The 57,671-nt window shown below is 39.7% G+C and carries 54 protein-coding genes, 1 riboswitch and 1 other annotated feature (1 of these 56 cut by a window edge); of the genes, 35 read left to right on the forward strand and 19 right to left on the reverse strand.

Translation table 11 applies throughout. From position 1 onward, the window contains the following. A protein-coding gene (locus tag JTI58_RS20705) for an undecaprenyldiphospho-muramoylpentapeptide beta-N-acetylglucosaminyltransferase (RefSeq protein WP_205443436.1) crosses the window boundary here: on the forward strand, positions 1-1,051 show its 3' portion. Its footprint begins 26 nt before the window's first position; 1,051 of the gene's 1,077 nt are visible here — the last part of the coding sequence; its start codon lies beyond the left edge, outside the window; it ends in the stop codon at positions 1,049-1,051. Between the two features lie 81 nt (positions 1,052-1,132). On the opposite strand, the gene JTI58_RS20710 is transcribed toward JTI58_RS20705, so the two are convergent. Then, positions 1,133-1,681, reverse strand: coding sequence for a GNAT family N-acetyltransferase (locus tag JTI58_RS20710; RefSeq protein WP_205443437.1), 549 nt, complete (start codon positions 1,679-1,681; stop codon positions 1,133-1,135). Between the two features lie 542 nt (positions 1,682-2,223). On the opposite strand from JTI58_RS20710, the gene JTI58_RS20715 reads away from it, so the two are divergent. The 9 genes from JTI58_RS20715 (at position 2,224) to JTI58_RS20755 (ending at position 14,436) form a co-directional block, all read left to right on the forward strand. After that, positions 2,224-4,251, forward strand: coding sequence for a diguanylate cyclase domain-containing protein (locus JTI58_RS20715; protein ID WP_205443439.1), 2,028 nt, complete (start codon positions 2,224-2,226; stop codon positions 4,249-4,251). Between the two features lie 113 nt (positions 4,252-4,364). Further along, positions 4,365-5,039: a response regulator transcription factor gene (locus JTI58_RS20720; protein WP_205443440.1), complete on the forward strand. Its 675-nt coding sequence runs from the start codon at positions 4,365-4,367 to the stop codon at positions 5,037-5,039. Beyond that, positions 5,036-6,421, forward strand: coding sequence for a HAMP domain-containing sensor histidine kinase (locus JTI58_RS20725; protein WP_205443442.1), 1,386 nt, complete (start codon positions 5,036-5,038; stop codon positions 6,419-6,421). Before JTI58_RS20720 ends, JTI58_RS20725 begins: the two co-directional genes overlap by 4 nt. A 232-nt stretch (positions 6,422-6,653) precedes the next feature. Further along, positions 6,654-9,479, forward strand: coding sequence for a 2-oxoglutarate dehydrogenase E1 component (locus tag JTI58_RS20730; protein WP_205443443.1), 2,826 nt, complete (start codon positions 6,654-6,656; stop codon positions 9,477-9,479). Positions 9,480-9,570: 91 nt separating this feature from the next. After that, positions 9,571-10,830 (forward strand): 2-oxoglutarate dehydrogenase complex dihydrolipoyllysine-residue succinyltransferase, encoded by a 1,260-nt coding sequence (gene odhB, locus JTI58_RS20735; protein ID WP_205443445.1) that lies wholly within the window; start codon positions 9,571-9,573, stop codon positions 10,828-10,830. Between the two features lie 340 nt (positions 10,831-11,170). Beyond that, a riboswitch (Lysine riboswitch) is annotated at positions 11,171-11,357 on the forward strand. Between the two features lie 119 nt (positions 11,358-11,476). After that, positions 11,477-12,334: a transporter substrate-binding domain-containing protein gene (locus JTI58_RS20740; RefSeq protein ID WP_205443447.1), complete on the forward strand. Its 858-nt coding sequence runs from the start codon at positions 11,477-11,479 to the stop codon at positions 12,332-12,334. 170 nt (positions 12,335-12,504) lie between these two features. Further along, positions 12,505-13,230: an amino acid ABC transporter permease gene (locus JTI58_RS20745; RefSeq protein ID WP_205443448.1), complete on the forward strand. Its 726-nt coding sequence runs from the start codon at positions 12,505-12,507 to the stop codon at positions 13,228-13,230. Positions 13,231-13,242: 12 nt separating this feature from the next. Beyond that, complete coding sequence (locus JTI58_RS20750; protein WP_205443450.1) at positions 13,243-13,974, forward strand: amino acid ABC transporter ATP-binding protein; 732 nt, start codon at positions 13,243-13,245, stop codon at positions 13,972-13,974. 264 nt (positions 13,975-14,238) lie between these two features. Further along, complete coding sequence (locus tag JTI58_RS20755) at positions 14,239-14,436, forward strand: DUF6501 family protein (protein WP_016994029.1); 198 nt, start codon at positions 14,239-14,241, stop codon at positions 14,434-14,436. Between the two features lie 48 nt (positions 14,437-14,484). On the opposite strand, the gene JTI58_RS20760 is transcribed toward JTI58_RS20755, so the two are convergent. The 3 genes from JTI58_RS20760 to JTI58_RS20770 all read right to left on the reverse strand — a co-directional run bounded on the left by JTI58_RS20760 (position 14,485) and on the right by JTI58_RS20770 (position 17,906). Further along, complete coding sequence (locus tag JTI58_RS20760; RefSeq protein ID WP_205443451.1) at positions 14,485-15,552, reverse strand: toxic anion resistance protein; 1,068 nt, start codon at positions 15,550-15,552, stop codon at positions 14,485-14,487. Then, the gene (locus tag JTI58_RS20765; RefSeq protein WP_004230101.1) at positions 15,549-16,199 is read right to left on the reverse strand and encodes a 5-bromo-4-chloroindolyl phosphate hydrolysis family protein; all 651 of its coding nucleotides are present in this window, start codon (positions 16,197-16,199) and stop codon (positions 15,549-15,551) included. Before JTI58_RS20765 ends, JTI58_RS20760 begins: the two co-directional genes overlap by 4 nt. Before the next feature lie 540 nt (positions 16,200-16,739). Next, positions 16,740-17,906, reverse strand: a complete 1,167-nt coding sequence (locus JTI58_RS20770; protein WP_066037801.1) for an IS256 family transposase — start codon at positions 17,904-17,906, stop codon at positions 16,740-16,742. A gap of 243 nt (positions 17,907-18,149) precedes the next feature. Here JTI58_RS20770 and JTI58_RS20775 point away from each other — a divergent pair, with 243 nt between their 5' ends. Beyond that, positions 18,150-18,359 carry a hypothetical protein gene (locus JTI58_RS20775; RefSeq protein WP_205443453.1) on the forward strand — a complete coding sequence of 70 codons (210 nt, stop codon included), beginning with the start codon at positions 18,150-18,152 and terminating at the stop codon, positions 18,357-18,359. A 72-nt stretch (positions 18,360-18,431) separates the two neighbouring features. On the opposite strand, the gene JTI58_RS20780 is transcribed toward JTI58_RS20775, so the two are convergent. After that, positions 18,432-18,713: an acylphosphatase gene (locus JTI58_RS20780; protein WP_205443454.1), complete on the reverse strand. Its 282-nt coding sequence runs from the start codon at positions 18,711-18,713 to the stop codon at positions 18,432-18,434. Between the two features lie 45 nt (positions 18,714-18,758). Beyond that, on the reverse strand, positions 18,759-20,486 hold the full coding sequence (locus JTI58_RS20785) for a globin-coupled sensor protein (protein ID WP_205443456.1): 1,728 nt from the start codon (positions 20,484-20,486) through the stop codon (positions 18,759-18,761). A 123-nt stretch (positions 20,487-20,609) separates the two neighbouring features. Between JTI58_RS20785 and JTI58_RS20790 the strand changes: the two genes are divergently transcribed. The 3 genes from JTI58_RS20790 to JTI58_RS20800 all read left to right on the forward strand — a co-directional run bounded on the left by JTI58_RS20790 (position 20,610) and on the right by JTI58_RS20800 (position 22,411). Further along, entirely contained in the window at positions 20,610-20,894 is a 285-nt protein-coding gene (locus JTI58_RS20790) for a DUF1033 family protein (protein WP_205443457.1), read from the forward strand. Positions 20,895-21,116: 222 nt separating this feature from the next. Then, entirely contained in the window at positions 21,117-21,317 is a 201-nt protein-coding gene (locus JTI58_RS20795) for a cold-shock protein (protein WP_004230088.1), read from the forward strand. Positions 21,318-21,919: 602 nt separating this feature from the next. Further along, a complete protein-coding gene (locus tag JTI58_RS20800) occupies positions 21,920-22,411 on the forward strand; it encodes a YkvA family protein (protein ID WP_205443459.1) in 492 nt (163 codons plus the stop codon). A gap of 53 nt (positions 22,412-22,464) precedes the next feature. Here the strand turns inward: JTI58_RS20800 and JTI58_RS20805 are convergent, their stop codons facing one another. Both JTI58_RS20805 and JTI58_RS20810 read right to left on the reverse strand, forming a co-directional pair. Continuing rightward, positions 22,465-23,277 carry a S1C family serine protease gene (locus tag JTI58_RS20805; protein WP_205443460.1) on the reverse strand — a complete coding sequence of 271 codons (813 nt, stop codon included), beginning with the start codon at positions 23,275-23,277 and terminating at the stop codon, positions 22,465-22,467. A 58-nt stretch (positions 23,278-23,335) separates the two neighbouring features. Beyond that, positions 23,336-23,974: a hypothetical protein gene (locus JTI58_RS20810; protein ID WP_205443462.1), complete on the reverse strand. Its 639-nt coding sequence runs from the start codon at positions 23,972-23,974 to the stop codon at positions 23,336-23,338. Positions 23,975-24,144: 170 nt separating this feature from the next. On the opposite strand from JTI58_RS20810, the gene JTI58_RS20815 reads away from it, so the two are divergent. The 5 genes from JTI58_RS20815 to JTI58_RS20835 all read left to right on the forward strand — a co-directional run bounded on the left by JTI58_RS20815 (position 24,145) and on the right by JTI58_RS20835 (position 28,245). After that, a complete protein-coding gene (locus JTI58_RS20815) occupies positions 24,145-24,615 on the forward strand; it encodes a DinB family protein (protein ID WP_205443463.1) in 471 nt (156 codons plus the stop codon). Positions 24,616-24,695: 80 nt separating this feature from the next. Next, entirely contained in the window at positions 24,696-25,253 is a 558-nt protein-coding gene (locus tag JTI58_RS20820; RefSeq protein WP_205443465.1) for a TetR/AcrR family transcriptional regulator, read from the forward strand. 28 nt (positions 25,254-25,281) lie between these two features. Beyond that, positions 25,282-26,517, forward strand: coding sequence for a beta-ketoacyl-ACP synthase II (gene fabF, locus JTI58_RS20825; RefSeq protein ID WP_205443466.1), 1,236 nt, complete (start codon positions 25,282-25,284; stop codon positions 26,515-26,517). 102 nt (positions 26,518-26,619) lie between these two features. After that, entirely contained in the window at positions 26,620-27,405 is a 786-nt protein-coding gene (locus JTI58_RS20830; RefSeq protein ID WP_205443468.1) for an alpha/beta fold hydrolase, read from the forward strand. 93 nt (positions 27,406-27,498) lie between these two features. Then, a complete protein-coding gene (locus tag JTI58_RS20835) occupies positions 27,499-28,245 on the forward strand; it encodes an amidohydrolase family protein (protein ID WP_205443469.1) in 747 nt (248 codons plus the stop codon). Between the two features lie 62 nt (positions 28,246-28,307). Here the strand turns inward: JTI58_RS20835 and JTI58_RS20840 are convergent, their stop codons facing one another. Next, positions 28,308-29,027 (reverse strand): metallophosphoesterase family protein, encoded by a 720-nt coding sequence (locus JTI58_RS20840; protein WP_205443471.1) that lies wholly within the window; start codon positions 29,025-29,027, stop codon positions 28,308-28,310. Between the two features lie 144 nt (positions 29,028-29,171). After that, positions 29,172-30,776 (reverse strand): ABC-F family ATP-binding cassette domain-containing protein, encoded by a 1,605-nt coding sequence (locus JTI58_RS20845; protein WP_205443472.1) that lies wholly within the window; start codon positions 30,774-30,776, stop codon positions 29,172-29,174. 595 nt (positions 30,777-31,371) lie between these two features. Here JTI58_RS20845 and JTI58_RS20850 point away from each other — a divergent pair. Continuing rightward, entirely contained in the window at positions 31,372-33,258 is a 1,887-nt protein-coding gene (locus JTI58_RS20850) for an FAD-dependent oxidoreductase (protein ID WP_205443474.1), read from the forward strand. A gap of 17 nt (positions 33,259-33,275) precedes the next feature. Here JTI58_RS20850 and JTI58_RS20855 read toward each other — a convergent pair whose 3' ends face one another. Beyond that, a complete protein-coding gene (locus tag JTI58_RS20855) occupies positions 33,276-34,463 on the reverse strand; it encodes an MFS transporter (RefSeq protein ID WP_205447498.1) in 1,188 nt (395 codons plus the stop codon). Positions 34,464-34,587: 124 nt separating this feature from the next. Next, positions 34,588-34,887 carry an ArsR/SmtB family transcription factor gene (locus JTI58_RS20860; protein WP_131520404.1) on the reverse strand — a complete coding sequence of 100 codons (300 nt, stop codon included), beginning with the start codon at positions 34,885-34,887 and terminating at the stop codon, positions 34,588-34,590. A gap of 113 nt (positions 34,888-35,000) precedes the next feature. Beyond that, positions 35,001-35,220 (forward strand) — a binding site (T-box leader). Positions 35,221-35,264: 44 nt separating this feature from the next. On the opposite strand from JTI58_RS20860, the gene argS reads away from it, so the two are divergent. From argS to recQ, 4 genes are all read left to right on the forward strand, one after another. Beyond that, positions 35,265-36,938: an arginine--tRNA ligase gene (gene argS, locus JTI58_RS20865; protein ID WP_205443475.1), complete on the forward strand. Its 1,674-nt coding sequence runs from the start codon at positions 35,265-35,267 to the stop codon at positions 36,936-36,938. Between the two features lie 130 nt (positions 36,939-37,068). Beyond that, positions 37,069-38,250 carry an MFS transporter gene (locus tag JTI58_RS20870; protein ID WP_205443477.1) on the forward strand — a complete coding sequence of 394 codons (1,182 nt, stop codon included), beginning with the start codon at positions 37,069-37,071 and terminating at the stop codon, positions 38,248-38,250. Between the two features lie 248 nt (positions 38,251-38,498). Continuing rightward, entirely contained in the window at positions 38,499-39,602 is a 1,104-nt protein-coding gene (locus tag JTI58_RS20875) for a TcaA NTF2-like domain-containing protein (RefSeq protein WP_205443479.1), read from the forward strand. A 7-nt stretch (positions 39,603-39,609) separates the two neighbouring features. Further along, the gene (recQ, locus tag JTI58_RS20880) at positions 39,610-41,388 is read left to right on the forward strand and encodes a DNA helicase RecQ (protein WP_205443480.1); all 1,779 of its coding nucleotides are present in this window, start codon (positions 39,610-39,612) and stop codon (positions 41,386-41,388) included. 70 nt (positions 41,389-41,458) lie between these two features. Here the strand turns inward: recQ and JTI58_RS20885 are convergent, their stop codons facing one another. Next, a complete protein-coding gene (locus JTI58_RS20885) occupies positions 41,459-42,367 on the reverse strand; it encodes a LysR family transcriptional regulator (protein WP_205443482.1) in 909 nt (302 codons plus the stop codon). A 172-nt stretch (positions 42,368-42,539) separates the two neighbouring features. On the opposite strand from JTI58_RS20885, the gene JTI58_RS20890 reads away from it, so the two are divergent. Genes JTI58_RS20890 through JTI58_RS20905 form a run of 4 tightly spaced genes read left to right on the forward strand, consistent with a single transcriptional unit; the run spans position 42,540 to position 45,394 of the window. After that, the gene (locus JTI58_RS20890; RefSeq protein ID WP_205443483.1) at positions 42,540-43,718 is read left to right on the forward strand and encodes an acyl-CoA dehydrogenase family protein; all 1,179 of its coding nucleotides are present in this window, start codon (positions 42,540-42,542) and stop codon (positions 43,716-43,718) included. Positions 43,719-43,765: 47 nt separating this feature from the next. Continuing rightward, a complete protein-coding gene (locus tag JTI58_RS20895) occupies positions 43,766-44,089 on the forward strand; it encodes an AMP-binding protein (protein WP_205443485.1) in 324 nt (107 codons plus the stop codon). Then, the gene (locus tag JTI58_RS20900) at positions 44,067-44,966 is read left to right on the forward strand and encodes a serine hydrolase domain-containing protein (RefSeq protein ID WP_205443486.1); all 900 of its coding nucleotides are present in this window, start codon (positions 44,067-44,069) and stop codon (positions 44,964-44,966) included. Before JTI58_RS20895 ends, JTI58_RS20900 begins: the two co-directional genes overlap by 23 nt. 41 nt (positions 44,967-45,007) lie before the next feature. Then, on the forward strand, positions 45,008-45,394 hold the full coding sequence (locus JTI58_RS20905; RefSeq protein WP_205443487.1) for a YidH family protein: 387 nt from the start codon (positions 45,008-45,010) through the stop codon (positions 45,392-45,394). 97 nt (positions 45,395-45,491) lie between these two features. Here JTI58_RS20905 and msrA read toward each other — a convergent pair whose 3' ends face one another. Continuing rightward, the gene (gene msrA, locus JTI58_RS20910) at positions 45,492-46,016 is read right to left on the reverse strand and encodes a peptide-methionine (S)-S-oxide reductase MsrA (protein ID WP_205447499.1); all 525 of its coding nucleotides are present in this window, start codon (positions 46,014-46,016) and stop codon (positions 45,492-45,494) included. A 174-nt stretch (positions 46,017-46,190) separates the two neighbouring features. On the opposite strand from msrA, the gene JTI58_RS20915 reads away from it, so the two are divergent. From JTI58_RS20915 to JTI58_RS20925, 3 genes are all read left to right on the forward strand, one after another. Beyond that, positions 46,191-47,141: an LCP family protein gene (locus JTI58_RS20915; protein WP_205443489.1), complete on the forward strand. Its 951-nt coding sequence runs from the start codon at positions 46,191-46,193 to the stop codon at positions 47,139-47,141. Between the two features lie 64 nt (positions 47,142-47,205). Continuing rightward, positions 47,206-48,405 carry an AI-2E family transporter gene (locus JTI58_RS20920; protein WP_205443490.1) on the forward strand — a complete coding sequence of 400 codons (1,200 nt, stop codon included), beginning with the start codon at positions 47,206-47,208 and terminating at the stop codon, positions 48,403-48,405. A gap of 97 nt (positions 48,406-48,502) precedes the next feature. Beyond that, entirely contained in the window at positions 48,503-48,868 is a 366-nt protein-coding gene (locus JTI58_RS20925) for a cupin domain-containing protein (protein WP_205443492.1), read from the forward strand. A gap of 51 nt (positions 48,869-48,919) precedes the next feature. On the opposite strand, the gene JTI58_RS20930 is transcribed toward JTI58_RS20925, so the two are convergent. Then, positions 48,920-50,101: an aminotransferase class I/II-fold pyridoxal phosphate-dependent enzyme gene (locus tag JTI58_RS20930; protein WP_205443493.1), complete on the reverse strand. Its 1,182-nt coding sequence runs from the start codon at positions 50,099-50,101 to the stop codon at positions 48,920-48,922. A 251-nt stretch (positions 50,102-50,352) separates the two neighbouring features. Between JTI58_RS20930 and JTI58_RS20935 the strand changes: the two genes are divergently transcribed. Together JTI58_RS20935 and JTI58_RS20940 are read left to right on the forward strand one after the other, a co-directional pair. Further along, positions 50,353-50,649 (forward strand): aminoglycoside 6-adenylyltransferase, encoded by a 297-nt coding sequence (locus JTI58_RS20935; protein ID WP_243456167.1) that lies wholly within the window; start codon positions 50,353-50,355, stop codon positions 50,647-50,649. Between the two features lie 14 nt (positions 50,650-50,663). Further along, positions 50,664-51,479, forward strand: a complete 816-nt coding sequence (locus tag JTI58_RS20940; protein ID WP_205443494.1) for an ATP-binding protein — start codon at positions 50,664-50,666, stop codon at positions 51,477-51,479. Positions 51,480-51,525: 46 nt separating this feature from the next. On the opposite strand, the gene JTI58_RS20945 is transcribed toward JTI58_RS20940, so the two are convergent. Then, positions 51,526-52,320, reverse strand: coding sequence for an enoyl-CoA hydratase/isomerase family protein (locus tag JTI58_RS20945; RefSeq protein WP_066036778.1), 795 nt, complete (start codon positions 52,318-52,320; stop codon positions 51,526-51,528). 367 nt (positions 52,321-52,687) lie between these two features. Between JTI58_RS20945 and JTI58_RS20950 the strand changes: the two genes are divergently transcribed. Next, complete coding sequence (locus tag JTI58_RS20950) at positions 52,688-53,563, forward strand: tyrosine-type recombinase/integrase (RefSeq protein ID WP_205443495.1); 876 nt, start codon at positions 52,688-52,690, stop codon at positions 53,561-53,563. A gap of 43 nt (positions 53,564-53,606) precedes the next feature. Here the strand turns inward: JTI58_RS20950 and JTI58_RS20955 are convergent, their stop codons facing one another. The 3 genes from JTI58_RS20955 to JTI58_RS20965 all read right to left on the reverse strand — a co-directional run bounded on the left by JTI58_RS20955 (position 53,607) and on the right by JTI58_RS20965 (position 56,932). Then, positions 53,607-54,461, reverse strand: a complete 855-nt coding sequence (locus JTI58_RS20955) for a transglutaminase family protein (RefSeq protein ID WP_205443496.1) — start codon at positions 54,459-54,461, stop codon at positions 53,607-53,609. 61 nt (positions 54,462-54,522) lie between these two features. Beyond that, positions 54,523-55,488: an alpha-E domain-containing protein gene (locus JTI58_RS20960; RefSeq protein WP_205443497.1), complete on the reverse strand. Its 966-nt coding sequence runs from the start codon at positions 55,486-55,488 to the stop codon at positions 54,523-54,525. Beyond that, positions 55,442-56,932, reverse strand: coding sequence for a circularly permuted type 2 ATP-grasp protein (locus JTI58_RS20965; RefSeq protein WP_205443498.1), 1,491 nt, complete (start codon positions 56,930-56,932; stop codon positions 55,442-55,444). Before JTI58_RS20965 ends, JTI58_RS20960 begins: the two co-directional genes overlap by 47 nt. Positions 56,933-57,008: 76 nt before the next feature. Here JTI58_RS20965 and JTI58_RS20970 point away from each other — a divergent pair, with 76 nt between their 5' ends. After that, entirely contained in the window at positions 57,009-57,422 is a 414-nt protein-coding gene (locus JTI58_RS20970; RefSeq protein WP_205443499.1) for a hypothetical protein, read from the forward strand. Positions 57,423-57,671 lie beyond the last annotated feature (249 nt).

Consider the following 57,671-nt stretch of genomic DNA (forward strand, 5'->3'; position numbering starts at 1 on the left):
CGGTGGTGGGACAGCTGGCCATGTATCGTTAAACCAAGCGATACTCCCGTCTTTACTTGAACTTGGTTATGATGTCCACTATATTGGCTCTGAGCAGGGTATTGAAAAAGAATTAATTGGCGAGGCGTTCCCCAATGTTCCGTTTTATGGCATTGCGAGTGGTAAATTGCGTCGTTATTTCTCGATGAAAAATTTTACAGATCCGTTTAAGGTGCTTGCTGGAATGATGCAGGCTTTTCGTATTATAAAAAAAGTGAAGCCACATGTTATCTTTTCAAAAGGAGGGTTTGTCTCTGTACCCGTTGTGATGGCAGCGAAATTGGCAGGTGTGCCAGTCGTCATCCATGAGTCCGATGTGACACCTGGTCTTGCCAACAAAATAGCCTTGCCTTTTGCTTCTCATGTATTCACGATTTTTGAAGAAACACTAAAGCATCTACCGCAAGAAAAGGCGACTTGCACAGGCTCCATTATTCGTCCTGAGTTATTTGAGGGGGAAAGAGCAAGGGGGCTATCTTTCTGCGGCTTCTCCACATTGAAGCCTGTATTGCTTGTGATGGGTGGAAGTTTGGGCTCTGTTGTCCTAAATGAGGCGTTGCGTAAAAACTTACCAGAGCTTCTAAAGCAATTTCACATCATTCATTTATGTGGAAAGGGAAACTATGACCAAGCACTAGAGGCGATGCCAGGCTACAAGCAATTTGAGTATGTGACAACGGAGTTACCTGATTTATTGCATGCTGCAGATTTTATTGTGTCACGAGCAGGCTCTAACTCCATCTTTGAATTTTTAGCGCTTCACAAGCCGATGCTATTAGTACCTCTCTCTGCGCAAAAAAGCCGTGGGGATCAAATTTTAAATGCCAACTTGTTTAAAAAACAAGGTTATGCAGAAGTGTTACAGGAAGAAGAGTTGACAAAGGAATCTTTTATGAAGTCTGTTCATACACTAACAGAGCGTAAAGTGGCGATGGTAGAGACAATGGCAAAAACGCAAAAACCAAAAACACCAGATGAAATGGCGTCCTTAATTTTACGTTACAAAAAATAAGTGCTATTTGAAAAGAAAAGAAGCTATGAGGCAGGTCAAAATGACAACACCTTATAGCTTCTCTTTTATCTATATCGCACACTACATTGCTTGCTCTTCGCCTTCTTGCATTTGATGTGCCGTTGTTAGGTAGAATAAATCTTTTGGAATTTTAAATAAATCAAATTGTGCCTCACCACTATTGACCTGTGCTAATAATGTTGGGTGACTTTCATTGGCGTTCACTACATAAGGTAGCTTTAAAGCAGCACGCTGTGATTTTAAATTTTCAACTCGAATACGGAGAAATACCGTATGGAAATTATAGTCAAAAAATAATTCGTTCAAAAATAACATTTTCGCTTTTTGATTATAACCTTTACCTTGGTAAGGGAGTCCAATCCACGTTCCTAGAAAGCCTGCACCGTCCTCCACATCGTGAATACTAATGGTGCCGATTGGTTGACCCCAATCATCAGTTATGGTCCTCGAGATAGCGAGTCCTCTCGCTTCCTCTTCAATCAGTTGTTTTGTCATAAACCAATATTCATCAGCAGATGTGGCTTTTTGACGGACAAAAGGGAATACAGAAGGGTGTGATAATAGCTCATAAAGCTCTGTACATTCATGCAGGTCTCGATGTTTAAGCATACGAAACGCCTCCTTTACTAGGGTAGTTAAAACAATTCCGTTGAAGCATAAAGAAGAAAACTAAAATTCGTACTGGAATTAAAACCCAAAGAACTAGACGTTATAACTATGATATTCCATAATCTCCCGCTGTCTTACTGATTTCGACCATACCGAAAAAAGGCTAGTTTTTTAAATATAATATAACATATAATCTGTTTGATGCAATCATTTTGCTCGTAAAAAAACAAAATTTGAGTTTAATAGTCAGTAAATTCTGACAAAAGAAACGAGATTATCAATAATATTGTTGTTTTTTAGCATTAAGCCTATCCTATCAATTTTATCTAATATTAATCATTTATCTAATCCTTTAGTAGGAATAGAGACTTGATAGAATAGGTAATATACCAAAAATTATCCTAAAAAGGATATAATTTTTATGATTCTAGAAAGGTAATTTTTTATTTTTATGTTATAATAGTAGTATTAATTTTAATCTAATGAAACATACATATGAACATTTCTATCATGATGGCAATGGCTTTTCTGGAGGTGACAGCATGGAGTATATTTTAAGCGAAGATTTCTTTAATTCATTATTTATTGGCAAGGATTTTGCTTTTCTCGTGAAAAAAGTTGGGGACGATTATCAATATATTCGCTTAAATCAAGCAGCTCGAGATCTGTTATCGAATGAGGCGATTGGCAAAATGATTTCGGCCGTTACCTCAAAGCGTAATTTTTCGATCATTCAGAAAAATTATCATGAGGCAATTAGAGAACATAAACAGGTTGACTATGTAGATTATGCATATGTTCAGTCGGAGGTTCGTAAATATGAAACATCCGTCAGACCGTTAAAATATAAGAATGAAGACTATATATTAGCCATTACGAAGGAAATACTTTATGACCGCAGTATTGAAGATAAATTTTTATTTATGCGGTCCATGTTTGATCATGCCTTTTTCTCTACGGTCATTTTATCGGCTGAGGGCATAGTATACGAAGTGAATTCAAGCTTTATGGAAGATTTTCAACTAGATAATGAAACGGTCAAACAAAAAATGTTTGTGGATTTACCGATTATTCCAAAAGAAGAAGTGGAACAAATTCAAGTTTGTTTACAAAAAGCTGCACGAGGAGAAAATGTGGGTGAAAAGTTTATTAAATTGCATACATTGGACCAGCAGGAACGCATGTATTTGCTGTCGTTATCACCAGTGATGCAGGACGATAATTCCTTTGCCATATTTCTTGTTATGCAAGATTTTACACAATTTACTTTACAAAAAGCAGAACTACGCTCGAAGTCTCATGGGCTAGAAGTATTTAAATCTGCATTAAATTCAGCGACGGCCATTGCTGTATTAGATCATGAGTGCAACATCACTGAAGTGAGTGATATGTTTTTACAGGCTTCTGGCTACACGGCTGAGGAGTTAATCGGTCAGCCCTACGCATTAATTGAACCTCGGTTCCGTGGGCAAAACCTTTTACCAATAATTGAAAGTAAGCTGGATACGGTGGGGATTTGGCGTGGAGAGCTTTGCTATCGAACAAAATATCATGCCGATTATTGGGTAGAAGCAACCATCGTACCATTAAAAAATGAGTTTGGTCAAATTGAACAAATTTTAACCATTAACTATGATATTACCGATAAGAAAAGAATGTTCACAGAATTAAAAAATATTGAACGTACATTCCGACTCATTACGGAAAATACAAACGATTTAATTGTGATTACAAATGAAGATGGCATCATTATTTATGCTTCACCTTCCTATGGTATTTATTTGGGCTATGAAAATGTAGAGCTACAAGGACAATTTTACAGTGACATTATTGATCGGGAAAGTAAGGGCGAATGGCAGACATTCTTGAATAATTATACAGGACAAACCGATTCACAGTTCGAGCTATTGCTGAAGGCGAAGGATGGGACACCGATTTGGACGGAGGGGAATGTCACGGTTGTGCATGATCCTGAACGTGAAAAGGTTTCGCAAATTATGATGGTGTCTCGTGAAATTACCCATCGCAAAGAAAGGGAAAATGATTTGCTGTATCTAGCCTATCATGATGCTTTAACACAGCTACCCAATCGGCGCTATTTACAAAAGGAGTTTCCAAAAATCCTGGCTGAAGCAAATGAAAATCAGACTAGTGTGGCGATGCTCTATATAGATGGCGATGATTTTAAAGAAGTAAATGATGGCTTCGGCCATGACACAGGCGATGCGTTTATTCAGCGATTTGGCAGTTGCTTGAACAAAACAGTCCGAAGTCACGACATGGTTATTCGAATAGGTGGCGATGAATTTATTGTCATCTTAACAGGCTTAACGAGAGAGCAAGAAAAAAGACATCATCAAATTATGCATATTATTCGTCGCATCCGTGATGAATTAGCAGAAGGCTGGATGATAGAGGACCATCTATTTACACCAACAGCCTCTATTGGCATTGCCTATTACCCAGACCATGCCCAATCTTTGGATGAGCTAATGGATTTAGCTGACCAAGCATTATATAAATCAAAAGAATTGGGGAAAAACAACCTCTCCATTTCCGACATACACTAAAAAAGTCTGTCCACAAGGATTTCCTTGTGAGACAGACTTTTTATTTGATGTTATGCTATAACAGTATAGGGATAAAAATCCTACATCGTTATTTTGGAATAGAAGGTGATACGATGTCTAAGAAGATATTGTTGGTAGAAGATGAGAAGCATATTGCTCGTTTTGTCGAACTTGAATTACAGCATGAAGGCTATGAAGTGAAAACTGCCTTTGATGGTCGTGAAGGTTTGGCTATGGCAACCTCTGAAAATTTTGATGTACTGTTACTGGATGTCATGTTACCGAGCATTAATGGGATTGAGATTTGCCGTCGTATCCGAACACAATCACAGGTGCCCATCATTTTATTAACGGCACGAGATGCTGTGATGGATCGTGTAGCGGGCCTCGATGCAGGGGCAGATGACTATATCGTCAAGCCTTTTGCAATTGAGGAGCTGCTGGCAAGAATACGGACGATTTTACGTCGTGTCACACCAGAGCAGACAAGCAGTGAATCTTTATGCTTACGGGATATTGAAATAGATGTAGCAGCCTATGAAGTTTTCGTTCAGGGGAATAAACTTGACCTAACAAAGACAGAATATGACTTACTGAAACTATTAATCGAGCACAAAAATAGAGTCTGTACGCGAGAGCATATTTTAACATCCGTTTGGGGCTATGATACGGATATTGAGACCAATGTGGTAGATGTTTATATCCGACATTTACGGACAAAGCTCCCTGGTACGATGAACGATTATATTGAAACCGTTCGCGGTGTTGGGTATGTGATGCGAGAATGAATAAGTTAAAAGATTATTTACGTCAGCAATCCTTGCAGAAAAAGTGGATGCTGACCTCAAGCAGTGTCATCTTTATTAGCTTTACAATTATTTGTGTAGTCGTCTATCTTTCTCTGCATACATGGTTATTAAACGATGAGGAGAGTAAGGTCAATCGGACAAGTAAGGATATCATCTCTTTTTTAGAATCGCAGGGTCCTACTATTACCATTCAGCAAATTCAGCAAAATACGGGCTTGCTCAAATCGATTGCGGATCGCGATGAGACAGTCCGAATATTTAATGCAGATGGGGTGGATATTTTACGAATCAATGATACCTCTGCTGCTGCACCACTTAGCTCGCTGCAAGAGATTTTTGAGATGACCATTGATAAGCAGGATGTGTTGGTCATCAATGAACCGATACGGATGGGCTTTTTCCAAGGCTATATTCAAGTGATTCATCCTTTAACTAGTTTTCAATCACTCATGCACTATCTATTGACCGCCATGCTGATAGCAGGATTAGGCGCATTAGTGTTATCAGGCTCTATTGGCTATTATTTGGCGAACTATTTAATGAAGCCATTACATGAATTGCGTGCATCCATGAAAACGGTGATGGATCAAGGGTTTAATGAGCCTATACAGCTAACCTATACATCACATGACGAAATTGGTGATTTACTGAAAATGTACAATGCCATGATGAATGAGCTGCAAATTTCATTTACCCAGCAGCAGCAATTTGTCGCCGATGCTTCCCATGAGCTACGTACGCCGATCCAAGCAATTGAAGGACATCTTTCTCTTTTAAAAAGATGGGGCAAACATGATCCAGCCATATTAGAAGAATCCATTGATACCTCCTTAACAGAAATTGCTCGTATGCGCAAAATGATTGAGGAATTATTAGAGCTTGCACGGCGTGAGGAAAAAGATGAGACAAGTGAGGCAAATGCACTAGTGGTCATTGAAGCAGTGATGGATGAGCTCAAGCTTGTTCATCCACAAGCGCGAATTTTGCTGTCGAAGCATGGTGAAATAGGTCTGTTATTTATCTCCGAAAATGCACTAAGTCAAATTGTTCGTAATATAATAGAGAATGCCATTCGTTATTGTGAAAAAATTCCTGAGATACAAATTTCTATTTCTGTTGCTGGAAATTATGCATGTTTAGAAATTGCTGATAATGGTATAGGAATAGCAGAAGAGGATATTCCGTTTATCTTTGATCGTTTTTATCGAGTAGACGAAGCAAGAAATCGTCAAATTGGTGGAACGGGCTTAGGGCTTAGTATTTCGAAGATGTTACTTGAAAAATACAATGCAACGGTAGAAGTCAAGAGTGAGGTTAATATTGGAACCGTTTTCTTGCTGAAAATCCCGCTAAAATATTAAGAAAAATACATGCTTTATTTCATTATTCTATCCTTTGCGAAAAAAATTGCTTAATTTGCTAAAAAGAGTTGTATTTTTTGTGAAGAGTAGTAAGATTGAGATGGAAAAAACGTTCTTTAAAATATGGAAAAGTAGTGTGAAACATTCTTTTAAAGAACGGCTAAATATTATATAATTAATTGCAATTTAATTAATGGAACTGCCGAAAGGCAAAATTTGGAGGTCATTTTTCATGTCGAACAACGTTACAACTGTAAGTTCTCCATGGTCAGCTTTCTCTGGTCCTAACTTAGGATATGTGATGGAGCAATACGACTTATTCTTACAGTCTCCTGAAGAAGTAGAACCGGAGTTAGTTTCTTTATTCCAACAATTTGGTGCACCAGTAGTAGTAGAAGGTGAAGTAGCTGTAGCTAGTCATACAGCAGCGGCTCCTGCTGGCGATTACAAAAAAGTGTTAGCCGCTGTAAAACTAGCAGATGCAATTCGTTCACGCGGTCATTTAGCGGCAGATATTTATCCTCTGAAAAACCGTGAACTACAAACAGCTCAAATTGAAGAAAGCGCGTTCAACTTAAGCGCTGCAGATTTAGCTGAAATTCCTGCAGCAATCTTCTTCAAAGATGTGCCAGCAAACGTGAAAAATGGTAAGGATGCAATCGAATATTTAAAAGCTATTTATACAGATAAAGTAGCATTTGAATATGGTCACGTAGTAGCTACTGAAGAACGTGATTGGATTCAAGCGCAAATCGAAACAGGCTCATTCAAACAAGCATTATCTGCTGATGAGAAGAAAGCCTTATTAGATCGTTTAACTCGCGTTGAAAATTTCGAGAAATTTATTCATAAAACATTTGTAGGGCAAAAGCGTTTCTCTGGTGAGGGCTTAGATACGCAAATCGTTCTATTTGATGAAATCATTAAAACGGCAGAAGCGAAAAATGTGAAAAACGTCCGTATTGGTATGGCACACCGTGGTCGCTTAAACGTTTTAACACACATTTTAAATAAACCTTATGACATGATGTTCTCTGACTTTGCACATGTTTCCAATGATTTATTTATGCCAGAGCATGGCCGCCTTGAAATTACAAAAGGTTGGACAGGTGATGTGAAATACCACATGGGTGCTTCTTATAACCGTGAATCTGGTGTGAATGTGAAATTGGCTTACAACCCATCTCACTTAGAAGTGGGCAATCCAGTCGTACTTGGTGCTACTCGTGCCACACAAGATGATACGTCTAAACCAGGGCAACCTGCCTTCGATCGTACAAAAGGCTTAGGCATTCTTGTGCACGGTGACGCTGCGTTCCCAGGTCAAGGGATTGTAACAGAAGTGTTAAACTTCGCTAAAACTGAAGGCTTCACAACAGGTGGAACAATCCACATTATCGCAAACAATATGATTGGTTTCACAACTGAACATTATGATTCTCGTTCTTCTGTATACTCTTCTGACCCAGCAAAAGGCTATGAAGTGCCAGTAGTCCATGTCAATGCAGATAGCCCAGAGGCAGTAGCACAAGTTGGTCGTTTTGCAGCGAACTACCGTCAAACATTTGGCAAAGACATCATTGTGGACTTAGTAGGTTACCGTCGTCATGGTCATAACGAAACAGATGATCCAACAGTGACAAACCCAGAAACATATAAATTAGTATCTAAACATGAAACAGTGCGTGCATTATATGGTGCACAATTAGTGGCAGAAGGTCTTGTATCTAATGAGGATGTAGCGGCCCTAGATACAGCGATCTATGCAGAAATGCAAGCAGCCTATGACCATGTCAAAGAAATGGCAGATAAAGATGATCATCATCATTTAGAAATGCCAGAAGAATTAAAAGTAGAGTTCCCACAAATCGATACAGCAGTTGGTGCGGAGCGTTTAGAAAAAATCAATGAAGAGCTTTTAGTGTTTGAAGAAAACTTCGAGCCACAGAAAAAGCTTGGTAAAATTTTAGAAAAACGTCGTGATGCTTATGCATCTGCAAAAATTGACTGGGGCCATGCGGAAACGTTAGCGTATGCAACGATTATCCAAGACGGTACACCAGTACGTTTTACAGGTCAAGATGCTCAACGTGGTACATTCTCTCAACGTCACTTAGTACTACATGATAAAAACAACGGCAATGTCTTCACACCACTACACCATATTTCTGGTGCGAACGCATCCTTTACAGTATACAACTCTCCACTGACTGAAGCTGGGGTAGTAGGCTTTGAGTACGGTTACAATCTAGAAAACAGCCATGTACTAACAGTATGGGAAGCACAATTCGGTGACTTTGCGAATATGGCACAAGTGATGTTTGATAACTTTATTTCAGGGGCACGCTCTAAATGGGGTCAAAAATCTGGCCTCGTTATCCTATTACCTCATGGTTATGAAGGTCAAGGTCCAGAGCACTCTTCAAGCCGTATGGAACGCTATTTACAAATGTCAGCTGAAAATAACTGGTTTGTAGCGAACTGTTCAAATGCAGGAAACTACTACCACTTATTACGCCGTCAAGCAGCATTATTAGGTACAGAAGGGGTACGTCCACTTGTAGTCGTATCACCAAAATCATTATTACGTCACCCATTAGCTGCGGCGAATGCTGAGCAATTAGCAAATGGTTCATTCCAAGAAGTGATTGAACAACCAGGCTTAGGCGCTAAACCAGAAGCTGTAGAGCGCATCGTTTTAGGTACTGGTAAAGTGATGATCGACATAGCAGAGCGCGTGAAAGACGGCGAAGGCTTCGATCACCTACACATTATCCGTGTAGAACAACTTTACCCATTCCCAAAAGAGCAAGTTGCTGGTATCATTGCTAAGTATCCTAATGTGAAAGAGATCGTTTGGGTACAAGAAGAACCTAAAAACCAAGGCTCATGGAATTATGCACTAGAAACATTATATGCACTTTCAGAAGGTAAAAAGCTTCGCTATGTAGGTCGTCCTGCAATGAGCTCAACTTCTGAAGGAGATGCAGATTCTCATAAAGCAGCACAAGCAGCTCTTGTTGAAGAAGCGGTTGCTGAGTCAGTAAAGGTTAAATAATCACATATCAATTTTTGAAACTGGGCTACTTGCCCTTAAGCAGTAGCCCTTCTATGTGCGTCATGCACGTTAATCAAAGGAGGAAATGAAAGTGGCTGAAATTAAAGTCCCTGAATTAGCAGAATCGATTACAGAAGGTAGTATCGCACAGTGGGTAAAAAAAGTGGGCGATCGCGTTGAAAAAGGTGAATTCATCGTTGAACTTGAAACAGATAAAGTAAACGCTGAGATCATTTCTGAAGAAGCAGGTGTATTAACACAAATTTTAGCTGAAGAAGGCGATACTGTACTAGTTGGTCAAGTTATCGCAGTAGTAGAAGCAGGCGAAGGCGCAGCAGCAGCTCCAGCGGCAGCACCAACTGAAGCAGCTCCAGCTCCGGCAGCGCCACAAGCAGCACCTGCACCAGTAGCAGCGGCTCCAGTAGTAGAAGAAACTTCTGGTGAACGTGTAGTTGCATCGCCAGCAGCACGTCGTCTTGCACGTGAAAAAGGTATTGACCTTGCAGCGGTATCTCCAGTAGATCCACAAGGACGCGTACGTGTACAAGATGTAGCAGCACATGGTACAGCACCAGCTGTAGCACCAGTAGCAGCACCTACATCAGTAGCAACTTCAGGTGGCCCAGTAGTATTCACACCAGCAGCTAATTCTGACCGTGTAACAATTGAAAAAATGAGCCGTCGTCGTCAAACAATTGCAAAACGTTTATTAGAAGTGAAACAATCAACAGCAATGTTAACAACATTCAACGAAATTGACATGACAAACATCATGGCACTTCGTAAACGTAAACAAGAAGAGTTTGTGAAAGCAAACGACATCAAACTTGGTTTCATGTCATTCTTTACAAAAGCTGTTGTTGCAGCACTGAAAAAATATCCATACGTAAACGCTCAAATCTCTGGCGATGAAATTCATTTAAATAACTTCTTTGATATCGGTATTGCTGTATCAACTGAAGAAGGTTTAGTCGTACCAGTTGTACGCGATGCAAATAGCAAAAACTTCGCTGAAATCGAAAAAGATATCGCTAACTTAGCGACAAAAGCTCGTGATAAAAAATTAGGCCTAAATGACATGGCTGGTGGATCATTCACAATCACAAACGGTGGTGTATTCGGTTCATTAATGTCAACACCAATTATGAACGGTACGCAAGCTGGTATTTTAGGTATGCACTCAATTGTTAACCGTCCAGTTGGCGTAAATGGTGAAGTTCAAATCCGTCCAATGATGTATGTAGCACTTTCTTACGATCACCGTATCATCGATGGAAAAGATTCTGTAGGATTCTTAAAAACAGTTAAAGAATTGATCGAAAATCCTGAAGATTTATTATTAAATTCATAATGCCATTAAACCCTGCGAACAATGTTCAGCAGGGTTTTTTTGTGCATGACGAAAGGTTTTGACCGATTCTATTTTGAAAGAGTACGAATGTTATATCGTTTAGAGGAGCCAAAAGAAATAAACGCAACTTTTCTCACAGAGAGTACATGCGCTCTAATAAAAATTTGTTGTAATTTTCGGAAATATCGATGAAAGCTCAACGATTTAAAATGGATAGAGAACGCACAATACCCTAATATTGTCATTAGTCAGAAAAATGTTAAAACTGTCTTGACGAACATATTAGTTTTATAGTAGTATCTAAATATCAATTAAATAAACAAACCTCACGAATTTTTACCAGTGAGGTAGAGGCGCGGTATTTATTAGTTCATTGTAGAGTTCAAGCAAGCGAAGACGCAATGAAGAAGGAAATATCGCCGAAGTATAAAAGGAGCTCGTACTTTTATACTGGGTCTGCAGTGAATAAGTGCAGGACTGTCCTAGTAAATGGATTTCCAGATTTACTAGGTTGTGCTATCTCGGAAACATGGAAATTATAGTGAGGATTTGGGCAACTGTCATAAAAGGTAAGACCTAAGTTCAATATACTTAGGTCTTTTTTAGTACAGTTGTCTTATTTTTTTACAGAAAAGGGGAGTTTTTCATGAAAAGAAAATGGTTGTTAGTAATGATCTCTATCATGACGGTAATTGTGCTAGCTGCATGTGGCACAAGTGACAAAAAAGAGGGCGGTTCAGGTGATGCTGGAGCTGACAAAGAAGAAGGCGGCGGTGAATTCCGAATTGGAATGGAGGCTGGCTACCCACCGTTCAACTGGACACAGCAAGACGATGCGAATGGCGCTGTGAAAATAGCGGATAATGCAGAGTATGCAGGCGGCTATGATGTACAAATGGCGAAAAAAATCGCTGAAGGTTTAGGCAAAGAGTTAGTCATAGTTAAAATGGAGTGGGACGGATTAGTGCCAGCGCTACAATCGAACAAAATTGATGCGATTATCGCAGGGATGTCACCAACAGAAGAACGTAAGAAAACGATTGATTTTACAGAAAACTATTACACTTCTGATTTTGTGATGGTTATTAAAAAAGGTAGTAAATATGAAGATGCAAAATCAATTCAAGATTTCTCAGGTGCTAAAATTACATCACAATTAAATACATCAAACTACACAGTGATTGATCAAATCAAAGGCGTAGAAAAACAAACGGCAATGGAAAGCTTCCCAGCAATGCGTGTGGCTTTAGAAGCAGGTAAAATTGATGGCTATGTAGCTGAACGTCCAGAGGGTATTTCTGCTGCTGCTGCCAACGATAAGTTCACATATGTAGCATTTGAAGAAGGCTTTGATACAGATCCATCAAATACTTCAATTGCTGTAGGCTTACGTAAGGACGACGCAAATCGTGAAAAAATCAATGAAGTCCTAAAAGGCATTTCGGAAGACGATCGTCAAGCGATTATGGAAGAAGCTATTTCGCAACAACCAGCAGCACAATAATGACAAGGCACGGGCTAGTTGCTAGTCCGTGCATGATCATTTCATCATTATCAAAATGAGAACCTCTCTACATAATGATAATGTCCTAGCGTGACAAAACATAGAATGGTAGAAAGAGCTAGGACACAAAAGATATAAGCAAGCAAGATGACATTGTTAGGAGGAACATCATGAGTCTTGAATGGATACTTTCAATTATTGAAAACAACTGGCAAATGTTTTTACGAGGTGCGTATTATACGTTACTGATTTCGAGTATTAGTACAATTATTGGTGCATTTATCGGATTTTTCATCGGAATTATGCATACGATTCCAGTTCGTAAAAAAGGTGTGAAATTTTATAGCTTAAAGCTCATTAATTTTATACTGACATGCTATGTTGAATTTTTCCGTGGTACACCAATGATTGTACAGGCTATGGTTGTCTACTACGGATTAGATATCGCATTCGGTATCGATATGCACTTTATTACAGCAGGTATTTTAGTCGTTTCCCTCAATACAGGGGCATACATGGCAGAAATTGTTCGTGGCGGTATTGTATCGATTGATAATGGTCAATACGAGGCAGCATCAGCAATTGGTATGAATCACTTCCAAATTATGATTCACGTTGTCTTACCACAAGTAGCGCGTAACGTCTTACCAGCGACTGGTAACCAATTAATTATGAATATTAAAGATACAGCCGTTTTAAATGTCATTGGGGTAACGGAATTATTCTTCCAAACTAAATCAATTTCAGGTAACAACTTCCGCTATTTCGAATCATTCTTTGTTGCATGTATTCTTTATTTCATCATGACATTTACCGCATCACGCATTCTTCTTTACGTTGAAAAACGTTTAGATGGACCTGATGCCTATCAAAAAGAACAAAAAGAAGCCGTATAGGGGGACGCACAAATGGCAGTCATTAAAATCGAACATTTAAGTAAATCATTTGGACGTAACCAAGTGTTAAAAGATGTGAATTTCCAAGTGGAAAAAGGGGAGGTAGTTTGTTTAATTGGCTCCTCTGGCTCTGGTAAATCCACACTGCTTCGTTGCATTAATTTATTAGAAACACCAAGTGGCGGTCAAATTATTTATAAAGGGGAAGACATCTTAGATGAAAAGCACAATATTCAAGAATATCGTACACATCTAGGCATGGTGTTCCAGCAGTTCAATTTATTTAACAACCACAACGTCATAAGTAATTGCACAGTGGGCCAAGTCAAAGTGTTAAAACGTTCGAAAAAAGAAGCAGAAGAAACGGCGCTTAAATATTTGAAAATCGTTGGCATGGATCAATATGTGAATGCCAAGCCGCGTCAGCTTTCAGGCGGACAAAAGCAGCGTGTGGCCATCGCTCGCGCCTTATCGATGAATCCAGATGTAATGCTATTTGATGAGCCAACATCCGCATTAGACCCAGAAATGGTGGGTGAGGTATTAAAGGTGATGCGTCAGCTAGCAGATGAGGGCAATACGATGCTCATCGTGACACATGAGATGGAATTTGCCAAAGAAGTGGCAGATCGTGTTGTCTTTATGGATAAAGGCGTAATTGTCGAAGAAGGCCCTCCAGCACAAGTGTTAGTTAATCCATTACATGAACGTACGAAGGAATTTTTAAAGCGTACTTTAAAATAAGCACAAAAAAGGTGAGTCCAACCAGTTGGACTCACTTATTTTCTAGAATTCCATTCTGCATAAAGCACAAAGCAGATTGCGAATGCTACAGCAATGATAAAAAACCATTGCGGAACACCACCAAAACTCATCATAACACCTCAAATTTTCATTTTTTTTGGATAGAATAGGTATAGTATTTCTTTTTTCTCCACAAAAGACCAAAAATATTATAGAATAAGCAATAGACATTAGCTTTTGCTAGTAAAGAGAGGTAGAGAGAATATGTTACATTTAAAATGGAAAGATGCGCCAACATTACGAACGGTTACTTGCAAACATACAAATGCATCAAAATACTTAGTATCCAACGTATTAACAGTAGGGAAAGAATATGAAGTGAAAAATGAAACAGAAGAGTTCATTTTTATCATCGACAATACAGGTAATGTCGGTGGCTACTATAAAGATTATTTTGAATAAAAACAAACAGGGTGGTTCAGAACTTTTACTGAGCCACCCATTTTTTCGTTAATCTCGCCGATAGCTGCTAGCACCCGCCACATCCTGTAGCTGTTGTTTCTCTTGTTCAGTTGCCGTATGCAGGGCAAATACATCTTTAATCGCTGTTTGCAGCTCTTGCTGTGTTTCTTTAAATTTCGAAACTTGCTGTTCAAACGAGGGACTAGAGAAGCGATCATGGGCCTGTGATAATCGTTCCTCTAAACGTGCATAATGATGATCCATATGCATGGACAGCATCATCGCCAGTTGGTTTTTCCAGAGTGGAATCAAGGTAACGATAGAAAACTCGATTTTTTCTGCTAACGTTTGATTGGCCTGCTGAATCATACGGATTTGAGGAGCTGTTTGCAGGGCGACTTGCTGTGATACTTGTAAATCGTAAATACGTTGATCCAGTCTTTCAATTTGAGCAGCAAAGTCATTTAATTGCTGGATCGCAAGTGGCTGCTTGGTTGCTTGGACACTTGTTATTTGTGCAGGTAACTCTACCTCAATGGCTTGCTGCTTCTTCATTTGTCCTGCGGCAATGGCTGTTGCCAATTCCTCAAAAAAACCTCGATTATGGGCATATAGCGCCTCTAAGTTTTCAACATCCTTTATCAGCTGAAGCTGTGCACGTTCCAGCTGAACACCAATACGTTCCACCTGTATACTAATACGTTCAAATTCTGTTAGCGTTTGCTTTACAGTAGGCTCGGTTTTGCCAAAGATTTTTTTGAAAAAGGTTTGCTTCTTCGGTTCCAAAGCGGTCGGGTCTACTCGATCTAACGTCTGCATTAAAGAATCGAGCATTTGACCAATTTTTGTGACGTCCTTTTGCTTTACTTGAGCAAGCATGCGGTCGGCAAATTGAGACAGAGCTCGCTGTGAATCTTGCCCGAGGGACAGCAATGATTCAAAATCAGTCAACTTGATTTGACTGGCATACAGTAATGCACGACTTTGCGCAAGAGGCGATAGCGTTTCATAAGTCGCCATCGCCTCGTTTTGTGGAGTTGTTTCTAAATAGGATTGGACTAGTGGAGAAAGCCCTGGTATGGTATTTAGTTGAAATGCGTGTTCGTTTGCTGTCATTTATCATCGCCTCGCCAGTCCAATTGTTCTCTACGTCTAAGATTGGAACGATTTGCGAATTCAATCTCCATTTGCAGATGATCGATATCATTAGCAAGCGCATCCTTTAAATCAATTTGAATCGTATCATTCAAATCAGTCAGGGTTTCACGTGTTTTGGATAAGGTCAATTGAATTTCCTTATCCTTCACCGGCTGCTTGGAAAGCATCGTATATTTATCCGTTAATTCCACAGCAGAAGGTAGGTGTGCATAGAAAAATGGTTCCACATTATAAAATTTACGTGGGTCTGTCTTGACGATTTTGACGATATTTTTTGAGATACGCGTCATTTCAAGTAGTTGTTTAAAAGCAGAAACAGAACGTACACGTAAATAGTTTTGACTCAATGTTTGAATATGCTTATTAGCTGTTAATACTTGTGTTTCAATGTGTTTGAATTCTTCTTTTGTGATGCCTGCTATTTGCATGACTTTCTTTTTTTGTCTATGTTTCAGCAACGCTGTACTCGTCGCATAGGAACCCGCAAACAGTAAACCACCAAGGAAGAATCCAGGATTTGCCGCAATTGCTGCGATAGAAACAGTCGTGAGCGAAATAAGAAAGCTGGCACTATGTCTAGAGAAAAACTGTCCGACACTAAGCATTGTTTCATCCTCCTTGCTTTTCAATATGTCTATCTTCTTATACGAAATAATCGACATAAAGTTTCATTGAAATTAATCCCTTACATAAATTTTACTGCTATTTGTGAACTTTCTCAATGATAATACATAGAATAAGTGAGTTGTTTCGATGAATTAGTCGATTTTGTCCTCTTAAGGAGTCATTTAGATCGCTTTTTTTCAATTCAAGAGCGGTTTCTGCCTCAGAGAGAGCGGTGTTACTCAAATTGAGAGCGGTGTTGATCCTCGAGAGAGCGGTTAAGTGAGATCCATGAGTCAAGTCCTAATTATTGTGTAAAATTCTATACAGAAGTTTTCAACCTAGCGTTTATTCATAGCTCTTGATTGGTGTAGCCAAATTTTGTTTATCCATTTAACAACACTACCATTTTTTTGCCCGTAACTTCCATGGGTTTATATCTCCACAGGCAGTAAAGGCTGTCAAAGGCTCTTTTCACTTTGATAGCCTTTACTGCTTGTGGAATACTCCATGAATGGAAGATACGTTGAAAAATACTTGTTCTATTTGGTTAAACCTTTTTTCTTTGAGTAAATCGTTTCTTGATACTGCATTAAAATAGCACCTACCAATCGAAAGGCAGACTGCGTATTTGGAAAGATTCGTATGACCTTTTCTCTTCTACGCACTTCTTGATTTAATCGTTCAAGTGAATTTGTACTTCGAATATGACAGCGTATATCTGCTGGATAATTCATGTATTGGATGGTATCTTCGAAACCTTCATCTAAGATAGTAAGAGCTTTTTCGTACTTTGGATTATTTCCAAATTGGTCCATTAATTCATCCTTAAACTTTCGAATATCTTCAAGGGTTACGGCTTCAAAAATGCGCTTCATCATCATTCGGATATCGACGGAGTCTTTTTTAGGAAGCTTCTCGATAATATTTCGTTTAAAATGCACATTACATCTTTGCCAAGCAGTGCCGATAAATTCACGCTGTATCGCTTTTTGAAGCCCTTGATGAGCATCTGAAATCACTAGTTGAGGTGATTGAAGTCCACGTGATTTGAGTTGTTTAAAAAAAGAGCTCCAACTATCAAAACTTTCAACATGATCCACACTTAAACCGATAATTTCGCGTTTATTTTCTTCCGTAATGGCCGTAGCGATATAAACAGCTTTTGATACGACACGTTGATGTTCACGTACTTTTATGTACATGGCATCTACAAAAACAAAAGGATAATACATGGTGTTTAATGGACGATTTGCCCATTCGTTCACGATCGGATCCAGTTTCTGTGTGAGTGAAGAAACAAAAGATTTAGAAACGGATTCGCCGCAAAGTTGTTCTACAATATGTGTGACTTTTCGTGTAGAGACGCCATTAATAACCATCTCCAGCATAGAAAGAACAAATGCCTGATCACAACGTGCATACTTGTCAAAAACAGTAGGAGAAAATTCACCATGACGCGTTCTAGGAACTTTTAGTTTTATCTTACCAATACTCATAGTCAGTTCACGTTCATAGTACCCATTACGGTAATCACGACGCTCATTAGAACGTTCATAGGCAGATGCATGAAGGAAGGCATCTCTTTCTTTTTCCATAAATTCATTTAAGACTAAAATAATAGCTGACTTTACAACAGCATCAATAGTGGAATTCATAACGGAATCTTTTAAAAGATCCATGTCTAGGTTAAACTGTAACTGGGTCATTTTTAATCTACCTCTCTTAAAATGTGTTCGTGGTTGAAAACATTCTAACCAAGAGGAGAGAAAATGACCCCTTTTCTTTTTACACAATTATATGGACTTAATCGATCCATGAGCGGCTTCGGCATCGAGATGAGCGGCTTATTCTCTAAGAAGAGCGCCTTCATCCAAAAGAATAAAGTAGTGAAGGCCTTGTATGAAACTTTTTCCAAGTAAATTCGTAACTGATACAAAGGGGGATAGATCATGTCGAAAATTTTTCTGGTGTCTATTACTAAAAACATTGATGATCAAGTAAGTGAGCAAAAAGTGAAAGAAAAAGTCTTTGAGAAGAAATCAAAGTTAAAAGCGTATTTAAACAAAGAAGGGTATATGAAGGAATCTAAAAATCAATATGTGAAAATCACGGACGAATCGATATTTGTTGCTGCGATTCAGAAAATAAAAATCAAATAATAATCATGAGGTCATGTTCCTACGAGCATGACTTTTTAAATGTGTTTTTAAAGACATTTAAAAAGCCAGACATTAAACAATGTCTGACTCCATACGTATATAGCCTTTTAAATCGTGGGATAGTTCTAATGAAAATGAATTGGAATCGGCTTGGGGGCTAACGCCTTTTTGGACAAAAAGGAGGAATTCATTGAGTGCCTTTTCTGAGCCCTCCACTTCCACTTCAATTTGCTCTGCGTCATTCAATCGACAGTATCCTTTTAACCCTAATTCAATCGCTTTTTGCTTGATGAAGAAACGATAGCCTGTGCCATAGACATCACCAAAAAATTTTATACTTGCTCGTTTGTTCAAGGGAATACCTCCTACTTAATGAGGGAGAGGGATGAACCTCTCCTTTTATTGCATGACACGTTCTTTTTCTAAATAGGCAATTAAGTTATTAATGTAATAAAGCACATGCTTAGATGCCTCATCGACCTCTTTTAGATGCACATCGGCTTGCTCGATATGACCCGCTTTATGGGCTTCAGCGGCAAGCTTCGCTGATTCATGGACACGTAAGTGATAGCCATCTAACTCATGATAGTCCTGTAAATGACCAAAACGTTCGACTGTACGAGGTGCTGTGTACCATTTGCCAAGTCGACAGTCTCGATGCGATGAAACATCGCTTGGATCAACGTTTTCTAGGCCAAGGAACATGTTATAAATGCGCCATTTCCATAAAATATGATCCGCCTTCGATAATTGTAATAGGGCAATGGATGAAAGCTGAACATTATTGTTAGCAATGAGATCATTACGGAAACGGTTAATTTCTTTCCCTAATAAATGAATATCGCTAGATGTATTATGACTATAATCACGAATATCTTCTTGTAAGCTTGAAATTTCGATCATTCTTGCTGAGACTTCATCAATTGCGGCTGCTTGCTCCTGGGAAATGGCTGCCGTATTTGTCACATCTAAATTAATACCTTCAATCGCCTGAACAATGGCATTTAATAATGGTAACGAATCTTTTGCTTCAACGGTTGCTTCTTTAATAATGGCTGTAGTATCAGTAATCGAGTTAGATACATCATTGGAATAACTCTTTAAATGATGGACATTCGCAGATACTTCACTTAGCGCAGATACCGTGTTTTCAGCAAGCTTTCTTACTTCCTGTGCAACAACCGCAAAGCCTTTCCCATGTTCACCAGCACGCGCAGCTTCAATGGAGGCATTCAGTGCGAGGAGGTTGGTTTGATCGGCGATTTGATTGATTAATGTGACAACCTGCTCAATATCATTTACCCGTTTTTGCAATTCTGAAAATGATTCTACAATGGAAGTAAATGTTTCTTCCGTTTTAAAGATTTCCGATAAGGCATGCTCAATTGCGTTTTTCCCTTTCGTTGCATGGTCAACAGATTCGGTTGTTTTCTCAGATATATGAGAAGACATGCGCGCAACCTCATTGATAGAAGCGGCGATCTGTTCTGTAGCAGCTGTAGAGGATTGGATTTCTTCATTTTGCTTATCTAGGCTAAAAACTAAATCCTTCATGTACATAATTTTGGCATTGACATCCATTAAAGAGGATACTTCTCCTACCACATTTTCAATAATACGCTCCGTCAACACCTCCACCAATAACTCTTGATCGACATTGACAGCGGATTGGAATGATTTCATATATTGAAATGCTTTATTCGGCTTGATACCAAAATTGTATAAAATATATGTAGTAATGTAGAAGGCAAATTGGTTGAATACAACAATTAATTTACCAGGCTCGTATTGATGCTTGCGAAATAGATTGAAAAATTTGACAGTTTCGTCTACATAATGATCATCACGTGTTCCTAAGAAAAACTGTGTTAAATATTGATTAATATTTTCTTCACTAATGGTTAATTGAGAGGTAGGGGATATCTCGCTTAAATAATGATGAAAAATGGCATTCATGGAAGGGGTAATATCTTTGAGCTTTTGATAGAGTGCCTTTAAGTGCTCTTCATCCTGTGAAGAGAAATGGTTGAATGCCAGAGTTTTGTGAAATCGGCCTGTTGCATGTAAATCTGTACCACGTTTTAGTAGCTCTTCTAGCTCTGCTTTAGGTCGAATGCTTGAAAACATAAAAATACCTCCAAAAAGTATGTATAATAAGGTAATAATAGCATAATTCAGGTGGTTTTAATAGACATTTCAGTTGTGTTTGCTAAAATGAAACTATCTTATGACAGCAAGGAATGGGCAAATATGTATACAATTATTTACATGAAAGCGGACTATGAGCCTTGGTGGAAATTTGAAGGCTGGGAAGCTTATATTCAAACAGAAGATACATTTGATACGAAGGAGCTCTTTGAACGTGCATTACAGCAAAAATTAGCACATTTCCGCTCCTCTTATGATAATGAGGCGACGAAGGAAGAGCAGTATTGGGCCTTTTGGTCTGAGGATGAAAGCTTTTATTGTGAGGCTTGCGATGATGATGCACAAGTATATCATGGAGTAATTGCGTGTAAAATAGAGGAGAAGTAAAATAATTTTGAAATAAAGTAAAAAACATTTTTTCTTTATTTGACAAAATTATGAATGGCAGTTATACTTAAGTTAACAATTTAATTGCTTCACCGGTAACATGAATTCACATATTACAAAAAGTGATCGCGTTAGTTCGGTACTCTTTGTAATATGTGAATTTTTTTCATTCGCTGAAGAAATTACATATTGTTCACTTTTATTTTTTGGAGGTTTTCTTAAATGAAACAAGGTACAGTAAAATGGTTTAACTCAGAAAAAGGTTTTGGATTCATCGAAGTTGAAGGTGAAAACGACGTATTCGTACACTTCTCAGCTATCCAAGGCGAAGGTTTCAAAACTCTTGACGAAGGTCAAAAAGTGGAATTCGAAGTTGTAGATGGCAACCGCGGACCACAAGCTGCTAACGTAACTAAACTTTAATTCTCAGTAATTAAAACTACTTTCGTTAAACCCAAGACATCCTATGCAAATAGGATGTCTTTTTTGTATCATTTAAAAGTTTAAGGATTACAAATCCTATTTTAGGTTAAATATATAGTAGTGGCGGATAGCAGCGATAAAGTAGCGGTTAGAACTGCAAGAATGAGAGATAGCTGTAAAAGAAGCGGATAGCCTTGCAAAAGTGAAGGATAGCGCTATAAAAGTAGCGGTTAGAACTGTAAGAATGAGGGATCGCTGTAAAAGTAGCGGATAGCCTTGCGAAAGTGAAGGATAGCGCTATAAAAGTAGCGGTTAGAACTGTAGGAATGAGGGATCGCTGTAGAAGTAGCGGATAGCTTTGCAAAAGTGAAGGATAGCTCTACAAAAGTAGCGGATAGCCTTGCGAAAGTGAAGGATAGCGCTATAAAAGTAGCGGTTAGAACTGTAGGAATGAGGGATCGCTGTAAAAGAAGCGGATAAGCTTGCAAAAGTGAAGGATAGCGCTATAAAAGTAGCGGTTAGAACTGCAAGAATGAGGGATAGCTGTAATAGAAGCGAGTAGTCCCGCTAAAATACTGAATAGTTAGCATAGAAGGAGGCAGATGAATTTGAATAATGAAGAAAAATTGCCTGATGAACAGGAGCAGCAAGATTTTTATCAGAAACTACGTACAAAATTAGTAGCGTTTCTTGGATCGAAAAAGGGAAAAAGTAATAAATTTACACCGTATTTAATGTTTGTGCCTGATTTATTTCATTTATTAATTAAAACCGTAACGGATGCGGGTGTGGATAAGAAGAGTCGTGCGTTAATTGGGGCATCCATTGCGTATTTTGTGTTGCCGATGGATCTAATGCCAGAAGGACTATTGGGCTTTGGTGGCTACTTAGATGATGTGGTGCTAGCAACTTTTGTGGTAAATACGATTATCAATAAATTGGGGCCAGATGTAGTAGAAAAGCATTGGACAGGAGATGACAAGCTTTTGCATGTGCTGCAAAAGGTGGCAGAAGTGAGTGATGAGGTTGTCAGTAAAATTCCTGTGAAATCGCCAATTGCTCAGTTTGTGAAGCAAGAGAGTAAAGATCAATAATAATATTATGTAAACCCATAATGCCCTAAAAAATGAACCTGTGATAAGCAGGTTCACTTTTTTAATAAATTCCGGAGCTGTTGTACAGGTACAAACAAGCCGACACGTCCAATGGGCTCATATTTCATCGTTGCAAAGATCACCCCAATAACTTCGCCCTTTTGATCAATGACAGGGCTTCCACTATTCCCACGATAAACAGGTGCTTTTAGCATCATCACAGGCTCCTGCCAATCCTCTAATTGAATGGATTCTAGCAATGTCCCCTCATTAGCAATGCCCGTAAAAGCAAGTGGATTTCCAATAAAATAGACATGTTCATTAGCCGAGTAAGGTGGCTCTTCTGCAAGAGGGAGATAGGGGAGCTGCTCTGCTTCCACTTGTACTAAGGCTAAATCTACGGCTGGATAGCTCTCAATTAATGTTGCCTCCATCAACCCCTCATCTGGAAAGACGACAGATAATGTTGTGGCATTTTCTACTACATGGGCATTGGTGACAATTAGACCATCAGGAGAGATGGCAAAACCAGTGCCTTTACTGGAGCCTGTCGAAATTTCAACGACTGCCTTTTTATAGGTTTGTATATCCTCTTGTGCTGAGAGTCTCGTTGAAACCTTGATAAATTCAAGCGCAGGTATGGAATAAATTTGAAAAATCAGGGCGAATGTATTGAAAAACAGCACCATTGCCATACCCCACACAATCCAGCGTACAAGAGGCTTTTGTTTTTTTTGCTTTTTTCCATGAATGCGTTCTTCACGCTCCTGTGCCAATGCTTTTTGCTGTTCCTCGAGTACAAGTTCAATAAATTCTTCTTCCGTTAAGTCTTCTTGCTTTGGTGTTGCATTATGTATTTCACTCATGTATGGCCCCCCTTTGCTAAAAAACAGACGCCCAAGCAGGACGCCTGTTTTCATTCAATTATTCTATTTTTTGCAAGGTTGATGTCACAACAAATGGCTCATCTTGCTCTGTTTCCATCGTATCCTCTGTGCGGATTAGGCCAATATCTTTCGCAAAATACTTGATTGTCGTCATTTGGTCTTTAGAGCGGGTTAGCTGGATGACATCTTGATAGACCGTTGTGCCTGTATCGACAGTGGCAGTCGTTGATTCAATGGTCCAACCTTGAAAGCTCGTCCCGACTTGTAATGGCTTTTGAAGTATGGTTTCCAGTACAGGGTAAGAAGCTGCCTCTGCTGCACTTGGCATGCTTGGATTGCTGTCAACGGGTTCTCGATAGACAAGATTAATGCTTGCATCGGTTATACGATAGATTTTTAATAGTGTCACACCACCATTATTCTCTATTTGCGCGATATGCTGTGTATCGAGATAGGTTGTTTTTAGTGTGAAGCTGGCAAACTCATTTCCTTCCCCTTGAAAAGAGGCGACGGATCCATCAGGTGGAAAATAGGATAGAAGTGACGTTTGATCTTGTTCATCTGATTGCTTGTCCTCCACAGGTGGTGTTGGCGATGGCACAGGCTCTTCTTTGACTTCTTCACGACAGCCAGCAAGTAGAAATGCAAGAGAAAGTACGAGAACATGGTATCTCATAAGCACACTCCTTCGCTATTTTCTTTCATTATACGTGAATGGAGGGCGTTATACGAATGAAATGAGAAATTAATTTCATAATAATATTATGTAAACTTCATACTAGAAACTTGTAACAGAATGGAAAATTAACTATGATAGAAATGAAGTTAAAAATGGGGGGCAAAGATATGTATAGACAAGTAGATGATTTTTTACAAGAATGGTCAAATGCATCGAAGGGAACACTGCAAGTATTACAGGCTTTAACAGATGACAAGCTAGCGCAAAGTATTGTAGAGGGTCATAGTACACTTGGCTGGTTAGGTTGGCATTTAGTTGGGGCGGCTGGTTATTTTAGCTATCTAGCAGGGTTAAAAGTACCAATGATTCGTCAAGAAGATCCTGTACCAACGACTGCAGCTGAGATCGTGACAGCCTATGAAAGCGTTGCAAATGGTATTAAAGAGGAAGTGGCTAAGCTTTCGAATGACGATTTACTAGAGGTAGTAAATGGCTTTACGGCGCCCATGCCAAAAGGGGCTTTATTACGTGTATTAATCGACCATCAAACACATCATCGTGGACAAATGACGGTCCTGCTACGTCAAGCAGGCTTACCAGTACCTGGTGTGATGGGACCAACAAAGGAAATGCAATAACCATGCAAGCGGCAGATATATCGTTTATCTGCTGCCTTTTTTTAATTGACACTTACCTACTAGTAAGTTAGTATAAAGCCATGACAAATAGAAAAATGCAAATTATAGAATTAACATTGAAGAATATTCAGGAAAAAGGTTTCACATCATTTAGTTATGAGCATTTAGCAAAGGAGCTTGGCGTTACGAAGGCAAGTATTCACTATCATTATGAGAAGAAGGGAGATTTAGGGATCGCTGTTTGCGAAAGAATTCAGCAAGGGTTAGTGGGGGCTTATACACTGATTAAGGAGTCCACTATGCCAGCTGAGGAAAAGCCTTTTGCCTTTATTATGCAGCGAGTAAAATTCCTTGAGCAAGATGGTGTTTGCCCTATCTCAGCTTTACAGGCAGACTATCAAGAATTACCGCAACCGATGCAAGAAAAGCTTCAGCAGCTTAGCCAAATGGAAATCGATGTTTTTGTAGAGCTACTGAAAGATGCTAAACAACAGGGCGCCCTCCAAGCCACTAATGATTTGGAGGCACTAGCTGTATTCCTTATTTCAAGTACGAAAGGGGCATTACAATACAAACGCGTTTTAGGAGAAGCGTTCTTTCTCAAAATGCTGGCGCAATTACAGGAATTGTTAAAATAAAAAACGAAAACAAAAAGGAGCGATGTACATGATACGAAGAGTCGTAGTTACTGGATATGGTGTTGTTTCCCCGTTAGGTAATTCGGTATCAGCCTTATGGGAGAATATAAAAGCAGGACAATCAGGGATTCAAAACATTCAAGGGGAGGCATTTAGCGGCATTAATACGCAAATTGCTGGGACGATCACGGATTTCGATGCAACGCAGTATATGGATAAAAAAGAAATCAGTAAGTATGATTTATTTGTACAATATGCTGTTGCCGCTTCCCAACAGGCCCTAACGCAAGCTAATTTAAATATGGAGCAGGTGGATAAAGAGCGTTTAGGCGTATACATTGGCTCAGGTATCGGGGGCATTGAGACGATTTTAGAAAATCATCAGGCTATGCTTGCTAATGGGCCAAGAAAGGTGTCACCGTTTATGGTACCGATGATGATTAGCAATATGGCTGCTGGGATTCTAGCGATTAAAACGGGCTTTAAAGGGCCAAGCTTTTCACCTGTTTCGGCCTGTGCGACAGGAAACCAGGCCATTGGAGAAGCGTTCCTAGCGATTCGACATGGCTATGCGGATGGTATTTTAGCAGGTGGAGCGGAGGCACCCATCAATCCACTTAGCTTTGCAGGATTCTCTCGTATGAAAGCCATGTCCACAAGAAACGATGCGCCAACAAAGGCTAGTCGACCATTCGATAGCGAACGAGATGGCTTTGTCATGTCTGAAGGGTCTGGCATCGTGTTCCTAGAGGAATATGAACACGCCAAACAAAGGGGTGCTACGATTCTTGGTGAGATTGTTGGCTATGGTGTCACAACCGATGCTCATCACATTACAGCACCTGATTTTACGGGCGCTGCCAATGCCATGAAGCTCGCATTGAAAATGGGCGAAATCGATGAATCAGCTGTCGATTATATCAACGCACACGGCACAAGCACACCAGAGGGAGATAAATCTGAAACGAAGGCTATTAAAAGCGTTTTTGGTGACCATGCCTATCAATTAAAGGTCAGCTCCACAAAATCAATGACAGGGCATCTCTTTGGAGCAGCTGGTGGAATCGAAGCCATTATTACATTGAAAAGTATAATGGATGGCATCATTCCACCAACGATCAATTATGAAAAGCCAGATCCCGAGTGTGATTTAAATTATGTTCCAAATGAGGCGCTTCATCAATCCATCCACTTAGCTTTATCCAATGGATTTGGCTTTGGTGGTCATAATGCTGTGCTAGCCTTTAAAAAGTATGAGGAATAAAGCAGTAGATTGTTGATAAAGGGATGGTATGAAATTGGATGTTCATACCATTTTTTCTCTGTATAATGATAACAAAAATATAGTGTGTGAAAGGAGTTCCATATGAATTACGAAATTTATGGGGATGTAGAAAGTAAAGTGACAATTCTCGCTATACCAGCTTTAGGTGAACGAAAAGAATTTTATCTACCTTTGGCAAAGCAACTATCCAGTTTTCGTTGGATAGTTTGTGAACTACCAGGACATAACGGTTATGACACAAAGGGTATTTCGATTAATAGCTATATACATAATTTGAAAAATCTACTAGATTCTTTAGACGTGATAAATGTCCATTTAGTTGGTACATCAATAGGAGCAACGATCATACAGGCTTTTTATCAACAATACACTGAAGTTGTTCAGTCTCTATTTTTACTAGATGGAGGTTATTACTTTTTAGGTGAACGACAAGGCTTACAAGAAGAAATGACAGTACAAAAAATCGACAATTTTGAGGATATAAAAGAAGCTGTTCACAAATTTACCTATTCCATCGAAAGGTTACAACCACAGAATTATGAGCAGTTTGAACACTATTTTTTAGGAAACTATATAATGGACACAGGATATTACAGACATCATTGTGATTCAGATTCTTATAATGCTTTAAGCAAGGAGGTTGAAACCATCAATTATTGTTTAAACAATCAACCTTCTATTTCCTTAAATTTACTCTTAGCAGAAAATAGTTTGGATACATACACTACCGAAAAACTGAAAGAATTTCAACTACGGTATCCACTAGCTAATGTTCAAGTTATTCAGAACGGTCATCACTATTTACCTTTAACACATACGGAGGAGGTAAAAGTTTTTCTACAACACAATATTGCAAACGATATGTAAATCAATAAGTTTTTCTTATGATAAATAACTAGAAATTCGTACTATTACTTATGTTTATGATATGGTAAATTCAAGGAAAAAGGGGGATGAATGATGAGAATTTTTGATGCCCATTTTCATATTATTGACTTTGATTTTCCGATTATTGAAAATCAAGGATATACACCACCAAGCTATGTAGTAGAGGATTATCAAAAGGATACAGTGAATCTCCACATAGCAGGGGGTGCCATTGTATCAGGGTCTTTTCAAGGATTTGACCAAGCCTATTTATTAAAAGCATTGAAACAGCTCGGTCCCGCATTTTGTGGGGTAACGCAATTACCTTATTCAGTTACGGATGATGAAATTGTTCATTTACATAACAATGGGATAAGGGCATTACGCTTTAATAGTAAACGAGGTGGCTCAGAGGATTTATCGCAGCTAGATACCTTTGCACGAAGGGTTTATGATTTGGTGGGGTGGCATAGTGAGCTCTATATCGATGCGAAGGAATTACCGGAGATAGCCGCCACCATTGAAGCATTACCAGCCATCTCCATCGATCATTTAGGATTGTCGGAAGAAGGGCTGCCACATTTATTAAGGCTTGTTGATAAGGGAGTACGTGTCAAGGCGACTGGCTTTGGTCGTGTGGAGCTAGATGTGAAGCATGCGTTACAAGCGATTTATAACGTCAATCCAGATGCGCTCATGTTCGGAACAGATCTGCCGTCCACAAGAGCCAAACGACCTTTTCATGATGGGGATGTGGAATTGATTCAACAGCTATTTGATCAACAGGCTGCTGATAAAATTCTTTATAAGAATGCGCTACAATGGTATTTCCAGCGTTGAATACCAAAAAAGAATCCATTTTGGCATTAAAATGGATTCTTCATTTTTGAATGGAGACGCCACTAAGCATTTCGATAGTTGGCAAACATAATTTCATTATAATATTGTTCTAATTGAGGCATACCCAGCTCTTTTGCGCTCATTAGCTCAGCCTCTCGGTCATATGGTACTCTAATGAATTGGATGGCATTGTTTGACTGTGTCCCATCTAGGATCGCATAGGAAGCGGAAGTTAGGTCAAGTGAATTACCGACACTCCCCACATTACAAAGAATTCCTTGTTTATATGTATGTAAAAAAGTTGTATGGATATCGCCATAGAACACAATATCAGGGCGTTTCTTGTAATGGATTGAATTGGTTACTTCATTATTTTCAAACATAGATAAACGCTTTTCAAGTGGATGACTCGGTAAAATACGTTCAAATTCACTTCTTGGAGATGCATGGAAAAATCTAATGAGCTGCCCATTTAACTCAAGGTCAATATGGAAGGGGAGGGATCCGAGGTACTGATAGTCTTTTGCTGTTAAACGATCTTTCAACCATTGGAGATAATCATTGTCAGTAGGGGATTGAATAAATACGTCCCAATTGCCTCGAACGACTTGTTCGCAGTTCTGTTGGATAAGCTCTATACATGCAGATCCTTGAGGGCCTTTGCCGATTAGATCACCTAAACAAAAAATTCTGTCAATCTTTCTGAAGCGAATGTCTGTTAACACGGCCTCTAATGCCGTTTTATTCCCATGAATATCTGAAATAATTGCAATTTTCTTCACGAAGCTTCCCCCTCATCAATGCTATACTCTACTATTCTATAAAAATCCTTTTAATCCTTTAAAAACCAGATAAACGCAAAAGACATACATATTTAGCAAACAAAAAACCCTCTACCAGCAATGGGTAGAGGGTTTTTGTAAAGCTTAGCTTAAGCCTTGGCTATCTTTCCACTCTAAAAATTCATCATATGTTAATTGCTTATCTAAAATCGAGCCGTCTTCACGGATTTCGATGACACGGTTAGCGATTGTTTGAATGAACTGATGGTCATGTGATGTGAAAATCATCGCGCCTTTGAAACGAATTAAGCCTTCGTTCAATGCTTGAATAGATTCAAGGTCAAGGTGGTTCGTTGGTTCATCTAATAAAATAACGTTTGCTGTCGCAAGCATCATTTTGGATAGCATACAACGTACTTTTTCGCCCCCTGATAGAACAGCAGGGGATTTTTTCACTTCTTCACCAGAGAATAACATACGTCCTAGGAAGCCACGTAGGAAGCTTTCTGTTTCATCATCTGGAGAATATTGACGTAGCCATTCCACTAATGTTTTCTCAGAACCTTCAAAGTACTTGTCATGATCGTTTTCGAAGTAGCTTTGAGATGTCGTTACACCCCATTTAAATGTGCCAGCATCCGCTTCTTTTTCTTCCATTAAAATATCAAGAAGTGCAGTTTTCGCCATAGGGCTACCAAGTAAAACAATTTTATCTTCTTTGTTCAATGAGAAGCGAATGTCCTTGAATAATGTTTCACCTTCATTACTTGCCGTTAGGCCTTCTACTGTTAGGACATCATTACCGATTTCACGACCGATTTGGAAGTTGATGAATGGATATTTACGGCTTGATGGCTTAATATCATCCAGCTCAATTTTATCCAGCATTTTTTTACGAGATGTTGCTTGCTTCGATTTAGAAGCATTCGCAGAGAAACGTGCGATAAACGCTTGTAATTCTTTAATTTTCTCTTCTTTTTTCGAATTTTGGTCTTGTGCCATTTTTTGCGCTAATTGAGAAGATTCATACCAGAAATCATAGTTCCCTACATATAATTGGATTTTAGAGAAGTCCAAATCCGCAATATGTGTACATACTTTGTTTAAGAAGTGACGGTCATGGGATACAACAATAACTGTATTTTCAAAGTTAATTAGGAACTCTTCCAGCCATTGAATTGCCTTTAAGTCAAGGTGGTTGGTAGGCTCATCGAGTAATAGCACATCAGGCTGACCAAATAGTGCCTGTGCAAGTAATACTTTGACTTTGTCAGAACCTTCAAGATCACCCATGAGCATGTAATGAAGATCATCTGAGATACCTAAACCGTTTAATAGTGTAGCCGCTTCTGATTCAGCTTCCCAACCGTTTAGCTCTGCAAATTCACCTTCTAGCTCTGCAGCACGCATGCCATCCTCATCTGAGAAGTCTTCCTTTGCATAGATAGCATCTTTTTCTGTTTTCACGTCATAGAGGCGTTTATTCCCCATAATGACTGTGTCGAGCACTGTATGCTCATCGTATTCGAAGTGGTTTTGTTTCAGGACGGATAAACGTTCGTCCTTACCCATCGATACATTCCCTTCCTGTGCTTCAATTTCGCCAGAAAGGATTTTTAAAAATGTTGATTTACCAGCACCATTTGCCCCAATTAAACCGTAGCAATTGCCTGGTGTGAATTTTATATTTACGTCTTCAAATAGTTTACGATCGCCATAGCGAAGACCTACATTACTAACTTGAATCATGCAAGTTCCTCCTTTTTTCACAATGGCTCTAGTATAGCATGAAATATGTTCCATAGTCTATAAACATTATTAAATCAAGGTTTGGCGTTCTTTCCACATTTTTTGTTAAACATAAACTGAATAAAGATACAATAAAAAATTTAATTTGGTGTAACTTTCTGCGAGCGTGAGGCGTCTATATTGTAGTGTGATTAACTATTTTTGAAAAAGAATAGAAATTTTACATCATTTACCATGGGGATTTTAGTTGCTTCTTCACAAAGGTATCGTCTAAAATGATTCTGACTGTTTTTTTATGTCAAGTGAATCATCACTGGTGCCCACAAGCCCATCCCCGTTTTGAATGCCAGCTATTCGTTGCTCTTTCATTCATACTAGATTGATGTTGCTAAAGTTAGGATAAAAACATCACAATCCTCATAAATGATTTCATTCATTTATCTTGATGATAATTTCATAGAGAATACTGTAAGCAAAAGCATTATTCGTTTGCGGTAATGATATGCCTGCATTCAACTAGGACATTCAGCCCTTGAGGCGGGAATGATGATTAAATAAACACATCGATGGAAATTTTAACAATTGGAGGTATATTATGGGTAAGGGCTTATTATGGACAGCCACTTGTGTAATAGTAGTTTTACTTGGGTTTGGTAGCTACTATTTTATTAAAGATATAACAAACTCTATGGCATACAATAAATTAGTGGATGAGTATAAAAAGCCAGAACCAATTGAACATATAGAGGCAGAATATGATGTCATTGTCATCGGTGGTGAACCAGAGGGTGTGGCTGCGGCGGTGGCTGCTGCACGAAATGGTGCGAAAACATTGCTGGTCGAAAAACGACAAGAGTTAGGTGGATTATTTACATATGGTATGCTGAATTTCCTCGACATTCCTCGTGATGGCCATAACAACTCGATTAGTGAGGGGATATTTAAGGAATGGCATGAGCTTGTTAGAGGGAAAGACGCTTTTGGCATTGTAGGTGCTAAGGCTGCCTTTAAAAAGCTGATCGATGAAGAGCCTAACTTAACCTTATCCGTGCAAACCGAGGTCGTGAAAGCGAATGTCAAACAACAACAATTAACGTCTGTGGAATTAAAAAATGAGTACGGTACATATGTTGTGACAGGAAAATCATTCATTGATGCCACACAGGATGCTGATTTTGCTGCCATGTCGGGCGTTCCTTTCTTTGTAGGTGGGGAAGATATTGGCATAAAGGATAAACGCATGGCTGTGACCTTAATGCTGCATTTAAAAAATGTCGATTGGGATGAAGTGAAAAAAGCAGCTAAATCCAATGTATTTGGCGGTGCCAATTTAAATCATACCGTTATGTGGGGCTTTACAAAGCTGCATGATGAATACAAGCCTCTGCAAGAGGGCACAAGGTTACGAGGGTTGAATTTAGCACGTGTAGATGATGAATATTTCATTAATGCCCTACAGATTTTTGGTATTGATGGCTTGAACGAGCCTTCAAAACAAGCGGCCATTGTCGCAGGGAAGAAGGAAACGCTACATATTCTAAACTATTTACAAACAAACTTCCCTGGGTTTGAAAAGGCTGAAATTGTTAGCTATCCAGAAGAACTCTATGTACGAGAAACGAGACATATTTGGGCAGAGTATCAATTACCAATGGCTGACCTTTGGAAAAATAGTGATCAGTGGGATAGCATTGGGATTGCCTCTTATCCAGTCGATGTGCAAGCACAAACACCTCATGATTACGGCTATGTGATTGCTGCACCAAAGCAATATGCCATTCCTTTCCGTTCGTTAGTACCGAAGGACATTGATGGCTTACTGGTTGTCGGACGCTCTGCAGGTTATTCATCACTCGCGGCTGGTAGTGCCCGCATTGTTCCAACAGGGATGGTGACAGGTGAAGCGGCTGGGACTGCGGCTGCTCTTGCACAGAAGCATGATGTAACCTTTAGAGACATGAGCAAGGATAAAAAATTAATCGCTACGTTACGAGAGCAATTGACTAAACAAGGTGCCTATGTCGATTCATTTTCTGTAGACTATCCATATCAAGGGGAATGGTATGATGAAGCTATTCAAACGCTCATTAATTATGGCCTTGTAGTGGGTGGCTATGATAATGACTTAAAAGTAGACAGTAAGGCGACAAAAATAAAGTTTGCTAAAATGTTAAAAGAGAGTATGCTACGTGCTGGTGGAGAAAGTGCATCAGGAATGAAGGATCAGCTCGAAATTGTCATCAATAAAGTTTATAATCAAGGCGATGAAGCTATTGAACGAGATGAGCTAGCCCAGTATTTGGCTGATGTCCTCATCGGTGAATCCAATGCGACTAGCTGGGATACATTAGTTGAAAAAGGAATGGTCACGGAGCAGGTAGCCAAAAAAATCGCTGACAATAAGGAACTAAAATTAAAAGAGATGTATGCCATTATGGCTGATGTTATTCATTATGTAGAAAAGAAACACTCCTCTTCTTGAGGAATGTTTCTTTTTTTCTATTGTTTATCCTTTTGATCCAATTGATAGCTTATATATGTTAGCACGGAAGCTATGAGTGCTAAAATCCCACCAGCCCATGATAGTTTGTCTAGACTACCCGTGGCTACAACAACCCCTCCAATTGCGGCACCTAATGCAATGCCCACATTAACGGCTACAGGGGTTAACGAGGATGCAAAGTCTTTGGCAGACGGGGAATACCTTTCTGCTAGATCCATGAAGTATAGTTGAACAGTTGCATTCACAGCATAAAGCATGACAGCCATTAACATAATACTCATGAGTCCCAGCCACGTGGAGGACATCGTGAAATAGAGGGTAAATAAGATAATGGCCTGAAAGATGAATGTATAGCGCAATTTACTAAGACCGTTATGTTGAGCGATCTTGCCAGCTAAAAGATTACTAAAGATTGAAAAAAAACCATAGATTAAGAGAACAATACTGATATATTTCGTATCAATCCCAAGTTTGTTTTCTAAAATTGGCGTAATAAAAGTATAGATTGTGTATGTTCCAGCAATCGTAAAAACAGGAATGAAGAATGCTAGAATGATTTTAGGTTGCTTAAATAAACTTAATTGGTCTGATAGCGAACCTTTTGTTCCTTTACTATTCCGAGGTAGCACAAAGAGGCTGATGACAAAGGCAATCCCTCCTAATAGAGCCGTTAACCAGAATGTCATATGCCAATTACTCCATTGACCCACCATCGTTCCTAGCGGTACACCCATAACGTTGGCAATCGTAAAACCAGCAAATAGTAAGGCAATGATAGAGGATCTTTTTTCCTTCGGCATACAATCATTTGCTAAAGACATAGATAATGCTGTTAGCACACCGCTGACAACAGCCGTAACAACTCTAGAAGTCATTAAAATACCATATGAGCTAGCTAAGGCACTTACTATATTTCCAAGTATAAAGATAGCAATGAACAGTAACATGAGTGGATATTTTGCAAATCTACTAACAAAACCAGTTAAGATAGGTGTACCAATGGCATAGGCAATCGCAAATCCAGAAACCAAGGAACCAGCAGTGGCAATGGTAATGCCTAAATCTGTCGAAACCTCTGTTAATAATCCTACAATGACAAATTCACTTGTTCCCATGACAAAAGTTAATAATGTTAAGGTAAAGGCTAAAATTTTATGTTTATGACTAAGTGTATTTTCTTTCATCAAATAATGACGCTCCTTTTATATTTATATATCGAGAATAATCGATATATTATGCGAAACCTAATCAGTATAGCGTATCTATTTATCGTGAATAATCGATATAATAACTAAAACAGAAACCCAATTAATCATTTTGGGTATCTGAGACAAGAAACGAAGCAATTTGATGAATCGTTTCTTCTTTTAATTTATAATATGTCCATTGACCATGACGAAAAGATTCGAGAAGTCCAGCTTTTTGCATCATATTTAAGTAGTGAGAAACGGTTGATTGAGAAGTTTTAGCTTTCTCTTGAATATCACCAACACATACGCCTCCTTCGATACTCACTTTTGGGAAATGTTTCTCAGGTTCCTTCAACCACTGTAAGATGTTTAGCCTCGTCTCGTTTGATAACGCTTTGAAAATTTCAATTGGTTCCATATGACGATAATATATCGAATTATCTCGATATGTCAATTGCTAAGTACCGTCATTTTACAGTAAAAATGGTTGACGCCAATAAGGAAGTCCGGTAATATATGTAAAAATCATAGAAAAATTCGATGAAAAAGAGAGTAATTGATGGGATGACTGGCAAGCGAGTTAGGGATGGTGTGAGCCTAATGCAGGGACCATGAATGAAGCGCACTTTGGAGAAGATTCTCGAACAAGTAGTAGAGAATAGCGGGGCGTCACCTCGTTAACAATGGAAAGTGGTCATGTCACATGGCAACTAGAGTGGTACCACGGGATTATCATGCTCTCGTCTCTAATTTTAGAGGCGAGGGCTTTTTTATTTGGATAGGAGGAGAATCAAGATGAATAAACAAATCGCGGACAGTATAGCAGTCGCATTAAATCAACAAATAACAGGAGAGGAAATATTGTCATTATTAGAAAAACCAAAAAGCTTGGAGCTAGGGGACGTGGCCTTTCCATGCTTTACCCTAGCAAAAGTGTGGAAAAAGTCTCCACAAAGTATCGCAGCAGATATAGCAAGTCAATTAAACCATGACAGTATCCAGCGTGTGCAAGCCGTTGGAGGCTATGTCAATATTTTTCTAGCTCAAGAAAAGGTGACGCAACAGGTGTTAAGCAAGATTCTGCGCGACAAGCAACAATATGGCACTATGCCAATAAAGATGGAAGCAGTCGTCTTGGATTTTTCATCTCCAAATATAGCGAAGCCATTCTCGATGGGACATTTACGTTCAACGGTCATCGGCAATGCCTTAGCAAATATTGCAGAGAAAAATGGCTATCAAGCCATTCGTATCAATCATTTAGGGGATTGGGGTACACAGTTTGGTAAGCTGATTGTTGCTTATCAGCTATGGGGAAACAAACAGGCCATTTCAGCGTCACCGATTGAGGAGCTATTAAAGATTTATGTGAAGTTTCATGAAGAGGCAGAGCAAGACCCAACACTGAATGAGCAGGCTCGTGCCGCCTTTAAAGCATTGGAGGACGGTGATGCAGAGGCACTGGCATTGTGGCAATGGTTCCGAGATGTGTCATTAGTAGAGTTTCAAACAATATATGAGCTGTTAGGAATTGATTTTGATGCCTTTACAGGTGAAGCCTTTTACAATGACAAAATGACACCTGTTGTGACAGAGCTAACAGATAAAGGGCTCCTCGTGGAATCAGACGGAGCGTATGTTGTGGAGATGGGGGAGATGCCTCCATGTTTAATAACGAAAACGGATGGGGCCACACTTTATGCAACGCGTGATTTAGCAGCCGCCCTGTATCGCCAACAGCACTACCAGCCCAAAAAGATGTTCTATGTCGTTGGCAATGAGCAGTCCCTCCATTTTAAACAGCTTTTTCAGGTCATCGAAAAAATGGGCTATCCTTGGGCAAAGAGTCTACAGCATGTCCCATTTGGTATGATGCTGAAGGATGGTAAAAAAATGTCGACTCGTAAAGGCAAAGTGGTGTTATTAGCTGATGTGCTAGCAGAGGCCATTGCGACGGCGAAGCGTAATATTGAGGAGAAAAATCCTCATCTTCCAAATAAAGAGCGAGTAGCACAGCAAGTGGGCGTTGGAGCAGTAATTTTTAATGATTTAAAATACCACCGCCTAAACGATATTGAATTTTCAATTGAGCAAATGATGAATTTTGAAGGGGAAACAGGACCATATGTGCAGTATACGTATGCGCGTATTTGCTCCATTTTAGACAAAGCAAATGCACCATCTCAAGACATGATATTCACACCATTAGGTGAGCAGGCTTGGCCGATTATCTTATTACTGGAGCAGTTTCCAAAAGCGGTAGCTATGGCTTTTGAGCAGGCTGATCCGTCCCAAATAGCGAAATATGCCTTACTACTGGCACGTTTATTGAATAAATATTATGCACAGCACAAAATATTAGCAGATGATGAACAACAAGCATCACGTCTCGCACTTTGTCATAGTGTGGCCATTGTCTTAAAAGAGTCTTTAGCCTTATTGGGTATTGAATCCCCTGAAAATATGTAATGAACATTAGCCATTTAAAAGCAAACGGTCCAATCATTGACCATCCATCGAAAACATGGTAAAAGGATAGAGGAATCGATGCAAGTTTTTCATAAATGAATGTTGCGTAATAGTAGAGAGGATCGAATAAATGGCTAAAAAACAATGGACCGTTTCACTCACCTTAGTGGTCATTAGTATATTTTTTGTAGCACTCAACATGAGACCAGCCGTCACGGGAATAGGACCGCTTTTTAATGTGCTGATGACATCGTTACATGTCTCGACTACAAGCATCAGCTTTCTTACATCCATCCCCGTTTTTTGTATGGGCTTGTTTGCACCTTTGGCTGTCCCGCTACAGCGAAAAATGGGCACGAAATCAGCTATCACCCTTTTAGTGACCCTCCTTGTTGTCGCCAATGGTCTACGCTTTTTCCAAGCAAGCTATTTCTTGCTCATCGTGACAAGCTTCGCAGCAGGCTTAGCGATTGCGATGATTGGTCCTATTTTAAATGCTTATATTAAGAAAAAGTTTCCCGAACGCTTCACGACAGTTATCGGTATTTATTCATTCGGTATTGGCGTAGGGGCTACTTTAAGCGCAGCCTTAACCGTGACTTTTTATCAGGGGTTCGGTAATAGCTGGACAGTCGCCCTCGGCATGTGGTCAATACTCGCCGTAGTCGCGCTCGTTATCTGGCTATGGGCGATTCCATCCGGGCACAACGAGCAGCTGCAACAAGTAACTGCGACAGAACATGCCCGTAATCCGTGGACATCTAGACGTGCTTGGGTGATCCTCTTGTACTTTGGTTTACAAACGTCGCTCTTTTTCTCGATCATGTCATGGCTCACACCGCTACTACAGGATAAAGGCCTGTCATTAGAGGCAGCAAGTGCCATGTTGACCATAATGTCCGTTGTGCAAATGATAGGGAATATGACGGTGCCACTTCTCATGGAAAAATGGCCTAGTCGAATGGCCTGGCTACTAGTGCTAAGCTTTGTTGGCGTGATTGGATTTATGCTACTGTGGCTCACATCGGGTACGTACCTATGGCTGGCTATTTTATTAATTGGCATTATGTTAAGTGGACTATTTCCAATCGGTCTATTGTTGCCTCTTGATGAAGCCAAAAATGATCAGGAGGCCACGAGCTGGTCATCCATGGTGCTAGCAGGTGGCTTTATGGTAAGTGCGATTATCCCCATCCTAATAGGCGTTTGCTATGATTTAACAGGTAATCATACATGGACGTATCTGATCTTTGTCCTATTAATGATTGGCATTTTGGCAACGACTGGACTGCTAAGAAAAAAAACATCGTAAGAGACATGTGTGACGTTGCACATGTCTTTTTTAGTGAAAATTATTTTGAGGGTATGATATCCTTCCATTCTCACAGCAAATTTCGTCTTCCCTCAATATTAATAGGTAGAAAGAAATGAATTGAGCATAGTAGCTGCATTTTTCTAATATTGATAATTTCATAATAATATTATGTAAACTTGAAACATCCTCACGCCTTGATTATGATAGAGAAGAGAGAATGTTGAATAGAAAGTTTTGGTGAAGGTATGTATAAAAAGATGCTCGTTTTAGGAGCGACAGCTTTACTTGTAGCAGGCTGTGACAGTCAAATAGGTACAGGTTGGTTTCAAAATAAAAAGGCAGACGTGCAAACAGAGGGAGCGGTGACGAAGCAACAGGAAAAAATTGTGCCAGAGGTCAAAGTAATTGGAGAGCACGGTGTTGGTGCAGGTATTATTATCAAGCAACAGGATGATCAACTGTATATTTTAACGAATGGCGCACTGGTGGCATCCAAACCAACTGCCCTTGTTCAATTTGGTGAGGACAAGCTGGTAGCAGCAACTATTCATGTCATGTCAACAGCCTATAATATGGCCATGTTACGAGTATCCTATCAAGCGGATGTGCAAGTGCCTAATCTCTATGAAGGTGAGCTCAATCAGCTAGCTGTTTATGTGAATGGTTTACCTTATACGATTCAAAAATACCAAGATAAGGTAGCGGCCTATTTTATAAAAGCAGAACAATCCATACCTCTAGGAAGCCCTGTCATGGAGGCTGAAAATGGAGCCATTGTCGGTCTTTATTTTAATCGACAACAGCAGGGAGAGTCCCAGCCATACATATTGCCTATAAAGGAATTTCAATCATCCATTGATGAATGGATTGACGAGGGCATGACAGCTAGTGTACGACTATCCCAATCGAAAAATTTATATCCCTATATCGAACAAGGGGATAAAGAAGCTGTACAGCAAGCAATCGCACAATATGGAGAAAATGTATTTGCGTATAATACCGATGAAATTAAGCTATTTTTAGATACGTTTCACAAGCATTTAAAGGGGGCAGTGACAACTCAGGATGCAAGTGTCATGAAACCCATTGTCGGGACAGAGGCGATACAGGAAACCTTGGCTAGTATGGTTGCCTACTATGCTTCCAAACAAGCCAAAATTCATTTCGCTGACACGGACATTCAGGATATTCGCGTAGAAGGACAGCGTCTCATCGTGCAAGCCAAAACGGAATATATGCTGACGAATGCTGCTGGACAGGAGGCACTTGCCTACTCCAACATGCTGTATGAGCTAGAAAAAAATGAACAGGGCGAGTACAAGCTACTTGGTCTCACAAATGAGGAGTGAATTTTGCATGGAGCAAGCAAGACAAATGCTACAGCATCATTTTGGCTATGAAACCTTTCGCCAAGGTCAAGAACAAATTATTGAACAAACATTACAAGGGCAATCAAGCCTTTGTGTCATGCCAACAGGTGGAGGGAAGTCCATTTGCTATCAAATTCCAGCGTTAATGCTTGAAGGGTTAACCATCGTCATTTCACCTCTGATTTCACTGATGCAAGATCAGGTAGAGGCTTTACGAACGGCTAACATTCCAGCAGCCTATATCAATAGTACGCTGACGGCACAGGAAGTGGATGAAACTATGCAACTTGCGAGTGCGGGGTATTTAAAGCTCCTCTATATTGCACCAGAGCGACTAGAAAGTACTACGTTTCTTCAAGCATTGTCGTATTTATCTGTGCCATTACTAGCGATTGATGAGGCTCATTGTATATCGCAATGGGGGCATGATTTTAGACCAAGCTATCGTTCCATCCACAAGCTTTTTAAGCTATGGCCACAAAAGCCCACAGTTTTAGCACTGACAGCCACTGCGACGCCAGCAGTTTGTGATGATATTCGTCAATTGTTAGCGATTGATGAGCGAGCAACGGTCATGACAGGCTTTTCGCGTGAGAATTTGGCGCTTTCGGTGTTAATTGGCGAAAATAAAGAACGCTATATAAAAAATTATGTACAAAAAAATCAACAGGAAGTCGGCATCATTTACGCTGCCACTCGAAAAGCAGTAGATGCGATTTATGATATGCTGAGTCGCTCTGGTGAAGCCGTTGCAAAATATCATGCGGGTCTATCAGAGGACTTGCGAATGGCTGAGCAGGAGCGATTTTTAAAAGATGAGGCACGTATCATGGTGGCAACGAATGCTTTTGGTATGGGTATTGATAAAAGTAATGTACGCTTTGTGTTGCATTATCAAATGCCTCGTAATATGGAGAGCTATTACCAAGAAGCGGGTCGTGCTGGGCGAGATGGTCTGCCAAGTGCGTGTATTTTATTGTATGCTTCAGGCGACGTCCAAACACAGCGTTTTCTTATTGAACAAACACAGGATGAAGCGCGTATTACCCAGGAGCTAGCCAAACTTCAAACAATGGTGGATTACTGCCATACAGAGGGCTGCCTCCAAAATGCGATTTTATCGTATTTTGGGGAAGAGGAGGAGGAGCCTTGTGGGCGTTGTAATAACTGCAATGATGGACGAGCAGTAACAGATGTGACGGAGGATGCACAAAAGGTGCTAGCCTGTGTTGTACGCATGGGCCAAAAATTCGGTAAGACCATGGTGGCACAGGTGTTAATTGGCTCTAAAAATCAAAAGATAGCTGAATTTGGCTTTGCCCGATTATCGACCTACGGCATCTTAAAGGGAAAATATGCCTCAAAGGATGTATCCAACTTTATTGAATTTTTAATTGCTGAGGGCTTGCTTGCCGTGAAGCACGGTACATTCCCCACAATTTATGTGTCAGCAGAAGGCAGGGAGGTACTGCTTGGCAATCGACAGGTCATGCGCAAGGAAGCTGTCACGGTGAAGAAGCTGGTGGATAATGATCCATTATTTGAACATTTACGTGTGCTACGGAAAGAAATTGCCGACGAGGAAAAGGTACCGCCATTTGTTGTATTTTCGGATAAAACGTTACGTGAAATTTGTGATAAAAAACCATCCGAGCTTGATGGGCTACGACATATTAGTGGGATTGGTGAAGTAAAATTCGAAAAATACGGCATTCGTTTCTTTAATGCGCTCCAATCTTATTTGGAAACACCATCGAATAGTTAAGTTCCATTGAAGTGCTTAATTCATAAGAATTAGGCACTTTTTTTATTGGGCAAGCACCTTAAAGACGCTCTTATTCTGATTTGGCGATATTCGCTTTCAGGTATTTTAAAAACTCTTTTGCTGCCAAAGAGAAATGCTTTTTCTTAGACCGTACCCATCCAAAGGAACGTTTATTGGATTCAAAATTTATTAAGGGTATGGGGACAATCTCTCCATTCGTAACATAATGATCATCCTGTAAAGCTATATCCATCAAAAAGGTGATGGCTAAGCCCTCTGCAACGGCTTTTTTAATGACTTCGGTATTGTTAGTGGTAAATAAAATATTAAGAGGGCCATACTTATTCATAAATTTTGTAATAGAATCCTTCCATATTACCCCATCATACATGACAATTGTTTCATGGATTAGCTCCTCAGGTGTGATATAGTCACTAAATGCAAGTGGAGAATGCTTGCTGACACATACCATGATTTTGCCCTCTAGTAAGGCTTCGAAAACCAATTCTTCATGCGCATTCCAATCAATATCATCAAGCATCGCTAAGCCAATATCGATCTTCCCTTGAATCACTTCTTCAATAATCGTTGGTGACTTTTTTTCGGTCATATGGATACGAAAGGAAGGGTAATCTTTTTTAAAGCTTGTTAACGCTTTAAGTAAAATGGGCAGAAAGAAGCTAGGGCTAGCCGTTATATTCAATTCCCCGTTTATGAGGGAGGTTTGCTCTTGTGCTTCTTCCTGTATTTCTTCCAACTTCATCACAATTTCATAGGCTTTTTTTATGATATTTTTCCCTTCGGCTGTTGGTATGGCGCCTAGCCGTGAACGTGTAAACAAGGAAATACGTAATTCTTGCTCTAAGTTCGTAATGGATTTACTGATCGTTGATTGTGAAACATGAAGATTCTGTGCTGCGATGGAAATCGATCGTGTTTTAGCTACCTCAACAATATATTTTAATTGCTCTATATGCACAATCATCCCTCTTTTTATATGAATTATATTCAAGTATCTATGATATTTTACCATTTTACTTTATTCACAGCCATATATAAAATAATGAGCGAGAATATTTTTATTATTCTAAAAATTTAAAGTGGAAACGTTTTCGTTCTGAGATTGAACGAGTGTTGGAAAGGAGTACAGTATGCAAGCAACAGGGACAATTGATTATCTTGATCAGTTAAAGCAGAAGTTACGTGCGTTTATTGACAATGAACTATTACCGTTTGAACGGGAGCATGAAATGGATGCAGAGCAAAAGATTTCGATGGAGCAAATTACATGGGTTCGAAAGCGATCAAAGGAGCTTGGATTTTATGGTATCAACCTACCAAAGGAGTTGGGAGGGCAGTCGCTTAGCTTAAAGGGACTATGTGTTTTAAAGGAAGAGCTTGCAAAATCAGGCGCGGTTTTATGGGGGCATGTTTTGGGTGAAATCGGTGGACCTTTACGTATTGGTCAGATGGTAAACGTTTTTACGCCAGACCAATTAACAAAGTACGTCATGCCAGTGATTAATGCTGAAGCAGGTTGTTGTTTTGCATTATCAGAGCCTGGTGCAGGATCTGATGCCCGTGCCATTCAAACAACAGCTATACGGGATGGTGATAGCTACATATTACATGGGAAAAAGCATTTTATTAGCGCTGCACCCTATGCTGACTGGGCAATTGTTTTGGCAAAGGAAATGGTAGAGCCAACTAATGTAAGCGTTACTGCCTTTATTGTAGAGAAACAGACAGAGGAACGACCAGGTTTTGAACTTGGCAAGATTCAAGTGCCTATATCGGGAGAACATAGTACAGCTGAGCTGATTTTTAACCAATGCCGAGTGCCTTCTACGAATATTCTCGGTCAACGAGGCAAGGGATTGATGCTGGGGCTTAACAGAATCAATGAAAACAGAGCGTCTTGGGGAGCTACCTACCTTGGGGTAGCACAACGGCTATTAGATGAAGCAGTTGACCATGCCAAAGAGCGTAGACAGTTTGGTAAACCAATTGGGGAATTTCAAGCTATTCAACATATGTTAGCGGAAATGGCCACTGAACTCTATGCAGCACGTTGTATGCTCTACGATGTGATCGAACGTATGGACCATGGTGAAAACGTGAGAGGGCAAGCATCTATGGTGAAACTGTATACCTCTGAGGTTGCCAATCGAGTGGCAGACAAGGCAGTTCAAATCTTGGGTGGTCAAGGGTTAATGAAAGGACATCCTGTAGAGAAAATGTATCGAGATGTACGGATGTTTAGAATTTTGACGGGTACATCTGAAATTCAGAAAAACATAATAGCTAAAGAATTGCTGAGTCAATCATAAATACATCGTCTTTCGAAACGATTATTTACCTAAAGGAGGAAGTTTACATGGATGCTATAACGTTTCAAGCTTTTCTATTTACTAGTTTAAATAAATTTGATAGACAGCCAGCGCTTACTTGTGTAGAGACAAATGAAACGATTACTTATAAGACATTACGGGAACAAGTTGATGCGGCAGCAAGCCAGTTAGGTCGTCTTGGCGTACAAGTCGGAAAGCGTGTTGCAGTTCTCATTCCAAATAGTATTGAAAATGTTATCTACAATCTTGCTGTCAGTCGGTGTGGAGCTACGGTCGTTCCGTTAAATGATAAGCTAGGCATGAAGGAAATTGAGTTTATTTTAAGAGATGCGGAGCCTCAAGTCATTTAATGGCTATCCATTCTATCAGCCTCATGCATTGAACTCTGCATCAAAGTCATTTGTCGGGTTAATTGTGGGTTTACTAGCTGATGAAGGGGTACTAGATCTAACTAAAAAAGCTTTCTATTACATTCCTGAATTAGAAGGAACAGGACTAGGCGAAGGTACTGTTCAGCAATTGCTTGATATGCAAGTTCCTGTGAAGTATATGGAAGCGGATACGCCTATGGGAATAGGGCGGGGCACCCCTATTTTTATCGCATCTGGTTCGATACCAAAACCTGAAAACTATCATGGACCGGAAAATCTATATGAATTTATGGTAGCAAGTAAACGAGCTATTCCCCCTGGTACGGTATTTAAGTATGAAAATGGCCAAACAGAAACATTAGGCTGGATCATTAAACGATTAACAGGTAAAAATCTAGCTGAATTAATTCAGCAATATATATGGTCTAAATTAGGAGCAGAAGAAAATGCTTGCATGCATTTGGATGGCATTGGCACAGATATAGCTAGTGGCGGTATGCGCGCAACCTTACGTGATTTAGGACGTTTTGGTAGCATGATGTGTAACAATGGTTTTTATAATGGGCAGCAAATTATTCCCGTGCCAATCATAAGGGAAATCCAAAAAGGCGGAAATCCACAATTACTTGAGGAAAGTAATCATCATTATCTTCCAGGGTTTTCCTATCATAATCAATGGTGGATTAGTCATGATCAATACGGAGGATATTCAGCACGAGGAAAGTTTGATCAACAAATCCACATTGCACCGAAAACCGAGACCGTCATTGTCAAACTATCTTCCAATTACTCACCTCAGCCAGAAGGAATGCAAGCATGTCAGGCCATTATAGCCTATTTAGCTAAAAACGAATAATGTGTAGCAATTGAAAATGGAATAGGGAAGGGTTACCGTTTATGGAGGGATTCAATACATGGAACGAAGGAGCGAACAATAGTGTACAGTATGCCCAGCAGCATTTAGCGAACGAAAGAACGTACTTAGCTTGGATACGGACTAGCATTTCGATTGTCGGAGTCGGGTTTTTGACCACCTCCTTGCATTTTACGATTAAAATGAATTCAAATGATTCTATTCATATCGTAGCCATTTGCCTTGGCATTTTTGCCTGCATCATTGGGTTTATCATAGGCGTTTTGGCAACCTTTCAATATGCAAGAAAAAGAAAAGAAATTCAGGATGGACGATTTTATCCTTCCAATCATTGTATTTATATGATTTCTAGTCTTTTTTCTCTGCTGATTTTGATTATCTTTCTGTATCTTTCGTTCTTGTTATTTTGAGAGGCAAGGAATCACTTGAAAAATATTGGCTTTCCAATAGAAAAACACGTATTTTTGATTACCTATCAAATAATACGTGTTTTTCATGTTCTCTAGCTTATTCTTTTTCCCAATGCTTCGCAATAAATGTATCACGGCCAGAAACGGCACGGTCTTGCTGATAGTGTTCCGTTTCTTTTTTATAATAATCTTGGTGATAGTCTTCTGCTGGGTAGAAGCGTTCAGCATCGCGAATTTTGGTTACAATAGGTTTATCAAAGCGTCCGCTATTGGCAAGCTTTTCTTTCGAGGCCTCTGCGATATGCTTTTGCTCATATGTATAGGTAAAGATAGCGGTTGTATAGGATTCGCCACGGTCATGGAACTGTCCATACGCATCTGTCGGGTCAATTTGCATCCAATAAATATCAAGGAGCTGCTCATAACTAAAAATAGCAGGGTCGAATTCGATTTCGACGACTTCTAAATGGCCTGACGTTCCTTTTTTGACATCTTCATAGGTTGGGTTTTCTAAATGGCCACCCATATAGCCAGAAGTCACTTTATGTATACCGTCCCACTCGACGAATGGCTTGACCATACACCAAAAACATCCGCCAGCAAATGTCGCTTTTTCTATCATTTGAATCATCCTTTCTTTTGTGAAAATATTATAGCATTGTTTTGCTCCAAACTGCGCAAATGGGTGTAAAATAACGATTAGATAGAAAATCATGGAATAGATCCTTTTCAAAATGAAACTTTCTAGCTAATCAATCGTTACATTAACTATATCAAAATAGAGGAGTTAGTTGTTATGGAAGAGCAAGATTATACGAGACGCTCCCAACGTCCAAAAAAGCGTAGATTACGTAAAGGGAGAGCAATTTTCACACTATTACTACTGTGTATCATAGTGATTGTCGGCTATTCGGTCATGCAATATCGCAGTGGACTTGAGCTAGCCAATGACACGAAAGTAGCACAGGAAGATTTTACGGGTGATAGTATCAAAGGGGATATCGAAAACTATTTGATTTTAGGGGTCGATACACGTGGAGAGGAAAAATCACGTACCGATACAATGATGGTATTATCCTGGAATAAAGCAAACAACGATATTAAACTCGTATCCTTTATGCGCGATATTTACGCGGATATCCCAGGCTATCAATCCTATAAGCTTAATACAGCCTACTATCTAGACGGTGTCCAGCTATTGAAGGATACATTGACAAATATGTTTGGCCTACCGATTCATCATTATGCACTAATTGATTTTAAAAACTTTGAATCCTTAGTGGATATTTTAGCGCCAAATGGTGTGGAAATGGATGTTGAAAAGGACATGTCTGAAAACATTGGCGTAGAGTTAAAGCAAGGTGTTCATCGTTTAAATGGACAGGAGCTACTGGGCTATGCTCGTTTCCGTCATGATGCGGAAGGAGATTTTGGTCGTGTTGCGCGTCAGCAAAAAGTCATTGAAGCGTTGAAATCGGAGCTATTAACGCCTACCAATATGTTGCATTTACCAAAATTCGTCGGAGCGGCACAGGGCTATATCACAACAGATTATTCATCCTCTGAGGAAATGCAGCAAGTGCTTAAATTGCTATCAAAGGGCAAGGTCAACATTGAGAAAGCAACCATTCCTATTGAGGGGAGCTATCAATTCCAAAACTTTAGCCATGCAGGCGATTCCATTGTCATCGATGTGGAGCAAAACAAGGCATTTTTAAGCGATTTTTTAGGTATTTCACTAGAGTGATTTTTCGCAAAAACCAACATTATCCTGTAATATAAAGGTAGAGCATTTGGATTGGGGTGGATCTATGGAAAAAGAGAGACCAAAAGAGCGTTCAAACCTGTTAGCAACTAAGTTTATTCGTTTTTTAGGTGGTAGAAACCTATTATTTACACTGGTGATTTTATTACTAGTGGCATGTGTTATTTTTATGTTTAATGAAGTTTCCTTTATCTTTACCCCGCTTCAAGTATTATTTGAAGTAGTGATTTTACCAGGGGTACTAGCCGTCATTGGCTACTATTTATTACGCCCATTGCTGGCGATACTAGTACGATGGCGTATCCCAAGAATATGGGGTATTTTAATCCTCTACATTGCGGTCATTGGTGTCATTACGTTACTCGTGGTGCTAGTCTATCCGTTTTTACGCGACCAGTTCACCAATTTAGCACAGGAATTCCCAGAGTACTTCATGGCATTTACGCAAAACATTGTAGAATTTCTGAATCATTCACGTTTTAATGAGTACTTAGATAAAATTAGTTTTAATTTTGATGAAGTATTGAATAACTTCACAACGGATATGGTAAAAACAGTGAAGGATATGGCGACCAATGTAGCACAGGGTGTGGCATCTGGGATTACGGGCTTCCTATCAACGTTAACAGGCATTGTGCTATCACTTGTAACGGTGCCATTCATCTTATTTTATTTACTAAAAGAGGGCGAAAAATTACCGAAATTTATGCTGAAAGTGTGCCCACCACGTATGCGTAAAGAAGTAACTGACATTTTCCATGACATGGACAAGCAAATTAGTTCGTACATACAGGGGCAAATTTTAGTATCCATGTGTATTGGCGCAATGGTGACGATTGGCTTTTTAATTATTGGCATGAAGTATGCTTTATTGCTCGGCTTCCTTGCGATGATTACCAGTGTGGTGCCTTATTTAGGTCCCGTTATTGCGATCACACCAGCTGTCATTATTGCCCTTGTCACGTCCCCATTAATGCTAATCAAGCTAGCCATTGTATGGACAATCGTTCAGTTGATTGAAGGGAAATTTATCTCGCCACAAATTATGGGGAAATCACTCAGTATTCACCCGATTACGATTATCTTTGTGTTATTAACGGCAGGCTCGTTATTTGGTGTCCCAGGTGTTATTTTAGGGATTCCAGGCTATGCAATCTTTAAGGTGCTTGTCACGCATTTATTCAAGCTCTTTAAGCAGCGCTATAACCGTTACGAGGATGACGTTCATCAAAAATATGATATCTAATAAAACAGCTACTGTTCTTATGGCAGTAGCTGTTTTTTGCTGTAGAAAATAGCATTATGGTATGCTATGAATAGACTCAAAGCAAGGGGGAATGGAAATGGCATACATACCGATTAATTTTCAAGAGAAATTAGCTAAATTTCAAGAGCATTGGTCACCAAAGGTCATTGCTGAAATGAATGATTATCAATTTAAGCTCGTCAAAGTTCAGGGGGATTTTGTCTGGCATAAGCATGATGATACGGATGAAGTGTTTATCGTCCTTGAGGGGCAGTTAATCATCGAATTCCGAGATGGTGAAGTAAGCCTGCAAGCAGGGGAAATGTTTGTGGTTCCGCGCAATGTGGAACATAAACCCTATGCGGCTTCAGAGTGTAAAATTTTGCTTGTAGAGCCTGTTGGTGTCGTGAATACAGGTGAGGAACAATCAGAGCTTACCGCTGAAAACGATGTGTGGATTTAACCTTCATAGAAAAACCCTTCCAACAAAATGTTAGAAGGGTTTTTAAATTGCCTAATTTTTGCTTTGGGCCAATAATTGTACTTTTGCTAAGCGATCCACAGCTTCTTGCAGAAGTTCCTTTGGTTGGACTAATGCTAAACGTAAATAGCCTTGTCCTGCAGTACCAAATACGGTTCCGGGCACTGTGACAACGCCAACTTGTTCAATCAATTGGAAGGCTAGTTCTGTACAATCGATAGCATAGGGATATTTTGCCCAAACGAACATTCCCCCATCTGATGGTGCTGCCTCCCATCCTAAAGCTTGTAAGCCATTCATCAGTGTTTTATGACGTTGTGAGAAAGTGGCACGTAAGCTTTCCGTAATTTCCTCTGCGTTATCCAGTGCAACGACAGCCGCATCCTGGATAGGCTCGAAAATACCGAAGTCTAAATTTGATTTTAATTGCTTGATAACAGCGATCATTTCTGCATTTCCTGCGATATAGGCAATACGTGTGCCCGCAAGACTAAAGCTTTTGGAAAGGGAGTTAATCTCCATGCCGACTTCTTTTGCTCCTGGTGCAGCTAGGAAGCTAATGGGGCCATCTCCCGTAAAATAGAACTCTGAATAGGCCGCATCATGGAGAACAATAATATTATATTTTTTGGCAAAGGCAATGACTTTTTCAAAGTACGCTAATGAAGGCATCGCTGGTACAGGATTTCCTGGCAAGTTTAAAATCAATAGCTTTGCTTTCTGGGCAATATCTTCTGGTACAGCGTCTAAATCAGGTAAATAATCGTTGTCAGCTGTTTGAGGCATGTAATAAGGTATTGCGCCAGCTAAGTGAATTCCTGCGTCATATGCAACATAAGCTGGGTTTGTGGATAAGACGATGTCTCCTGGATCACAAAAGGCGATGGGTAAATGCACTAAGCCTTCTTGCGAGCCAATTGTTTGAATAATTTCTGTTGCGGGATCTAGATCGACGTTACTACGGCGCTTATAGTAGCGACTCACCGCATCATAAAAACGCTGTGTGCCTGTCAGTGTATAGCCGTAAGATTCAGCTAAACCTGCGCGATAGGAAAGATGCTCACGGATTTTAGCATGTGGGGGAAGATCAGGACTTCCTAAGCTTAAGTCAATTAAGGTCATGCCTTTTGCTTGCTGCTCGCGCGCAAAATTTTTCAAATCTCCGAAAATTGCTGGTGTAAATAATGACATTTTTTTAGATGGTACGATTTTCAAAGCTAGTACACTCCTTGTAGTTGTATAACAGAATAGTAGTTCACATTTTATCATACTGAAGCACAGAAAGGGACAGATATTCTGAAAAAAGAAAATATTTATATAATGGAGAGGATGCGTGCGTAGGCTAGCGAAAATAGATTGTCTGCTGTTGGGAGAAGCTACTATAAATTCCTTCACAAAGGAAATTGTATTATACTGAGTATAAAGTTTTTTAGGTGGGATGAGTCTTATGCGAGACGAGCTACCATATGCCAAGCAAATGCTTGAAGAAACCACAAGACAGTCCTGACATCAAATGCTCAATTGGTCAGCATAATGATTTTCAATTATCTACAGGCAAAATGGGGAAGTATTTGAAAAACTATGTGTCAGCTAATTATTGGGCATTGTATGTAAAAACCTATGCGGACGCTGACTATGCTAATATGTGGAATGCCCTATTTACGGCATGCACACTGTTTCGAAGCATGGCAAAGCATGCCCATATGTCAGCCTATTTGAAGCAAGTATGCACGTTATCACCAGATGCGAAAACGATTTTGTAAGGGGGAAGAGGGCAGTGAAGGTATATTCATTAAGCGGACCAAGTGGCACAGGCAAAAGTACAAGTGCGCTTGCCTTTGCCCATAAATTAGGGGTGGAGGCCATTGTTGATGATGGATTACTCATTGTGAATGGCGTAAGAGTTGCAGGCCTTTCTGCTAAATTTGAAAAAAATACAATTACCGCTGTACGGCGTGCCATTTTTACAGATCCAGCCCATCGTGAGGCTGTCCAAAAAGCGCTAGCTCATCATCAGGTACAGTCTATTTTACTTATCGGCACATCGACTAAAATGACGAATAGTATTGCCAAGCAGCTAGAGCTAGGACCGATTGAGCATTATTATGATGTGGAGGATGTCCGTTCTTTTAAGGAAATTCAAAAAGCCCGCTTTATCCGTCAAACACAGGGTAAGCATGTGATGCCGATCCCCTATAGACAAGTGGAGCAAAATTTCTTTAAACGATTGGTGCAAAAGGGCATGGAGATTTTTTCATCGAAACGAGAAAAAATCGGGGAAACGACGATTGTGCGTCCTGATTTTCAGCGGGAATATATAGAAATCAGCAAGCCAGTTTATGTACAGCTACTGACATACTGCTGTAGCCAACAGGCGATTGTACAAAAGGTGGAGCAGGCACAATTTGTGTTAGGGGATCAGGTTCAAGCTATCCTCACTATTCAGGTGAAGCTACCAATTGATTATCCATTAGCAGCCCGTTTATTGGCATTACAACAAGCGGTGCAGGAAGATTTTTATCTACATTTTGGCTATGAATTAGATGCTATTCATGTGCATGTTAAAACAGCTATACAAAAGAAAAAGGCGTAAAAAACAGGTACTCCGCTCGCACATTGGCGTTAAGAGTACCTGTTTTTTATTTTGGCTGACGGGTAAATTGAGGCTGGCGTTTTTCCACAAAGGCACGACAACCCTCTGCGAAATCACTGCCTACAAATGGCGAAGAGCCTTGCCATAAGGTCGGCACACTATCGAGACATTCCTGAACGGATTGCTTCACGGCAAGTAAGGATTCAGGGGACATCCCTGCAACAAGCTTGCCCATTCGAATCATGTATTTATTTAAATCCTTTTCAGCTACTAAGTAGTTAAGCAGCCCAAGCTTGAAAGCTTCCTCTGCTTTAAACATTCGTCCTGTAAAGACTAAATCCTTGGTTGTGGCAGGGCCGACGAGCTGAACTAAACGCTGCGCAAATTTGTTATTTAAAGTAATCCCTAATTTACCGACAGGAATGCCGAGCTTGGCCTTGTCGGAGCCAATGCGGATATCACAGGCTAAGGCTAATTCCAAGCCAGCGCCCATTGCCGGGCCGTTGATGACGCCAATCGTTGGAATCGGTAGGCGCTCAATGGTTGAAATGGTCTTTTCCATATGTACAAACGCTTCTTCAGCTTGCTCAAGAGAGATGGCATTGAACTCTTTAATATCAGAGCCGGCTGTAAAGCTTTGGCCAGAGCCTCGTAAAATCAGTACTTTATTTTTCGGATTATCTAATACTTGTAGGGCAATCTTGGCTAATTGATCCCACATGTTTGCCGTTAATGCATTTTTTGCCTGTGGTCGATGAATCGTAATAATCGCTAGCCCAGCTGTTTCTTGATAAATAATTTTCGCATCTTCTGCTTCCAGTCGAGTCGTTTTTACTTGCATATCGGAAAGCCTCCTACATGTTAGTGTCTATCTTTATTATATAACACAATCAACGATAAACACGAAATGATACGAATTTTCACATAAAATTGCGTTGTTATACAAGAATGTAGGGAATAGTAAGCATTTATTGTACTACAACAGGGGAGCGGAATTTACTATTGTAAGAAAGTAAAAATTATGAGAAACTACTTTAGGAACATATGTTTCTTCATTACGTAAGGGGCATTTGATTGGTAGAAGCGGGTTCATGTTGTGAAAATACAGATTATCCGACATTACAATAATATAAAACGAATTTGAACCTACGCACCCAAAATATAGTAAAATAGAAACAACACACGCAAAGCAATCAAGGAGGGGCAATATGGTTACACTCAAGGAAGCATGGAATAGCTACGCATTGCTGCTACAATCATTGAAAAAAAGTGCTGCCACAAAAAAACAATACAATATGGATGGGCAGCAGTTTTTAACATTCGCCCATGAGCAAAACTACCTGTATGTGGACCATCAATTGAAAAATTTATTACAGCTCTATTGCGACTATTTAAAGGAAACCTACAGTAATATCAACACGTTTAATCATAAAATAGCGACATTGCGAGGCTTTGTAGATTTTATTTTTTTACGAGAATGGGTGGAGCCTTTTGATTATCAGCATATTTTGCAGCCGAAAAAAAGACAAAAAGAAGCACTGCAAGTACTGACAAATAAACAGGTCATGCAAATTGCCAACGTATGGCCAACCTATTTTCAATATGCTAAAACGCAGGAGCATGCATGGCTGGCAAGACGCAATGGCTGTATCGTTCAAGTGTTGATGGAAACGGGTTGTAAGCCCGCTGAGCTTGTGCGCATGAAATGGGCTCACTTGAATGAAGAGAAAGCGACCCTTTTTATAGCTAATCGAAATGGACGTCGAGAAATTAAGTGTTCGCCCATCCTCATGGACATGCTAACACAATATAAAAAAGAGACGACCCATTTACATGAGCAAGAGGTAGGGGAATGGGTTTGGGTAAGCGAGGCGAGTTTAGCGAAGCCGATTACGACGAAGACAATTGAACGCATTTTCCAAACGATGGCTCAAGATATAGGGAAGAATATAAGAGCAACTGATTTGCGTTATACTGTCATGCAACGGGCATTTCAGCAGGAAAAAACGCTGGAGCATATTCAACAAGAAATGGGCTATGTACGGAAATGGGTGCTAACAGAAAGACAGCAGCGCCTCGAATAAAGGCGTGCAGTAATCGCGATTTATCACCATCACTGCACGCCTTTTATAAATGATTCAATGCTTTGACATTCACTTTGACTGTTAAATCATGCTTGCCTCCAGAATATACACCTTCCACAGGGCTAATGTCACTATAATCGCGACCAATACATAAAATAATATGATTTTCCAATACTTCCACATTATTCGTGGGATCAAGACCAATCCAGCCAATACCCGGGATCATGACTTCTACCCAAGCATGTGTTGCAATATCACCAATGAGGGCTGAGTTTTCATCGACATATAAATAGCCACTGACATAGCGAGCTGGAATTCCTTTAGCCCGTAAAACAGCCAGCATAACATGGGTGAAATCCTGACAAACACCCCGTTTTAATGCAAATGCCTCACTTGCCGTTGTCGTTACATTTGTCGCTGTCGGATCATACTCAAAGCTCGAATATAAATATTGCATTAAATTAAGCGAAAAGAGCACAGGATTTTCAGCATGACCGATCGCATGATAGACTTCCTCTAGCTGCTGCTCTGTCATAAATGTAAAATGTGTTGCTTTTAAATACGGTAAATAATGCTCATAGAATAGCTGCGAGTGAAAAATGGTCTGCATTTCGGGTGAATATTGAATACGATGAATAAATGGCGCACGCTGAATACTCACAATCGAAGATGTATGAATTTCTAGTATTTGATGCTGCTCTGGTATATAAAAAGAACCAACTGTATTGCCCCAAATATCCGTATGCTCACGGGTCAGGGAAGACGGCGTAATGGCAATTCGATAAGATAATAATCGCTGACGCTCATCACTACGCGGCTTTAAACGAATGGTATTCAAGCTTTGATCGACTTCAGACTCATATTGAAAAATATTTGTATGCTGAATTTCAAATTTCATCGTGTCCGCTTCCTTCTGCTTACTGACTTGCCTGTTGAAAGGGAGCTGTGGTGAATTCCTTTCAAGGTTGTACGCTGGGTTCATATAAATGATAGATTGTCGAAAAGGCATCACTAAACGCCATAAATTGAGACAATCTTTCCTCCATCATTGTTATGGTTTCCTCAATAGTCATTTGCCAAAAATCAATATGATCGATTGCAAGAACTAGGCTACTAATATCCGATTGAAGCGTTAATAATCGTGAGGATAAGGAATCATGTTCAATAGCCGTTATAGCTTCTTCTATTTTCTTTACACAAAACTTCACAGAACATGGGAAATGCTCATCTTGGACTAAATAGCGAATGACCGTCAATAAATCGGTGTGACGATGCTTCCGCATGAAAGATTCTCTCGCTGCGGTAAGTTCCAATAAAAAGGTACCATCATCCTCTAACTGCGACATACCTGTCAGCTTTTGTTGTTCTACGATAATAACAATCATCCGCATGGTTTTTTCTGCTCGTTCAAGCCATTTGCCGACCTGCATAAAATAGAAGGGAAGATCGCGATCCACCGTGCTTTCAATCAACCCTGTCTCCATCCATAAAGTCTTTCGTACGTTCTGTAGAAAACCTTGGAGCTCAATGAGTGGAATTGGTCGTTCTCTTTTTAGTATGGACTGTTGCTTCGTTAAATAAAAGGCATTTTGAATTTCCCATAGTTCCGTTGGCATACTATCACGTGTAACCCGTGCATTTTCCCGAATCGCACGTAATGTGGCATGAAGGGCATTACCGTTTTTCTCAGAAAATAGAAGATAGTCAATCAAAGGATTGACACGTATCGTTGAATAATTTGCTAAATACTCCTCCTTAGAGGCGCAAATATTTAAAACAGCCTCCCAATGATCAATATAATCATGTTCTTGCCCTGATTGCTCCAACATATTCAACAGCTGTACCTGTAATATATGTGCATTTGTTTGTGTGCGTTCACTATAACGTGCCATCCAGTACAACGCGTCGGCTACTCGACTTAGCATGCTGCCATTCCTCCTTTAAAATCCACGTATCCTTTGCACCGCCACCTTGAGATGAATTCACAACAAGGGACCCTTCTTGTAGTGCCACTCTGGATAAACCACCAGGCAACACATAGCAATCCTCACCCTTCATAACATAGACACGTAAATCAACATGGCAAGGATAAAATCGTCCATTCTGGAAGGCAGGCGCTCTGGATAATTTAATCGTTGGTTGTGCAATGTACTGATAGGGACGCTCTATAATTTTTTGCTTAAACAAAGCAATCTCTTCCTTACTAGCATGTGGACCAATTAGCATATCATAGCCACCAGAGGCTCCCACATTTTTAATGACCAGCTCGTCAAGATGCTCTAGCACCCATTCACGCTGACTGTCATCTCCTAGATGGTAGGTTTTCACATTCGGTAGAATCGGCTCTTCCTGTAAATAATAGCGAATCATCTCAGGTACATAGGCATACATCGCTTTATCATCTGCCACACCATTTCCCACGGCATTCAAGATTGCCACATGACCTGCTTGATAGGCTGCCATTAAATGCGGAACACCTAATAAAGAATCCTCACGAAATACGGTAGGATCTAAAAAATCATCATCAATTCGACGATAAATAATATCGATTTGCTGTAGGCCATAGATGGTTTTCATATAGACTTTCAAATCTTGTACGACTAAATCGCGTCCTTCGACAAGCTGGATGTTTAAATGCTGGGCTAAAAAGACATGATCGTAATACGCTGAATTGTACATGCCTGCTGTTAGTAGCACAGCTTTAGGCTCTCGCTCCGCTTGCATGGAAGGTGGACGATGCGCAAGAAGTGCTTTTTTCATGCAAGCCATATGTTTATCAAGTGGTCGGATCGTATGCTTGGAGAAAAATTCTGGGTATACTTCCTTCATCACATCCCGATTTTCAAAGACATAGGAAATACCAGAAGGGTTGCGTAAATTATCTTCAAGCACATGATAATCTCCTTTTTCATCCCGAATTAAATCAATCCCTGCTAAAAATATATGATTCCCAATTGGTACATGAAGCCCCTTCATGGTTGGTGTGAAATACGGATTATTTTCGACAAGCTGTTTCGGAATAAGACCGTCTTGAATGATCATTTGCTGCCCGTAGACATCCTGTAAAAATAAGTTCAGAGCTTCCACACGTTGTTTAACACCTGCTTCAATCATAGCCCATTTCGTTTGAGGAATAATGATAGGTACACAATCAAAGGGCATGGTACGCTCCGTTCCGTCTTGTGCACCATACACCGTAAAGGTAATTCCTTGTCTAAGAAAGCTTGCTTGTGCTTGTCGGTATTTTTCTTCAAGTTGCTCCTGCGAAAAAAAGGATAGCTTATGATGAAAAGATCGGTAGTGAGGCTTTGGCTTATTGCCGTCAAACATTTCATCGAAAAACAGACTAGAATCATATAAATTCATCATATGGATCGCCTCCGAATTCAAGTAGTAGTGAAAACATGTTACACTGTGAATAAATACATAAAAGGAGCTAATAACCATGACCATCATTAATTTAATGCAAGCGTATGAATTAGATAAACTATCCAAATTAAATTTATCAGACGAGGAGATTTTACGAGCTTTACGTTCGGGGGATGTATCAGCTTGGCAAGAACAAGTACCAAACTATGAATTTAGTGAGACAATGGCTCTTTATCAGGAAGGGGAACAACAGTTCTTAGATGCATACCATGGCCATTATCGAATCAAGTATGTAACATTACCAGGCATCCAACGTTTATTGCAGCTACGCTTTCAATTAGAAGAAGGGAAGGATTACCAACTATTAGAAACAGGTATCCAGCATTTAACGTGTGATGAGGAGACAGTCACAAGACTTCAGCAAATGTTATCGACAAACTGGTCACTCACAAAACAAGAGGATGGGAACTATTCAGTTTTTGTAAAATAATACCATGTGCGTTGTGAGACGAATTGACATGGACAGTTACCCATCTACTGTTTTTTCAAAGCGTCTCATAAAACAAATAAAGTCTACTAGATTTTAATATTCATTTACCGTGAACTTTATGCCTAAAATCCTATAACTGTCACAAAATAGTTAAAACAAAAACCTCTTTTATAAAAAGAGGTTTTTTTATTGCGCTCATATAGAACGTTTGTTCTGAAGTGCGAAAAAGGGCATTTTTTTTCAATAAAG

The sequence above is a fragment of the Lysinibacillus fusiformis genome (assembly GCF_016925635.1).
Lineage (GTDB): Bacteria > Bacillota > Bacilli > Bacillales_A > Planococcaceae > Lysinibacillus > Lysinibacillus fusiformis_F.

Coding starts and splice junctions, on each gene's coding strand:
- JTI58_RS20710 (WP_205443437.1), bottom strand. CDS start 1,681: ATGCTTAAACATCGAGACCTGCATGAATGTACAGAGCTTTATGAGCTA.
- JTI58_RS20715 (WP_205443439.1), top strand. CDS start 2,224: ATGGAGTATATTTTAAGCGAAGATTTCTTTAATTCATTATTTATTGGC.
- JTI58_RS20720 (WP_205443440.1), top strand. CDS start 4,365: ATGTCTAAGAAGATATTGTTGGTAGAAGATGAGAAGCATATTGCTCGT.
- JTI58_RS20725 (WP_205443442.1), top strand. CDS start 5,036: ATGAATAAGTTAAAAGATTATTTACGTCAGCAATCCTTGCAGAAAAAG.
- JTI58_RS20730 (WP_205443443.1), top strand. CDS start 6,654: ATGTCGAACAACGTTACAACTGTAAGTTCTCCATGGTCAGCTTTCTCT.
- JTI58_RS20740 (WP_205443447.1), top strand. CDS start 11,477: ATGAAAAGAAAATGGTTGTTAGTAATGATCTCTATCATGACGGTAATT.
- JTI58_RS20745 (WP_205443448.1), top strand. CDS start 12,505: ATGAGTCTTGAATGGATACTTTCAATTATTGAAAACAACTGGCAAATG.
- JTI58_RS20750 (WP_205443450.1), top strand. CDS start 13,243: ATGGCAGTCATTAAAATCGAACATTTAAGTAAATCATTTGGACGTAAC.
- JTI58_RS20755 (WP_016994029.1), top strand. CDS start 14,239: ATGTTACATTTAAAATGGAAAGATGCGCCAACATTACGAACGGTTACT.
- JTI58_RS20760 (WP_205443451.1), bottom strand. CDS start 15,552: ATGACAGCAAACGAACACGCATTTCAACTAAATACCATACCAGGGCTT.
- JTI58_RS20765 (WP_004230101.1), bottom strand. CDS start 16,199: ATGCTTAGTGTCGGACAGTTTTTCTCTAGACATAGTGCCAGCTTTCTT.
- JTI58_RS20770 (WP_066037801.1), bottom strand. CDS start 17,906: ATGACCCAGTTACAGTTTAACCTAGACATGGATCTTTTAAAAGATTCC.
- JTI58_RS20775 (WP_205443453.1), top strand. CDS start 18,150: ATGTCGAAAATTTTTCTGGTGTCTATTACTAAAAACATTGATGATCAA.
- JTI58_RS20785 (WP_205443456.1), bottom strand. CDS start 20,486: ATGTTTTCAAGCATTCGACCTAAAGCAGAGCTAGAAGAGCTACTAAAA.
- JTI58_RS20790 (WP_205443457.1), top strand. CDS start 20,610: ATGTATACAATTATTTACATGAAAGCGGACTATGAGCCTTGGTGGAAA.
- JTI58_RS20795 (WP_004230088.1), top strand. CDS start 21,117: ATGAAACAAGGTACAGTAAAATGGTTTAACTCAGAAAAAGGTTTTGGA.
- JTI58_RS20800 (WP_205443459.1), top strand. CDS start 21,920: ATGAATTTGAATAATGAAGAAAAATTGCCTGATGAACAGGAGCAGCAA.
- JTI58_RS20805 (WP_205443460.1), bottom strand. CDS start 23,277: ATGAGTGAAATACATAATGCAACACCAAAGCAAGAAGACTTAACGGAA.
- JTI58_RS20810 (WP_205443462.1), bottom strand. CDS start 23,974: ATGAGATACCATGTTCTCGTACTTTCTCTTGCATTTCTACTTGCTGGC.
- JTI58_RS20815 (WP_205443463.1), top strand. CDS start 24,145: ATGTATAGACAAGTAGATGATTTTTTACAAGAATGGTCAAATGCATCG.
- JTI58_RS20820 (WP_205443465.1), top strand. CDS start 24,696: ATGACAAATAGAAAAATGCAAATTATAGAATTAACATTGAAGAATATT.
- fabF (WP_205443466.1), top strand. CDS start 25,282: ATGATACGAAGAGTCGTAGTTACTGGATATGGTGTTGTTTCCCCGTTA.
- JTI58_RS20830 (WP_205443468.1), top strand. CDS start 26,620: ATGAATTACGAAATTTATGGGGATGTAGAAAGTAAAGTGACAATTCTC.
- JTI58_RS20835 (WP_205443469.1), top strand. CDS start 27,499: ATGAGAATTTTTGATGCCCATTTTCATATTATTGACTTTGATTTTCCG.
- JTI58_RS20845 (WP_205443472.1), bottom strand. CDS start 30,776: ATGATTCAAGTTAGTAATGTAGGTCTTCGCTATGGCGATCGTAAACTA.
- JTI58_RS20850 (WP_205443474.1), top strand. CDS start 31,372: ATGGGTAAGGGCTTATTATGGACAGCCACTTGTGTAATAGTAGTTTTA.
- JTI58_RS20855 (WP_205447498.1), bottom strand. CDS start 34,463: ATGAAAGAAAATACACTTAGTCATAAACATAAAATTTTAGCCTTTACC.
- JTI58_RS20860 (WP_131520404.1), bottom strand. CDS start 34,887: ATGGAACCAATTGAAATTTTCAAAGCGTTATCAAACGAGACGAGGCTA.
- argS (WP_205443475.1), top strand. CDS start 35,265: ATGAATAAACAAATCGCGGACAGTATAGCAGTCGCATTAAATCAACAA.
- JTI58_RS20870 (WP_205443477.1), top strand. CDS start 37,069: ATGGCTAAAAAACAATGGACCGTTTCACTCACCTTAGTGGTCATTAGT.
- JTI58_RS20875 (WP_205443479.1), top strand. CDS start 38,499: ATGTATAAAAAGATGCTCGTTTTAGGAGCGACAGCTTTACTTGTAGCA.
- recQ (WP_205443480.1), top strand. CDS start 39,610: ATGGAGCAAGCAAGACAAATGCTACAGCATCATTTTGGCTATGAAACC.
- JTI58_RS20890 (WP_205443483.1), top strand. CDS start 42,540: ATGCAAGCAACAGGGACAATTGATTATCTTGATCAGTTAAAGCAGAAG.
- JTI58_RS20895 (WP_205443485.1), top strand. CDS start 43,766: ATGGATGCTATAACGTTTCAAGCTTTTCTATTTACTAGTTTAAATAAA.
- JTI58_RS20900 (WP_205443486.1), top strand. CDS start 44,067: ATGCGGAGCCTCAAGTCATTTAATGGCTATCCATTCTATCAGCCTCAT.
- JTI58_RS20905 (WP_205443487.1), top strand. CDS start 45,008: ATGGAGGGATTCAATACATGGAACGAAGGAGCGAACAATAGTGTACAG.
- msrA (WP_205447499.1), bottom strand. CDS start 46,016: ATGATAGAAAAAGCGACATTTGCTGGCGGATGTTTTTGGTGTATGGTC.
- JTI58_RS20915 (WP_205443489.1), top strand. CDS start 46,191: ATGGAAGAGCAAGATTATACGAGACGCTCCCAACGTCCAAAAAAGCGT.
- JTI58_RS20920 (WP_205443490.1), top strand. CDS start 47,206: ATGGAAAAAGAGAGACCAAAAGAGCGTTCAAACCTGTTAGCAACTAAG.
- JTI58_RS20925 (WP_205443492.1), top strand. CDS start 48,503: ATGGCATACATACCGATTAATTTTCAAGAGAAATTAGCTAAATTTCAA.
- JTI58_RS20935 (WP_243456167.1), top strand. CDS start 50,353: ATGCCAAGCAAATGCTTGAAGAAACCACAAGACAGTCCTGACATCAAA.
- JTI58_RS20945 (WP_066036778.1), bottom strand. CDS start 52,320: ATGCAAGTAAAAACGACTCGACTGGAAGCAGAAGATGCGAAAATTATT.
- JTI58_RS20950 (WP_205443495.1), top strand. CDS start 52,688: ATGGTTACACTCAAGGAAGCATGGAATAGCTACGCATTGCTGCTACAA.
- JTI58_RS20955 (WP_205443496.1), bottom strand. CDS start 54,461: ATGAAATTTGAAATTCAGCATACAAATATTTTTCAATATGAGTCTGAA.
- JTI58_RS20960 (WP_205443497.1), bottom strand. CDS start 55,488: ATGCTAAGTCGAGTAGCCGACGCGTTGTACTGGATGGCACGTTATAGT.
- JTI58_RS20965 (WP_205443498.1), bottom strand. CDS start 56,932: ATGATGAATTTATATGATTCTAGTCTGTTTTTCGATGAAATGTTTGAC.
- JTI58_RS20970 (WP_205443499.1), top strand. CDS start 57,009: ATGACCATCATTAATTTAATGCAAGCGTATGAATTAGATAAACTATCC.